Annotated in this window: 58 protein-coding genes (1 of these 58 only partly in view); 38 read left to right on the top strand and 20 right to left on the bottom strand. The window is 62.7% G+C overall.

Going from position 1 to position 55,602, the window contains the following annotated elements:
* Positions 1-117: 117 nt before the first annotated feature.
* Complete coding sequence (locus NKJ91_RS06090; protein ID WP_023677522.1) at positions 118-1,149, bottom strand: LacI family DNA-binding transcriptional regulator; 1,032 nt, start codon at positions 1,147-1,149, stop codon at positions 118-120.
* A 137-nt stretch (positions 1,150-1,286) separates the two neighbouring features.
* Between NKJ91_RS06090 and NKJ91_RS06085 the strand changes: the two genes are divergently transcribed.
* From NKJ91_RS06085 to NKJ91_RS06075, 3 genes are read left to right on the top strand one after another with little or no spacing between them, the layout of a single operon-like run.
* Positions 1,287-2,414, top strand: a complete 1,128-nt coding sequence (locus NKJ91_RS06085; RefSeq protein ID WP_352454827.1) for a fatty acid desaturase family protein — start codon at positions 1,287-1,289, stop codon at positions 2,412-2,414.
* Positions 2,415-2,454: 40 nt separating this feature from the next.
* Positions 2,455-2,769 carry a MocE family 2Fe-2S type ferredoxin gene (locus NKJ91_RS06080; RefSeq protein ID WP_352454826.1) on the top strand — a complete coding sequence of 105 codons (315 nt, stop codon included), beginning with the start codon at positions 2,455-2,457 and terminating at the stop codon, positions 2,767-2,769.
* 2 nt (positions 2,770-2,771) lie between these two features.
* Positions 2,772-4,001 (top strand): NAD(P)/FAD-dependent oxidoreductase, encoded by a 1,230-nt coding sequence (locus NKJ91_RS06075; RefSeq protein WP_352454843.1) that lies wholly within the window; start codon positions 2,772-2,774, stop codon positions 3,999-4,001.
* A gap of 34 nt (positions 4,002-4,035) precedes the next feature.
* Here NKJ91_RS06075 and NKJ91_RS06070 read toward each other — a convergent pair whose 3' ends face one another.
* The 5 genes from NKJ91_RS06070 to hslV form a co-directional block, all read right to left on the bottom strand.
* On the bottom strand, positions 4,036-4,995 hold the full coding sequence (locus NKJ91_RS06070; RefSeq protein ID WP_352454825.1) for a DUF1402 family protein: 960 nt from the start codon (positions 4,993-4,995) through the stop codon (positions 4,036-4,038).
* A 182-nt stretch (positions 4,996-5,177) separates the two neighbouring features.
* Positions 5,178-6,491 carry an ATP-dependent protease ATPase subunit HslU gene (hslU, locus tag NKJ91_RS06065; protein ID WP_352454824.1) on the bottom strand — a complete coding sequence of 438 codons (1,314 nt, stop codon included), beginning with the start codon at positions 6,489-6,491 and terminating at the stop codon, positions 5,178-5,180.
* 1 nt (position 6,492) lies between these two features.
* Positions 6,493-7,092: a DUF2585 domain-containing protein gene (locus tag NKJ91_RS06060; protein ID WP_352454823.1), complete on the bottom strand. Its 600-nt coding sequence runs from the start codon at positions 7,090-7,092 to the stop codon at positions 6,493-6,495.
* Positions 7,093-7,096: 4 nt separating this feature from the next.
* Positions 7,097-7,639, bottom strand: coding sequence for a GNAT family N-acetyltransferase (locus NKJ91_RS06055; RefSeq protein WP_352454822.1), 543 nt, complete (start codon positions 7,637-7,639; stop codon positions 7,097-7,099).
* The gene (gene hslV / locus NKJ91_RS06050; protein WP_352454821.1) at positions 7,629-8,180 is read right to left on the bottom strand and encodes an ATP-dependent protease subunit HslV; all 552 of its coding nucleotides are present in this window, start codon (positions 8,178-8,180) and stop codon (positions 7,629-7,631) included. Before hslV ends, NKJ91_RS06055 begins: the two co-directional genes overlap by 11 nt.
* A 226-nt stretch (positions 8,181-8,406) precedes the next feature.
* Between hslV and hisB the strand changes: the two genes are divergently transcribed.
* From hisB to NKJ91_RS05980, 14 genes are all read left to right on the top strand, one after another.
* Positions 8,407-9,006, top strand: coding sequence for an imidazoleglycerol-phosphate dehydratase HisB (gene hisB, locus NKJ91_RS06045; protein WP_352454820.1), 600 nt, complete (start codon positions 8,407-8,409; stop codon positions 9,004-9,006).
* Positions 9,007-9,010: 4 nt separating this feature from the next.
* Positions 9,011-9,484: a DUF2628 domain-containing protein gene (locus NKJ91_RS06040; protein WP_352454819.1), complete on the top strand. Its 474-nt coding sequence runs from the start codon at positions 9,011-9,013 to the stop codon at positions 9,482-9,484.
* Position 9,485: 1 nt separating this feature from the next.
* Positions 9,486-10,136 (top strand): imidazole glycerol phosphate synthase subunit HisH, encoded by a 651-nt coding sequence (hisH, locus tag NKJ91_RS06035; RefSeq protein ID WP_352454818.1) that lies wholly within the window; start codon positions 9,486-9,488, stop codon positions 10,134-10,136.
* A 3-nt stretch (positions 10,137-10,139) separates the two neighbouring features.
* Positions 10,140-10,430, top strand: a complete 291-nt coding sequence (locus NKJ91_RS06030) for a DUF1330 domain-containing protein (protein ID WP_352454817.1) — start codon at positions 10,140-10,142, stop codon at positions 10,428-10,430.
* Positions 10,431-10,432: 2 nt separating this feature from the next.
* Positions 10,433-11,176, top strand: coding sequence for a 1-(5-phosphoribosyl)-5-[(5-phosphoribosylamino)methylideneamino]imidazole-4-carboxamide isomerase (gene hisA, locus NKJ91_RS06025; RefSeq protein ID WP_352454816.1), 744 nt, complete (start codon positions 10,433-10,435; stop codon positions 11,174-11,176).
* Positions 11,177-11,179: 3 nt separating this feature from the next.
* Entirely contained in the window at positions 11,180-12,016 is an 837-nt protein-coding gene (locus NKJ91_RS06020; RefSeq protein WP_352454815.1) for an arginase family protein, read from the top strand.
* A complete protein-coding gene (hisF, locus tag NKJ91_RS06015; protein ID WP_352454842.1) occupies positions 12,013-12,807 on the top strand; it encodes an imidazole glycerol phosphate synthase subunit HisF in 795 nt (264 codons plus the stop codon). Before NKJ91_RS06020 ends, hisF begins: the two co-directional genes overlap by 4 nt.
* A gap of 36 nt (positions 12,808-12,843) precedes the next feature.
* Entirely contained in the window at positions 12,844-13,170 is a 327-nt protein-coding gene (locus tag NKJ91_RS06010; protein ID WP_254815934.1) for a phosphoribosyl-ATP diphosphatase, read from the top strand.
* 18 nt (positions 13,171-13,188) lie between these two features.
* Positions 13,189-14,148, top strand: a complete 960-nt coding sequence (gene coaA / locus NKJ91_RS06005; protein ID WP_352451662.1) for a type I pantothenate kinase — start codon at positions 13,189-13,191, stop codon at positions 14,146-14,148.
* Positions 14,149-14,225: 77 nt separating this feature from the next.
* Complete coding sequence (locus NKJ91_RS06000) at positions 14,226-15,233, top strand: glycosyltransferase family 2 protein (protein WP_352454814.1); 1,008 nt, start codon at positions 14,226-14,228, stop codon at positions 15,231-15,233.
* On the top strand, positions 15,233-16,003 hold the full coding sequence (locus NKJ91_RS05995) for a class I SAM-dependent methyltransferase (protein ID WP_352454813.1): 771 nt from the start codon (positions 15,233-15,235) through the stop codon (positions 16,001-16,003). Before NKJ91_RS06000 ends, NKJ91_RS05995 begins: the two co-directional genes overlap by 1 nt.
* 7 nt (positions 16,004-16,010) lie before the next feature.
* Positions 16,011-16,406 (top strand): GtrA family protein, encoded by a 396-nt coding sequence (locus NKJ91_RS05990; protein ID WP_352454812.1) that lies wholly within the window; start codon positions 16,011-16,013, stop codon positions 16,404-16,406.
* Positions 16,396-17,970, top strand: coding sequence for a hypothetical protein (locus NKJ91_RS05985; protein WP_352454811.1), 1,575 nt, complete (start codon positions 16,396-16,398; stop codon positions 17,968-17,970). The genes NKJ91_RS05990 and NKJ91_RS05985 overlap by 11 nt, the downstream gene beginning before the upstream one ends.
* Positions 17,971-18,061: 91 nt before the next feature.
* Positions 18,062-19,675 carry a hypothetical protein gene (locus NKJ91_RS05980; protein ID WP_352454810.1) on the top strand — a complete coding sequence of 538 codons (1,614 nt, stop codon included), beginning with the start codon at positions 18,062-18,064 and terminating at the stop codon, positions 19,673-19,675.
* Here the strand turns inward: NKJ91_RS05980 and NKJ91_RS05975 are convergent.
* The 3 genes from NKJ91_RS05975 to NKJ91_RS05965 all read right to left on the bottom strand — a co-directional run bounded on the left by NKJ91_RS05975 (position 19,638) and on the right by NKJ91_RS05965 (position 22,514).
* On the bottom strand, positions 19,638-20,255 hold the full coding sequence (locus tag NKJ91_RS05975; RefSeq protein WP_352454809.1) for an alpha-ketoglutarate-dependent dioxygenase AlkB family protein: 618 nt from the start codon (positions 20,253-20,255) through the stop codon (positions 19,638-19,640). The genes NKJ91_RS05980 and NKJ91_RS05975 overlap by 38 nt on opposite strands.
* Before the next feature lie 131 nt (positions 20,256-20,386).
* Entirely contained in the window at positions 20,387-20,824 is a 438-nt protein-coding gene (gene arfB / locus NKJ91_RS05970; protein WP_023677545.1) for an alternative ribosome rescue aminoacyl-tRNA hydrolase ArfB, read from the bottom strand.
* Positions 20,825-20,903: 79 nt separating this feature from the next.
* Complete coding sequence (locus tag NKJ91_RS05965; RefSeq protein WP_352451655.1) at positions 20,904-22,514, bottom strand: phosphoenolpyruvate carboxykinase; 1,611 nt, start codon at positions 22,512-22,514, stop codon at positions 20,904-20,906.
* A gap of 342 nt (positions 22,515-22,856) precedes the next feature.
* Here NKJ91_RS05965 and NKJ91_RS05960 point away from each other — a divergent pair, with 342 nt between their 5' ends.
* From NKJ91_RS05960 to NKJ91_RS05900, 13 genes are all read left to right on the top strand, one after another.
* Entirely contained in the window at positions 22,857-23,558 is a 702-nt protein-coding gene (locus NKJ91_RS05960) for a response regulator transcription factor (protein ID WP_023677547.1), read from the top strand.
* Between the two features lie 22 nt (positions 23,559-23,580).
* Complete coding sequence (locus NKJ91_RS05955; RefSeq protein WP_023677548.1) at positions 23,581-25,365, top strand: sensor histidine kinase; 1,785 nt, start codon at positions 23,581-23,583, stop codon at positions 25,363-25,365.
* A 31-nt stretch (positions 25,366-25,396) separates the two neighbouring features.
* Positions 25,397-25,843 (top strand): HPr kinase/phosphorylase, encoded by a 447-nt coding sequence (locus NKJ91_RS05950; protein ID WP_352454808.1) that lies wholly within the window; start codon positions 25,397-25,399, stop codon positions 25,841-25,843.
* Positions 25,844-26,007: 164 nt separating this feature from the next.
* Positions 26,008-26,409 (top strand): PTS sugar transporter subunit IIA, encoded by a 402-nt coding sequence (locus NKJ91_RS05945; RefSeq protein WP_352454807.1) that lies wholly within the window; start codon positions 26,008-26,010, stop codon positions 26,407-26,409.
* A complete protein-coding gene (locus NKJ91_RS05940) occupies positions 26,406-26,702 on the top strand; it encodes an HPr family phosphocarrier protein (RefSeq protein WP_352454806.1) in 297 nt (98 codons plus the stop codon). The genes NKJ91_RS05945 and NKJ91_RS05940 overlap by 4 nt, the downstream gene beginning before the upstream one ends.
* A gap of 156 nt (positions 26,703-26,858) precedes the next feature.
* Entirely contained in the window at positions 26,859-28,259 is a 1,401-nt protein-coding gene (gene ahcY / locus NKJ91_RS05935) for an adenosylhomocysteinase (RefSeq protein ID WP_023677552.1), read from the top strand.
* A 188-nt stretch (positions 28,260-28,447) separates the two neighbouring features.
* Positions 28,448-31,009, top strand: coding sequence for a sensor histidine kinase (locus NKJ91_RS05930; protein ID WP_352454805.1), 2,562 nt, complete (start codon positions 28,448-28,450; stop codon positions 31,007-31,009).
* Positions 31,010-31,017: 8 nt separating this feature from the next.
* The gene (gene tsaE, locus NKJ91_RS05925) at positions 31,018-32,529 is read left to right on the top strand and encodes a tRNA (adenosine(37)-N6)-threonylcarbamoyltransferase complex ATPase subunit type 1 TsaE (protein WP_352451650.1); all 1,512 of its coding nucleotides are present in this window, start codon (positions 31,018-31,020) and stop codon (positions 32,527-32,529) included.
* Between the two features lie 41 nt (positions 32,530-32,570).
* Positions 32,571-33,329, top strand: a complete 759-nt coding sequence (locus NKJ91_RS05920; protein ID WP_352451649.1) for a nucleotidyltransferase family protein — start codon at positions 32,571-32,573, stop codon at positions 33,327-33,329.
* A complete protein-coding gene (gene addB, locus NKJ91_RS05915; RefSeq protein ID WP_352454804.1) occupies positions 33,326-36,463 on the top strand; it encodes a double-strand break repair protein AddB in 3,138 nt (1,045 codons plus the stop codon). Before NKJ91_RS05920 ends, addB begins: the two co-directional genes overlap by 4 nt.
* Positions 36,460-39,972 carry a double-strand break repair helicase AddA gene (addA, locus tag NKJ91_RS05910; RefSeq protein ID WP_352454803.1) on the top strand — a complete coding sequence of 1,171 codons (3,513 nt, stop codon included), beginning with the start codon at positions 36,460-36,462 and terminating at the stop codon, positions 39,970-39,972. The genes addB and addA overlap by 4 nt, the downstream gene beginning before the upstream one ends.
* A gap of 73 nt (positions 39,973-40,045) precedes the next feature.
* Positions 40,046-40,369 (top strand): thioredoxin, encoded by a 324-nt coding sequence (trxA, locus tag NKJ91_RS05905; protein WP_023677558.1) that lies wholly within the window; start codon positions 40,046-40,048, stop codon positions 40,367-40,369.
* A 131-nt stretch (positions 40,370-40,500) separates the two neighbouring features.
* On the top strand, positions 40,501-40,782 hold the full coding sequence (locus tag NKJ91_RS05900) for a cupin domain-containing protein (protein WP_352454802.1): 282 nt from the start codon (positions 40,501-40,503) through the stop codon (positions 40,780-40,782).
* Between the two features lie 48 nt (positions 40,783-40,830).
* Here the strand turns inward: NKJ91_RS05900 and NKJ91_RS05895 are convergent, their stop codons facing one another.
* The 6 genes from NKJ91_RS05895 to NKJ91_RS05870 all read right to left on the bottom strand — a co-directional run bounded on the left by NKJ91_RS05895 (position 40,831) and on the right by NKJ91_RS05870 (position 46,449).
* Complete coding sequence (locus tag NKJ91_RS05895) at positions 40,831-41,250, bottom strand: VOC family protein (protein ID WP_352454801.1); 420 nt, start codon at positions 41,248-41,250, stop codon at positions 40,831-40,833.
* 61 nt (positions 41,251-41,311) lie between these two features.
* The gene (locus NKJ91_RS05890) at positions 41,312-42,637 is read right to left on the bottom strand and encodes a bifunctional folylpolyglutamate synthase/dihydrofolate synthase (RefSeq protein ID WP_352454800.1); all 1,326 of its coding nucleotides are present in this window, start codon (positions 42,635-42,637) and stop codon (positions 41,312-41,314) included.
* A gap of 62 nt (positions 42,638-42,699) precedes the next feature.
* Entirely contained in the window at positions 42,700-43,626 is a 927-nt protein-coding gene (gene accD / locus NKJ91_RS05885; RefSeq protein WP_352454799.1) for an acetyl-CoA carboxylase, carboxyltransferase subunit beta, read from the bottom strand.
* Positions 43,627-43,663: 37 nt separating this feature from the next.
* Positions 43,664-44,503 (bottom strand): tryptophan synthase subunit alpha, encoded by an 840-nt coding sequence (trpA, locus tag NKJ91_RS05880; protein WP_352454798.1) that lies wholly within the window; start codon positions 44,501-44,503, stop codon positions 43,664-43,666.
* A gap of 2 nt (positions 44,504-44,505) precedes the next feature.
* On the bottom strand, positions 44,506-45,756 hold the full coding sequence (gene trpB / locus NKJ91_RS05875) for a tryptophan synthase subunit beta (RefSeq protein WP_352454797.1): 1,251 nt from the start codon (positions 45,754-45,756) through the stop codon (positions 44,506-44,508).
* Positions 45,757-45,789: 33 nt separating this feature from the next.
* Positions 45,790-46,449, bottom strand: a complete 660-nt coding sequence (locus NKJ91_RS05870) for a phosphoribosylanthranilate isomerase (protein WP_352454841.1) — start codon at positions 46,447-46,449, stop codon at positions 45,790-45,792.
* 167 nt (positions 46,450-46,616) lie between these two features.
* On the opposite strand from NKJ91_RS05870, the gene NKJ91_RS05865 reads away from it, so the two are divergent.
* A complete protein-coding gene (locus tag NKJ91_RS05865; RefSeq protein ID WP_023718294.1) occupies positions 46,617-46,835 on the top strand; it encodes a hypothetical protein in 219 nt (72 codons plus the stop codon).
* Between the two features lie 31 nt (positions 46,836-46,866).
* On the opposite strand, the gene NKJ91_RS05860 is transcribed toward NKJ91_RS05865, so the two are convergent.
* From NKJ91_RS05860 to NKJ91_RS05845, 4 genes are all read right to left on the bottom strand, one after another.
* Complete coding sequence (locus NKJ91_RS05860; protein WP_352454796.1) at positions 46,867-47,334, bottom strand: hypothetical protein; 468 nt, start codon at positions 47,332-47,334, stop codon at positions 46,867-46,869.
* 3 nt (positions 47,335-47,337) lie between these two features.
* Complete coding sequence (locus NKJ91_RS05855; protein WP_352454795.1) at positions 47,338-48,096, bottom strand: M48 family metallopeptidase; 759 nt, start codon at positions 48,094-48,096, stop codon at positions 47,338-47,340.
* Between the two features lie 97 nt (positions 48,097-48,193).
* Positions 48,194-48,682, bottom strand: a complete 489-nt coding sequence (locus tag NKJ91_RS05850) for a DUF2852 domain-containing protein (RefSeq protein ID WP_352451639.1) — start codon at positions 48,680-48,682, stop codon at positions 48,194-48,196.
* A gap of 258 nt (positions 48,683-48,940) precedes the next feature.
* Positions 48,941-49,405, bottom strand: coding sequence for an Lrp/AsnC ligand binding domain-containing protein (locus NKJ91_RS05845; RefSeq protein ID WP_352454794.1), 465 nt, complete (start codon positions 49,403-49,405; stop codon positions 48,941-48,943).
* Between the two features lie 169 nt (positions 49,406-49,574).
* On the opposite strand from NKJ91_RS05845, the gene NKJ91_RS05840 reads away from it, so the two are divergent.
* A complete protein-coding gene (locus tag NKJ91_RS05840) occupies positions 49,575-50,588 on the top strand; it encodes a 1-aminocyclopropane-1-carboxylate deaminase (RefSeq protein WP_352454793.1) in 1,014 nt (337 codons plus the stop codon).
* A 2-nt stretch (positions 50,589-50,590) separates the two neighbouring features.
* On the opposite strand, the gene NKJ91_RS05835 is transcribed toward NKJ91_RS05840, so the two are convergent.
* Positions 50,591-51,358, bottom strand: coding sequence for an alpha/beta hydrolase (locus tag NKJ91_RS05835; protein ID WP_352454792.1), 768 nt, complete (start codon positions 51,356-51,358; stop codon positions 50,591-50,593).
* Between the two features lie 214 nt (positions 51,359-51,572).
* Here NKJ91_RS05835 and infC point away from each other — a divergent pair, with 214 nt between their 5' ends.
* The 6 genes from infC to pheT all read left to right on the top strand — a co-directional run.
* Positions 51,573-52,109: a translation initiation factor IF-3 gene (gene infC, locus NKJ91_RS05830; RefSeq protein ID WP_023677573.1), complete on the top strand. Its 537-nt coding sequence runs from the start codon at positions 51,573-51,575 to the stop codon at positions 52,107-52,109.
* 202 nt (positions 52,110-52,311) lie between these two features.
* Positions 52,312-52,953: a methyltransferase family protein gene (locus tag NKJ91_RS05825; RefSeq protein WP_023677574.1), complete on the top strand. Its 642-nt coding sequence runs from the start codon at positions 52,312-52,314 to the stop codon at positions 52,951-52,953.
* Between the two features lie 191 nt (positions 52,954-53,144).
* Positions 53,145-53,348: a 50S ribosomal protein L35 gene (gene rpmI / locus NKJ91_RS05820; RefSeq protein WP_006201248.1), complete on the top strand. Its 204-nt coding sequence runs from the start codon at positions 53,145-53,147 to the stop codon at positions 53,346-53,348.
* Positions 53,349-53,495: 147 nt separating this feature from the next.
* Positions 53,496-53,897 (top strand): 50S ribosomal protein L20, encoded by a 402-nt coding sequence (gene rplT / locus NKJ91_RS05815; RefSeq protein WP_006201247.1) that lies wholly within the window; start codon positions 53,496-53,498, stop codon positions 53,895-53,897.
* A gap of 96 nt (positions 53,898-53,993) precedes the next feature.
* The gene (gene pheS / locus NKJ91_RS05810) at positions 53,994-55,079 is read left to right on the top strand and encodes a phenylalanine--tRNA ligase subunit alpha (protein WP_352454791.1); all 1,086 of its coding nucleotides are present in this window, start codon (positions 53,994-53,996) and stop codon (positions 55,077-55,079) included.
* Between the two features lie 106 nt (positions 55,080-55,185).
* A protein-coding gene (gene pheT / locus NKJ91_RS05805; RefSeq protein ID WP_352454790.1) for a phenylalanine--tRNA ligase subunit beta crosses the window boundary here: on the top strand, positions 55,186-55,602 show its 5' portion. It continues 1,992 nt past the right edge of the window; 417 of the gene's 2,409 nt are visible here — the first part of the coding sequence; its start codon is at positions 55,186-55,188; its stop codon lies beyond the right edge, outside the window.

Below are 55,602 nucleotides of genomic sequence, written 5' to 3'. Positions count from 1 at the left end.
TTCGCCATGAGGAATGGATTTTCGGCATTTCGAGCGCTTTTAGACGGACGCTAACGCAAGCCAGGCCTGAAAGCGTTCTGATAGATTACATCATGTCTGCCGCCGATGACCGCGACGTCAGATGTTTTCCGGCAGATAAATGTCGAAGGGCAGAAAGGTCTGGCCCGGCGCATTCGCAGCGCCGGTCTCGATGGCATGCGCCATCAGCCCGACAAGCTCGCGGCAAAGCGCCGCCAGTGGCGTCGAGATCACCATGGTCAGGAAATTATCTGCCAGCGCCGCGCGGGAGTCGGGCGTGATCTCGTTGCAGACGACCGCCGGCATCTCAGCCGGCTTTGCCTCCCTCAGCGCCGAGATCGCGCCTTCCATGCCGCCACCGGCGACATAGCAACCGGCGAGATCAGGGTGGCGGGCCAGAAGCTCGATCATTGCATCATGCGTGATCTGGTTCGCTTCCAGATTGACCAACGTCTCGAGGAGAGTGAATTCCGGCGCCTGCTCGCGAAAGAAGGAGCGAAAACCGATCTCGCGAAGCTCATGGCCGTGGAAGCGATGGCTGCCGACGAAGAGGGCAACCTTGCCAGGTCTCTTCGCGGCCTTCGAGATCATCCAGGCAGCGGTGCGGCCGACCTTGCGATTGTCCAGGCCAACATAGCCCTCGCGAATACCGGACGCAAAGTCGGAAAGCAGGGAGAACACCGGTACGCCATTGGCTTTGAGAGCCTCGACGGCGACCGTCAGCGTCGGGTGATCAGGCCCGACCAGGGCGACGGCCCTGGATTTGGCGGCCAGCTTGCGCATCCGCTCGACGATCTCGTCCGGCGCCAGCGAAGCGGCGAAGTCGATGGTGGCAACGCCGCGAAAGCGCGGCGACTGCGATACCGCCAGTTCAAGCTCGCGGGCAAATTCACTGTAGAAGACGTCCTCCCGTCTCAACAGCAGGAACCCGAGCCGGTATTCGGGCAATTCATGGCGCATCCGCTGCTTGATCAATCCGGCTGCGTGATAGCCGATGCTGGTCGCGGCCTCATAGACGCGGCGCGCGGTTTCCTCGCGCACCGGCAAGCGGTTGTTCAGCACCCGGTCGACGGTGGCAACGCTGACCCCCGAAATGCGCGCCAGGTCGGTGATCGTCGGCCGTTTCGCCATCGCTGCCTCATTCCACTGTTTGGCCCTTTTACACCATCCTGATGGAAAATGATAGAAACTATCTTTGTGATATTGAGCCTATCAGGGCTCGGCGTTATTTTGAACGCTGACCGAATATGATCGAGGCCTCCGCTATGGTGGATATTGGACTCCGAACCGGGAATACGAGCTCCGCAGCGGCGTCCCGACGCGACTATAGCCTGATCGGCCGCGACGCGAAGCTTGCCGTCGAGAGCGGGCTGGCGGCGGCCGAGTGGTATCACACCGACGTGCCGCGCAAGCAGATGAAGGAGCTGATGCAGCGCTCCGACGGCCCGGCGATCCGCGATACCATCGTCTGGCTCGGCGCCATGATCCTCAGCGGCGCCGGCGCCGCCTGGTTCTGGGGCAGCTGGTGGTGCGTGCCGTTCTTCTTCGTCTACGGCGTCCTCTACGGTTCCTCCACCGATTCACGCTGGCACGAATGCGGCCACGGCACCGCTTTCAGGACGCAGTGGATGAACGACGTGGTCTATCAGGTCGCCTGCTTCATGATCATGCGCAACCCGGTGACCTGGCGCTGGAGCCACACGCGTCATCATACCGATACCATCATCGTCGGCCGCGATCCGGAGATCTCGGTGATGCGTCCGCCCGATCTGCTGCGCGTGGTGCTCAACTTCGTCGGCATTCTCGACGCCTGGCATGCGATGAGCGACATGCTGCGCAATGCAGCCGGTATCGTCAGTCCGGCCGAAAGAACCTTCATTCCCGACCAGGAGCAGCCGAAGGCAATTCGCATTGCCCGCATCTGGACGACAATCTATGCCGCGACCATTGCGCTGGCGCTCTATACCGGCTCGTTCCTGCCGCTGATGCTGGTCGGTCTGCCCAGGCTTTACGGTGCCTGGCACCATGTCATGGTCGGCCTGCTGCAGCATGGCGGCCTGGCTGAAAACGTCACCGATCACCGGCTCAACAGCCGCACCGTCTACATGAACCCGATAAGCCGCTTCATCTACTGGAACATGAACTACCATGTCGAGCATCACATGTTTCCCATGGTGCCCTATCACGCGCTGCCCAGGCTGCACGAACTGATCAAGCACGATCTGCCGGCGCCGACATCGTCCATCCTGGCCGGCTACCGCGAGATGATACCGGCTTTCCTGCGCCAGCTGCGCAATGAGGATTATTTCATCAAGCGCGAACTGCCGCCGACGGCGAGGCCCTATCGCGAGGATTTCCACAGCGATAACGCTGCTGTTGCGGTGGCTGCCGAATGACAAGCCCATGCCAAGGCACCAAACATCGAGGGACCCGTAAATGAGCGACTGGGTCGAGGCCTGTGACGCCGAGGACATCGACGAAGAGGACGTGATGCGCTTCGACCATGGCGGCCGCACCTTTGCCATCTATCGCAGCCCCGACGACGGGTATTTCGCCACCGACGGGCTTTGCACGCATGAGAAGGTGCATCTGGCCGACGGGCTGGTCATGGACGATATCATCGAATGCCCGAAGCATAATGGCCGCTTCAACTACAAGACAGGGGCTGCCAGGGGCGCGCCGGTCTGCGTCGATCTCAGGACCTATCCGGTCAAGGTCGACGCCGGCAAAGTCCTTGTCCGGATCGGTTGATGATGACGAAGGATATGGTCATCATTGGCGCCGGCGAATGCGGCGGGCGCGCCGCCCTTGCGTTGCGCGAGCTCGGCTTTAATGGACCGGTGACGCTGGTCGGCGACGAGCCGCATCTGCCCTATGAGCGCCCGCCGCTGTCGAAAGACGCGATGGTTGCCGACGCGCCCCTGCTCAAAGCAATCGCCACCGATGCGATCCTGGCCGAAAGATCGATCAGGCATATCCATTCGGTTCAGGCGGTGGCGATCGACCGCGCGGCGCATGTCGTGCGCCTCTCGGACGGTTCCGTCCTGGCCTACGACAAGCTCCTGCTGGCGACCGGTTCGGTGCCGCGCAAGCTGCCGATGCCGGGCCTTGGCGGGCGCTGCGTCTACCTCCGGACCTTCAACGACGCGCTGGCCATTCGCGCCCATCTCAGCGCCGGAAATCGCATCGCCATCATTGGCGGCGGCTTCATCGGGCTTGAGCTTGCCGCGGCGGCACGCAGACTGGGTGCGGCGGTCACAGTTATCGAGGCGCAGCCGCGCATCTTGATGCGCGGCGTGCCGGCCGAGATCGCGCAAATCATCCATCAGGCGCATGAAGCCGAAGGCGTGAAAATCCTGTGCGGCGAGGGCATCGCCGCCATTGCCGATGATGGCGCCGAAGTGCGCATCGCGCTCGCCGGTGGACACGACATTGTCGCCGATCTTGCCGTGATCGGCATCGGCGCCGTGCCGGTGACCGGACTTGCCGCGGAGGCGGGGCTGACCGTCGACAATGGTGTCGCAGTCGACGCCGAGCTTCGCACCAGCGACCGGGATATCTTTGCCGCCGGCGATTGCTGTTCGTTTCCGCTCGCCATCTATGGCGGCCGGCGCGTGCGGCTCGAAGCTTGGCGCAATGCACAGGAGCAGGGCGCGCTTGCCGCAAGGAATATGCTTGGCGCCGGCGAGTCCCATGCGGCGGTGCCGTGGTTCTGGTCGGATCAGTACGGCCTGACCTTGCAGATCGCCGGCCTGTCGGACGAAGGCCGCAGCATCGTGCGCCGCGACCTCGGCGACGGCGCCTTCATTCTGTTCCACCTCGCCGAGGACGGCAGGCTGGTTGCGGCAAGCGGCATCGGCCCCGGCAACGCGGTCGCCCGCGACATAAGGCTGGCCGAGATGCTGATTGCAAAGCAGGCAAGGCCGGCGCCGGAATCGCTAGTCTCGCAGGCGGTCAAATTAAAATCGCTGCTGGCGGCTTGATCCGCCGCGTGGATAATAGGCCGAACGCGTTCGGCTAAAACAGCGCTTTCAGCTCCGGCAGCTTGTCGTTGACCAGCCAGCCATAGTAATTTTCCTCGGGCAGCTTTTCCGGTTCGCCCGCAGCGCGGCGCTTGTCGTTCTCGGCTTTCAGCGCATAGGCGCGCTGTTCGGGATTGCCGACATTGTAGAGCGTCGACGTGATGCCGGGATTGCCTGAGATGTCGAAGCCGGCAATGCTTTTATAGGCGTCGATCGACTTCCTTATCGTCGCCGCGACATAAGGCAGTGTCAGGTCAGGGTCCATGATCGTCTTGTAGACCGCATTGGGGTCGCCGACGTCGAGTTCCGGCAGGCCGGAAACCTTGTGCACGAGGTCGCTCATCTGCAGTGCCGTCAGCGGATTGAGCTGGCCAATGCCAAAAGTCTGGCCGGCATAATAAGGCTGGAAGAAAGTGGCGCCGAAGCGGTCGTTGGGAAAGCTCTCGCCGTTGACGGTTTTGCCGCGGAACAACCGGTTCCACACCTGTTCGCGGCACTCCCACAGATCGTAGCTGTCGGACTTCCCTGCGCATTTCGCAAATTGCGGCCGTTGCACGAAATCGGTGATGTCCTCGCCATCATAGGCAAAGGAGAGCTTGCTCGACAGATACGAGATCGCCTTGACGTAATAGGTCTGCAGCCGGTCATAGGCATCGACATTATAGGTATGCTCGCCGACGATGGCTCCAACGATATGCATTGGGTCGATGTCATAGGCCGCGGCTGCCTGCTTGATCTTACCGCGCAGCTCGGCATCGTTCTGGAGCAGCGCAAAGACTTTGCGGTATTTCGCCTGGAAGGTGGTGTTGGTCGCCTGGGTGCGCCGGCTCGAAGCGCCCGGTATGTCGGGCTGCTCGGTGTTGCGGTTGCCCGGCGGCACCATCGTTGCCGCTTGCGCGGCGAACATGGCTGCCGCCAGCGTCAGCCCCAAAATGACGAGGATCAGTTTTTTCATGCGCCGCCGCCCAAATAGTCGCCGGCAAACTAGGTAATGCTCCACCGGGAGTCGAGAGACGCCTGCACCCGACGGGACGAAAGCTTGCCGGATGCTTCCATTTGGCCACACATCGGGAATGCTGGGCCAAATTGGGGAGGCCGGGAGCAATTCCCCGACCCTCTTCGAGAATGAAGCGTCTCCTACAGGATGAAACGCGACAAGTCTGTGTTTCTGGAGAGGTCGCCGACATGCTTCTCGACATAGGCGGCATCGATGGTCACCGAGGTGCCGTTGCGGTCCGGCGCGTCATAGGAGATATCGTCCAGCACCCGTTCCATCACCGTCTGCAGCCGCCTGGCGCCAATATTCTCGACGCTGGCGTTGAGGTCCACGGCGATGCCGGCCAACGAATCGATGGCGTCGTCGGTGAAGACCAGATCGACGCCTTCGGTCTTCATCAGCGCGATATACTGCTTGATCAGGCTGGCTTCGGTCTCGGTGAGGATGCGGACGAAATCGCCCTTCTCCAGCGCCCGCAGCTCGACGCGGATCGGCAGGCGGCCCTGCAATTCCGGCAGCAGATCGGAGGGCTTGGCGACGTGGAACGCACCCGAGGCGATGAACAGGATGTGGTCGGTCTTCACCGGTCCGTATTTAGTCGCAACCGTGGTGCCTTCGACCAGCGGCAGCAGGTCGCGCTGCACACCTTCACGCGAAACACCGGCACCAATGCCGCCTTCGCGCGAGGCGATCTTGTCGATCTCGTCAAGGAAGACAATGCCGTCATTCTCGGTCGATTCGAGTGCCCTGCGCACCACTTCGTCCTGATCGAGCAGCTTGTCGGACTCGTCGCTGATCAATAGCCCGTAGGACTCCTTGACGGTCGTCTTGCGCAACTTGGTCTTCTTGCCGCCCATCGCCTTCGACAGCATATCGTTGATGTTGAGCACGCCGATATTGGCGCCCGGCATGCCGGGGATCTCGAAGCCGGGCATGCCGCCATTGCCGGTATCGGCCACTTCGATCTCAATCTCCTTGTCGTCGAGCTCGCCGTCGCGCAGCTTCTTGCGGAAACTGTCACGGGTGGCCGGGCTCGCCGTCTTGCCGACGAGCGCTTCGAGCACCCGTTCCTCGGCGTTGATGTGGGCACGCGCCTTGACGTCCTCGCGCATCTTCTCGCGAACCAGCCCGATGGCGATCTCGACCAGGTCGCGGATGATCTGCTCGACATCGCGGCCGACATAACCGACCTCGGTGAACTTGGTGGCTTCGACCTTAACGAAAGGCGCACCGGCAAGGCGTGCCAGGCGGCGCGAAATCTCGGTCTTGCCGACGCCGGTCGGGCCGATCATCAGGATATTCTTCGGCATCACCTCTTCGCGCATCTGGCCCTCGAGCTGCTGGCGGCGCCAGCGGTTGCGCAAGGCAATCGCCACGGCACGCTTGGCGTCTTTCTGGCCGATGATGAAGCGGTCGAGTTCCGAAACGATTTCGCGAGGAGAGAAGGTGCTCATGTCAGTAAATTCCACTTTGCCACTGCCGAATGGACTCGAACGGATGCAGCAGCATGATCACGTTGAGTGTCAGATTGTCCCGGATGAGATAGCCGACACCGAATTCGAAGATGAGGGCGAGGGTTACGACCACCCATATAGGAAGCCTTCGCGCCATGACAAACCCCAGCACCATGGCCAGCGTGTCCGACACCGAATTGATGATGCTGTCGCCATAATAGTCGAGCGAGATCGTGCCGGCGCGATAGCGATCGATGATGAAAGGGCTGTTCTCGAGCAGCTCCCAGCCGCCCTCTATAACCACCGCAAAGGCCAGCCTGAGCCCGATCGGCGAGCGCGGGAAAAGGAACCACGCCAGCGCATAGAACAGGAATCCGTGAATGATGTGCGAGAAGCTGTACCAGTCGGAAATATGCTGGGAATTCTCCGAGCTTTGCACGATGCCGTGCCACAGCTTGACATAGCCGCAGGTACAGATCGGCGTCCGCCCCATGCCGTAAAGGACCCCGGCCTGGAAGATGACCAGGCCGAGAACCAGCAGAAGCCCCATTCGCCAACTGTCGTAGTAGGCCGAGACGGTTTTGTCGCTGGATACGCTCATGCTGCTATTGCCCCTCTTCTGCGTCACCCTGTCCGGCATCACCCTCTGGGGCATCAATCGCCATCAGCACGGCATCGCCATATTCCGACTTCCTGCGATCGATAGCCGTGAAACCGGCCTTTTCATAGGCACGGATAGCCCGTGCATTGGCGGGGTCCGGGTCGATGATGGCGCGCGGGGTACCTTCCTCGAAAAGCTGCTCGACGAACTGCCGGACGATCGCCGAGCCGTGGCCGACCCCGACAAGCTCCGGCACGCCGATCGACAGATCGATGCCGAGCGTGCCGAACGGCTGGTCGCTATAGGGATGGCCGTCCTCCAGATGCGGATCGTAGCTCTGCAAATAGCCGATGGGCTTTCCGTCGAGCTCGATAATCAGCGGCTCGACCGAAATGCTGTCGATGTGCTCGCGGATCTCCGCGATCTCGGTCTCTGGGTCGTTCCACCATTCGGCGACATGCGGCTCGGCAAGCCAGCCGGCGATCATCGGCAGGTCCCTCTGGGTCACCGGCCGAAAACCATAGCGGAGGCTCCGCTCAGGCGGCATCGAGGGTTTCGACGACGAAGTTGTTGTTGGTGTAGACGCAAATGTCTGACGCGATCTGCATCGCCTTGCGGGCGATCTCCTCTGCGCCCTTGTCGCTGTCCACCAGCGCGCGTGCCGCTGCCAGCGCGTAATTGCCGCCCGAGCCGATGGCCATGACGCCAAATTCGGGCTCCAGCACGTCGCCGGTGCCGGTCAGCGCCAGCGACACCGACTTGTCGGCCACCAGCATCATCGCTTCCAGCCGCCGCAAATAGCGGTCGGTGCGCCAGTCCTTGGCGAGCTCGACGCAGGCACGTGTCAGCTGGTCGGGATATTGTTCGAGCTTGGCTTCGAGTCGCTCAAGCAGCGTGAAAGCATCGGCGGTGGCGCCGGCGAAACCGGCGATGACGTTGCCGCTTTTGCCGATGCGGCGCACCTTCTTGGCGTTGCCCTTCATGATGGTCTGGCCGAGGCTGACCTGGCCGTCGCCGGCGATCACCACCTTGCCGCCCTTGCGCACGGTCAGGATGGTCGTGGCATGCATGGTCAGTTCATTCGACATTTTCTGCTCCGATAAGCACCGATCCCATCGAGGCGATCGGCGCGTTACGAGTGATTTGATCGGCCATATGTATGCATAGGCCGGACGATTGCAAACCGGCCATCCGCCGGGCCGGACTGTGCTCCGCAGCGGTAACTGGCAATCGCCGGATCATGCTGCTAGAAGGCTTTCGTTTTCAGGCATGTGAACGCCTGAATCGTGCAAAATCTGAGACAAGGATGAGGTCATGGCGCCCCGTTCCGCCGAGATAAGCCGCAAGACCAGGGAAACCGACATCGCCGTGTCGGTTCAGGTCGACGGCTCGGGCAAATCCGACGTTTCGACGGGCGTCGGCTTCTTCGACCATATGCTGGACCAGTTGTCGCGCCATTCGCTGATCGACATGACCGTGAAGGCCAAGGGCGACCTGCACATAGACGACCACCACACGGTCGAGGATACGGGCATTGCGCTCGGCCAGGCGCTGGCCAAGGCATTGGGCGAGCGGCGCGGCATCATGCGCTACGCCTCGATCGATCTCGCCATGGACGAGACACTGACGCGGGCGGCAATCGATGTCTCCGGCCGGCCTTTTCTGGTCTGGAATGTTTCATTCTCGTCGCCGAAGATCGGTACGTTCGACACCGAGCTGGTGCGCGAATTCTTCCACGCGCTGGCGCAGAATGCCGGCATCACGCTTCATGTCACCAATCATTACGGCGCCAACAACCACCACGTCGCCGAGACCTGCTTCAAGGCCGTGGCGCGTGCGCTGCGTTCGGCGCTTGAGCGCGACCCGCGCCAGCCGGACGCGGTTCCCTCCACCAAGGGATCCCTGAAAGGATAGCGTCATGGCCATCTATGTCGTGATGGAGCCGCCAGGCCGCAGCGAAAGCGTGGACACTACTTTTATCCGTGACGGCTTTGCCTGGCTCGGCTTCTTGGTGCCGCCGCTGTGGCTGGCCTGGCACCGGCTCTGGGTCGAGGCGGCATTGGCGTTTGTCGCCATGGGCCTGCTCTCGATGCTGGGCGAAAGGCTGGACCTGGAAACAGCCGGCTCGCTTTTATCCCTGCTTGTCATGCTCTTTGTCGGACTGGAAGGGCAGGCCTTGCGGATCGCAGCCCTGCGCCGTCGCGGCTGGCATGAATGGGGCGTGGTCGAGGCCGACAGGCTCGACGACGCAGACGTCCGCTATGCATTGGAAGCCAATGCTCAATCGGCTGAACAACCGACGGTGCAACGCATCGTCCCAGACGCAGCACATGCCCGGTCGGCGCAGATGGGCCTGGCGCTGGGGCTGAACCATATTCCGGGAAAGCCCTGAGATGAGGGTGGCGATCATCGATTACGGGTCGGGCAATCTGCGCTCGGCCACCAAGGCCTTCGAGCGTGCCGCGCATGAAGCCGGCATTGCCGCCGCGATCGAACTCACCGCAGATGCCGAGCGGGTCAGGACCGCCGACCGCATCGTCCTGCCCGGCGTCGGTGCCTATGCCGATTGCGCCGCTGGACTGCGTGCGGTCGCCGGCATGTGGGAAGCGGTCGAGGAGGTGGCGATCGCCAAGGCTCGGCCGTTCCTCGGCATCTGCGTCGGCATGCAGCTGATGTCGGAGCGAGGCCTGGAAAAGACCGTCACAAAGGGCTTTGGCTGGGTCGCCGGCGACGTCAAGGAAATCACGCCGGCCGATCCGACACTGAAGATCCCGCAGATCGGCTGGAACACGATTGACCTGAAGCGCAAGCATCCGCTGTTTTCCGGCATTGCGACGGGTGGCAAGGGACTGCACGCCTATTTCGTCCACTCCTACCATCTCGATGCACGGAAGGAGGATGAGGTGCTGGCGGTTGCCGACTATGGCGGCCCGATAACGGCCGCTGTCGCCCGCGACAACCTAGCCGGAACGCAATTCCACCCCGAGAAGAGCCAGGCGCTGGGCCTGGCGCTGATCACCAATTTCCTAGGCTGGAGGCCCTGAACCATGAGCAAGAAGGGCTATTGGATGGCAATGGTCGATGTCCACGATCCCGAGATCTATAAGCAGTACATCGAGGCCAATGCCGCGGCTTTCGCGAAATACGGCGCGAAGTTCCCGGTGCGCGCCGGGCGGTACACCAGCCCGGAAGGACCGGCAGGCAATCGCCACGTGCTGGTGGAATTCGAATCCTATGAAAAGGCGCTGGAATGCTACGGCTCGCCTGAATACCAGGACGTCTTGAAGTACAGGCTCGCCGGCTCGACCGGCCACTTTGTCATCGTCGAAGGCGCCTGAAGGTGTTTCTGTTTCCGGCGATAGACCTCAAGGACGGCAAATGCGTGCGCCTCAGGCATGGCGACATGGCGACCGCAACCATCTACAATGACGATCCCGCCGCTCAGGCGCGCGCCTTCGAAGAGCAGGGCTTCGAATGGTTGCACGTCGTCGACCTCAACGGCGCCTTCAAGGGCCAGAGCGTCAACAGCGCCGCGGTCGGCGCTATCCTGAAGGCGACGAGCAATCCGGTGCAGCTCGGCGGCGGCATCCGCACCCTGGCGCAGATCGAGGACTGGCTCGACCGTGGGCTGGCCCGCGTCATTCTTGGCACCGTGGCGGTGCGCGATCCGGATCTGGTCAGGCAGGCCTGCAAGGCATTCCCGGGCAAGATCGCCGTCGGCATCGACGCCAAGGGCGGCAAGGTCGCGGTCGAAGGCTGGGCTGAAGCCTCGAGCCTCGGCGTCATTGAACTGGCGAGGAAATTCGAGGGTGCCGGCGTCGCCGCCATCATCTACACCGATATCGACCGCGACGGTGTGCTGACCGGCATCAACTGGGACGCCACCATCGATCTCGCCGACGCGGTGTCGATCCCGGTTATCGCCTCGGGCGGGCTCGCCTCGATCGCCGACATCGTGCGCATGACCATGCCCGATGCCCGCAAGCTCGAAGGCGCGATCTCCGGACGCGCCCTCTACGACGGCCGCATCGATCCGGCCGAGGCATTGGCGATCCTGCGTGGCAAACCGATGGCAGGGGTGTGAAACGTGAAGGTCTCGATTATCGTTGCTCCCTACGACAGCGGGCACTATCACGAAGGGTGCGGCCAGGGGCCGGACGCCATCATCGGCGGTGGGCTGGTCGAAGCCCTGACCGTGGCTGGCCATGACGTCGCCGTCGAAGATATCGGCAAGGTCGGAGACGAGCAGGGGCGCGAAATTGCAACCGGCTTCGCCGTCTGCAACGCCGTCGCGACCAAGGTTAACCTCGCCCGCGATGGAGGACGCTCCCCCATTATCCTTGCTGGAAATTGCCTGACCGCCGCCGGTGCGGTCGCCGGTGAAGTTGCGGATTCGATCATCTGGATCGACCAGCATGGCGATCTCAACACGCCGGAGACGTCCTCCTACGGCTTTCTCGACGGCATGGCGCTGGCGGCGACGCTCGGGCTCTGCTGGCATCCGATGGCGGCAGCAATTCCGGGGTTCCGGCCGATAGACCCGGCGCGCTGCATGCTGGTCGATGCCCGCGACCTCGATCCCGACGAAAAGCGACTGCTGGAAACTTTGCCGATCGTGCGCACCGAATGTGCCGGTGCAATCGATATGATCGGAAAGCTCACGGCGACAGGGACTGTGCGGGCGCATCTGCATCTCGACCTGGATGTCCTCGATCCGGATGTGTTGCAGGTGAACCGCTACGCGCACCCGGGCGGCCCGAGTCCGGAACAGCTACGGCAGCTTGCCTGCGGACTGGCCAGGTCAATCCCAGTCGTCGGCGTGACGCTCTCGGCCTACGACCCGGCCTTTGATTCCCAGTCCGAAGTTCCGCCCGTCGTCGGCCAGCTGCTTGTCGACTTTCTTGCGGCGATCGAGAGGATCTGATGCTGAAAGCCCGCGTCATCCCCTGTCTCGACGTCAAGAACGGCCGTGTCGTCAAGGGCGTCAATTTCGTCGACCTGGTCGATGCCGGCGATCCCGTCGAAGCGGCAAAAGCCTATGACGCGGCCGGCGCCGACGAGCTCTGCTTTCTCGACATCACCGCCTCGTCGGAAAACCGCGAGACCATTTTCGATGTCATCGCCCGCACCGCCGAACAATGTTTCATGCCGCTGACCGTTGGCGGTGGCGTCCGTCAGGTCGCCGACATCAGGAAGCTGCTACTGGCCGGCGCCGACAAGGTGTCGATCAACACGGCGGCGGTGAAGACCCCAAATTTTGTCGCCGAGGCTGCCGACAAATTCGGCAACCAGTGCATCGTCGTCGCCATCGATGCCAAGAAAGTGTCCGCTGCGAGCGAGGCTGATCGCTGGGAGATATTCACCCATGGCGGCCGCGAGAAGACCGGCATCGACGCCGTCGAGTTCGCTCGGCAAGTGGTCGATCTCGGCGCCGGCGAGATCCTGCTAACATCGATGGACCGCGACGGCACCAAGGCCGGCTACGACATAGCCCTTACCCGCGCGGTCGCCGATGCCGTACGCGTGCCGGTCATCGCTTCCGGTGGCGTCGGCACGCTCGACCACCTTGTCGAAGGCATTCGCGACGGCCATGCCGGCGCGGTGCTGGCGGCGTCGATCTTCCATTTCGGCACCTACAGCATCGCCGAAGCCAAGCTGCACATGGCTCAGGCCGGACTGCCGATGCGGCTGGACTCGCCGGGTAATCGGTCCTAGAGCCTTTCCGGCTAAGAAGAGGCTGTAAACGCCGTCATGACCGAGTTCTCGCTCTCCGATCTGGAGAAGATTATTGGCGAACGCGCACGTTCCGGCGATCCGGATTCGTGGACGGCCAAGCTCTTTCAGCGTGGCATGAGCAAGGCAGCGCAGAAACTCGGCGAAGAGGCAGTCGAAACGGTGATCGCAGCCGTCAGCGCCGACCGGGACGCGCTTGTTTCGGAAAGCGCCGATCTCATCTATCATTGGCTTGTCGTTCTCGGCATAGCGGACATTCCGCTGAGCGATGTGCTCAACGAGCTTGAACGCCGCACCGGTCGTTCGGGCATCGCCGAAAAGGCGTCTCGGCTGGACCGGGGCTGATCGCTGCGGAGGAACTCGATGGACCAGCTCGCTCCTACCGAGAAGTATTCACCCTATCGTTTCTTCTCGGCCGAGCAATGGTCGCGGTTCCGCGCCGATACGCCGATGACGCTCACCGAGGACGAGGTCCGTCGTCTGCGGTCGCTGAACGATCCGGTCGATCTCCACGAGGTCGAGCGCATCTATCTTTCGATGTCGCGGCTGTTGTCGGCTCATGTCGAAGCCAGTCAACTCCTGTTCAGGCAGCGCCAGGCCTTCTTCAACGCGCTGGACGCGGCCAAGACACCGTTCATCATCGGCATTGCCGGTTCCGTCGCGGTCGGCAAATCGACCACGGCGCGCGTGCTAAAGGAGCTGCTGGCGCGCTGGCCGTCGAGTCCCAAGGTCGACCTCGTCACCACCGACGGCTTCCTGCTGCCGAACGAAGTCCTGCGCCGCAACAACCTGATGGAGCGCAAGGGCTTTCCCGACAGCTACGACGTCGGCGCCCTTCTGCGCTTCCTGTCCGGCATCAAATCGGCGCAGCGCAACGTCCGCGCGCCGGTCTATTCGCATCTGACCTATGACGTCATTCCGGGCGAGTTCCAGACCATCGACCGGCCCGACATCCTGATCTTCGAAGGCATTAATGTCCTGCAGCCGGGCAAGCTGCCGAAGGACGGCAAGATCGTGCCTTTCCTGTCGGATTTCTTCGACTTTGCCATCTACATCGATGCCGAGGAGGCGCTGATCCATCACTGGTATATCGCCCGCTTCATGCGGTTGCGCGAAACCGCCTTCCGCGACCCGGCCTCCTTTTTTCACCGCTATTCGCAACTTTCCGAGGATGCGGCCCGCGCCATCGCCGAGGGCCTGTGGACCAACATCAACCTGAAGAATCTGCGCGAGAATATATTGCCGACCCGCGCCCGAGCCGATCTCATCCTGCGCAAGGGCGCCAACCATCTGGTCGAGGAAGTGGCGCTCAGGAAACTGTGAAATCCCGGGACATTCCTTAAAGTCATCTTAACCCAGTCTTTCTATTGTCGGGCCTGATCTGCGGGCTCGGCAAACAAATGAATGCGCCATTCCTAAACATCGATCGGCCGGCAGCTGACCGCATCGCACGTCCGGGCAGCGGCGGCGCAACGATTGCCCTGATCGTGCCTGTCCACAATGAGGAAGGCGCAATTGCTCCATTCCTGAAGGCGGTATGCGAAAGCACCGCGCCGCTGAAGGACAAAGGCGTTGCCCTCGAGTTCATCTTCGTCAACGACGGCAGCAGCGATACAACGCTCGAAAAGCTGATCGAAGCCCAACAAACCGATCCACGCATCCACGTAATCGACCTGTCACGCAATTTCGGCAAGGAAGCCGCGATGACCGCGGGGCTCGACAGCTGCGATGCCGATGCAGCGATTCCGATGGATGTCGATATGCAGGATCCGCCGCATGTCATTCCGCTGCTTGTAGAAAAGTGGCGCGAGGGTTTTGAGGTTGTTCTGGCCAAGCGAGCCAATCGGTCGAGCGACAGCTTTCTCAAGCAGCGCTCCGCCTCGATGTTCTACCGCGTTCACAACTGGATCGCGCAGCAGAAGATCCCGCACGATGTCGGCGACTTCCGTTTGATCGACCGCCAGGTCATCCAGGCGCTGCGGTCTTTGCCCGAACGCCGTCGTTTCATGAAGGGCCTGTTCGCCTGGGTCGGGTTCCGCACCGCAAGCGTCGAATATGTCCGCGATCAGCGCATCGCCGGCCAGTCGAAATTCTCCGGCTGGAAACTGTGGAACTTCGCGCTCGAAGGCATCACCAGCTTCTCTACCGCTCCGCTTGAAATCTGGACCTATGTCGGCGCGACGATTTCCGCGCTGTCGTTCCTCTACGGCCTGCTGATCGTCGCCAAGACAATGATCTTTGGCGTTGATGTGCCCGGCTACGCCTCCCTGCTGGTCAGTGTTCTTTTCCTTGGCGGCATCCAGTTACTCGGCATCGGCATCATCGGACAATACCTCGGCAGGGTCTACGCCGAGATCAAGCAGCGTCCGATCTACATCGTGCGCCGCAAATATGAGGGAATGAGCTGATGGAGATCGACGCCTACCGACAGATGGCCGCCACCGAAGACGAGCATTGGTGGTTCTGCGGGCGTCGCGCCATCGCCGAGGCGGTCATTCGCAGCATCGGCCTGCCTGAAAACGCGCGCATCGTCGAGATCGGCGCCGGCACCGGCGGCAACATCCGGATGCTGGAGCAGTTTGGCGCAGTGACGGCAGTCGAGATGAGCGATCTCGCGCGCAGGATTGCCTGGGAAAAGACCGGCCGCGAGTTCCTCGCCGGACATCTGCCGGACAACATTCCTGTCGCGCCGCAAAGCTGCGACCTCGTCTGCCTGTTCGACGTGCTGGAGCATGTCGCCGAAGACGAGGCGTCGCTTGCCGCGATCCGCCAAGTGCTGAAACCGGGCGGCAGCGTCGTCCTCACTGTGCCCGCACACCAATGGTTGTGGAGCACGCATGATGTGGGGCTGCATCATATGCGGCGCTATTCACGCAATCTGCTGCGTGAACGAATCGAAAGGGCTGGTTTCGCGATCGACCGGCTGAGCTACACAAATGCCGCGCTCTTCCCGGTAGCGGCGCTGGCACGACTGGTGGACAGGTTGCGCAAGTCGGCCTTGCCAGCCGGCCATGCCACGCCGCCAAAACCACTGAATGCGGCGATGAAGGCAGTGTTTTCGGCGGAAGGCCGCATCATACCAAATGCAAGCTTGCCCTTCGGGGTTTCGCTGCTGGCGGTATTCCGCAAGGACAGCGCCGTCGAAACCGCTCGCCTCGACGAGAAATTGGCAGCTTGACCGCGTCATGGGCACCGGCTCGTATCGTCGACTATCGCGCTTTGCGCTGATTGGCATCGCGTCGACGCTGATCTACGCCGGTTGCGCTTTTCTGCTGTCGCGTGGACAGGCAACGGCGGCCCTGCCGGCGGCGCTCACATCGTTTGCGGCCTACGCCGTCGCCGCGCTGTTCTCCTACACCGGGCATAAATATTTCACGTTCACCTCGGGCGGCAGCCACGCTATGGAATTGCCCCGCTTCCTCCTGCTCACCGCTTCCGGCCTCGCCGTCGCGATCGCCCTGCCGGGGCTTTTGACCCAGATGCTCGGCGTCCCTGCCGCAATCCCGATCCTGCTCACCTGCATTGCCGTGCCGGTCATCAACTTTGTCGTCCTCGGGCGGTGGGTGTTTCGTGGTCTCTAGCGCGCGATCCCTCAGTGAACTGCTGCCCGGCGCCAACCGCTTCTCGCCCTTTGTGGGCGTAGCGGGTGCTCCGTTGCTGCTGGCCAGTCTGGTCGTCACATACGCCGTCTGGCTATCGACCGTTGCAATTCCGACCAATGTTGACGTGTCGTGGCTTCTGGTCGTCTGCGACCGCCTGCTTGGCGGAGAGCGGCTCAACACCGACATCGTGGAGACCAACCCCCCTTTCTCGATCTGGCTCTACATGCCGTTCATGCTCCTGGAAAAGCTCACTGGCATGCGTGCGGAATTCTGGCTGACGCTTGGCGTCGTTTGCCTGAGCCTGGCCAGTCTTTCCGTTTCCGTCCGCATTCTCGCGCGCGATGAACCGGTCTACCGGCAGCCCCATGCGCTGTGGGCGGCAGCGGCGGCCCTGTTTTTGATCCTGTGTTTCATGCCGGATCAATTCGGCCAACGCGAGCACTTCGCATTGATTGCCATTCTGCCTTGGGTGGCGTTGCAATGCACACGTCAGCGGAACCTGGATTTCAGCGCGGGCTCGCGCCTGGAGCACATGGTCGCGGGTTTCGGCGCGGCGGTCGTGGTCATGGTCAAGCCGCCCTATTTTGTGCTGGCCTTCATGTTGCCGTCGCTCTGTCTTGCGCTTGAAAGGCGGTCGCTGAGACCGCTCTTCGTCGCAGAGAACCTGGTGGGCGCTGCGATCGTGGCCGCCTATATCGCGTCCATCGCGCTCTTCGACCGCGCTTACGTCAGCGACGTCCTGCCCTTGGTCAGGGAGGTCTATCTTCCGTTGAGGGCCTCTGCCGCCGATATGCTGGCAAACTGGCCGAAAGTGGTGCTGCTTCTGGCCGCCGCCACCGTGCTTGCGGCCGGCGGCCTGAGAAAGACGAACTGGGACGTCAGGATTCCGCTCCTGACCGCCCTGGGGTTCATTCCGGCCTTCATCGTCATGGGCAAGGGTTGGCCCAATCACGCGCTGCCGATGGTCGTTGTTGCGACACTTGCATTTGGCATCCAGCTTGTGCGGTTCGGCACATTCGGCAGTGCAGGCTTCGTTCGCAAGGCCGCCCTGATCTTCGGCTGCGTGCTGGTGCTGCAAATAGCGGTCAGGGCACAGTACGCGGCGCTGACGACGGATAACGGCCCGATCGCCCGGTCTGTCGCCGCGATCCGCGCAACGGTCGAAACCCCGACCATCATGTCGATTGCCGACCAGATGCAGGTTGCCCATCCCCTCGCCAGGCTGGTCGGCGGCAGGTTCATATCACGCCATCCGAGCGCCTGGGCGGTCTCCAACGCGGACACGCTCGCCCGCGTCACCGGCGATCTCGAACGGAGACCGGAACTTGAAAGCATCCGCGATCGGGTGATCGGCGAAAACGCCGCCGAGATATCAGCGAAGAAGCCCGATATCGTGCTGTCAGGCTCGCCCGCGTGGACTGCCCTGATGCTGCAGGACAAGCGGATCCAGGTCGCCTTGGCCGACTATCGTCTGCTGCACGCCGAGCCGGAAATCACTGTCTATCTGCGTTACACGGCGCCGGCGCCGCTCCAAACCGATTGAGCAGGAGCCACCGGAAACCCATGACACGGCTGGATCCAATCGCTCCGCTGGACGACATATGGCTCGATCTCGAGAGCCTCGGTGCAACAGCATGAGCGTCTCGAACGACATTGGCGGCTTGAGCCGCTGGCGCGACCGGGATATTGCGGCGTCGCTGCTTCCTAGCCGCAATGTCCTGGCCATTGCCGCAGTCACCGTCTTCTCGATCTTCTGGCAGCGACGTTGGGGGACTGTTCCCGACACCAGCTGGCTGATCACGGTCTGCGAGCGTATGCTGTCCGGTGAGCGGCTTTACTCGCAAATCTACGAGACCAATCCCCCATTCAGCGTCTGGCTCTATCTGCCGCCAGTGGCTGCGGCCAGATTGCTGGGCACCGCCCCGGAAATCCTGGTTGAGGCCTGGACATACCTTGCCGTGTTTATCGGACTTTCGCTCTCGGGCGTGATCGTCAAGCGTGCGGGTTTCACCGAAACTGCATCATTGTTTGCACTGGGGCCAGCGTTTTGCGCAATGTTGGTGGTCTTCCCCGGAAATGCTTTCAGTGAGCGGGAGCATATCGGCATGGCACTTTTCATGCCGCTGCTTGCGCTTCATGCCTGGCGCGCGCGCAGAGATGCAGCTGCCCAACCAGACCCCGGGCTCGCTGTACTCGCCGGCCTGTCGGGCAGCATTCTGCTGCTGGTCAAGCCCTACTATGCGATCATGGTGTTGGCGCCGGCGCTGGTCGTTGCAGTGCGCCGGCGCAGTCTGAAATCGATCTTCGCCCTGGAACACTGGGTCATTGGCGGCATCTGCGTTGTCTATCTCAGCACGGTCACGCTGATCCATCCGGAATTCGTGCGCGACATCTATCCCCTCTTGGCGGACGTTTATGCAAAGATCGGGATCTTTTGGCCGATTGTGATCGGCTACGGTTTCTCGTGGTGTTTCCTTGTCTTCCTGATCTGGTGGCTGTGGCCTGCCAGGCGGTTTCCAGAGCTGGCGGCGGTTGCGTTGGCGGCATCGATCGCTGGCATGTTTCCCCTGTTCTACCAAGCCAAAGGCTGGTCTTATCATGCCTATCCCGCGATCTTTTGCGCTGTGGCAGCCATTTTCTGCCTGCTGGCACTGCCCAGGATCGTGCAGCAGCCGTCGAAGCTGTTGACGTTCGTGACGGCTCCTTCGCGAGCTTGGGCATTGGCGGCGGTGGCAATCGCTTTCTTGCCGTACTGGAGCACCCAGAAACCAGGACCGGCACTGGTTGCAGCAATTCGCGCCGCCACCGATCGGCCGACCGTAGCGTTGGTCAGTTCGGATATTTCCTCGGGACATCCGTTGAACCGTATGATCGATGGGCAGTTCGTTTCGACCCACGTCAGCGATTGGCTTGGAGCGTTCGCACTTTCCCTGTCCCGGCAGGCAGCTCTCTCGGGTGACACCGCCGAAGCCATGCGTTACCAAGCCATCATGGCGCGCTACGTCGAAAGCAAACGCGAAGAGTTCGTGCGTCTGCGCCCGGATATCGTCGTCTTCAAAAAAAACAACACAATGTGGACAAGCCAACTGATGGGGCGTTTTGGCTTTGACGCCATCCTGGCGCACTACCGCATTCTTATCGAGGACGAGACCGAGCGCATCTATCTGCGCGACGATTATGTCCGCCCGGGCCCCCGGCCACCCGAACAGCCTATTTCGGCATCGTCACCCGTCGCAGCGTCAGATTGATGCGGCCGCCACTCCTGAGCAATGCCGAGGTCGACGGGTAGATACGGTCGACGCCGTGAAAGCAGAGCCGCCCTTCGCCGCCAAGCACGACGACGTCGCCGCTCCTCAGCCTGAACGATTTGGTGGCGCCGTCGCGCGTCGTCTGGCCGACCCGGAACAGGCAATCGTCGCCGAGCGACACCGAGACGACAGGCGCGGAGAAATCGCTCTCGTCGCGGTCCTGGTGAAGACCCATCTTGGCATCCTGCGAATAGAAATTGACCAGGCAGGCTTCCGGCGGGTGCGCATAGGCAGATACATCCCGCCACAGTTCGAGCAGCATCTCCGGGATCGGCGGCCAAGGCCTTCCGGTCACCGGGTGGGTCGGCTGGTAGCGATAGCCGTGCTCCTTGTCGGTGACCCAGCCCAGCGGACCGCAATTGGTCATGCGCACGCTCATCTCCTTGCCGGTACGCGGCATCGCCGGCACGAACAGCGGCGCGTTCTGCACGACCTGCCTGATATCTTCCACCAGCACTTCCTGCATGGCGCGCGACAGGTAGCCGGGCATATGGCGGACGCCTTTGGGCAGTACGAGCATCGCGTCGCTTAATCCGTTGGTCTGGAGTAATCAGAATGCCACCGTCAAATGAAAACGGCGACCCGAAAGCCGCCTCCGACGGTGGCTGCGCGCTTTAACCGGCGATCTGAGATCCGAAGCCGCTTCGGCTGTCACTCATCCCCGACCCGGCCGCGCAGTTTCTTGATCGAGCCGCGCCCGGCCTTGCTCTTGAGCCGTCTTTCGACCGCGCCTTTGGACGGCCTGGTCTTCTTGCGCGGCGGTGGTGGTGGTTCGGCGGCCTTGGCGACCAGTGCCGTCAGCCGCGCCCGGGCGTCCGCCCGGTTCTGCTCCTGGGTGCGGAAGCGTCCGGCTTCAATGACGATGACGCCGTCCTTGGTGGCGCGCTGGCCGGCAAGCTTGATGGTCCGTTCGCGCACCCGCTCCGACAGGCCAGCCGCATTGGCGGCATCGAAGCGCAATTGCACTGCCGTCGCCACCTTGTTGACGTTCTGGCCGCCCGGGCCGGACGAACGGATGAAGTCCTCGTGCAGGTCGCCCGGATTAATCACCGCATCGTCGGTAATGATGATCTTGTCGTCGGCGTTCATGCCGCACTCATGGCGCGGCAGGCGAAAAAAGAAAAGGCCCGATCGAAGCCGGGCCTTGAAGCATCACCAGGGGCGACGGCTATTCAGCCGCTACCTGCATGCGTGGTGCGGCGCCGAGCACCGTGGCGTCGACATGGGCTTCGAATTTTTCGAAATTGTCGACGAACATGCCGACCAGCCTTGCCGCCTGCCGGTCGTAGGCGGGCTTGTCGATCCAGGTCGATCTAGGGTCGAGAATGGCGCGGTCGACGCCGGCAACCGTCACCGGTACGTCGAAACCGAAATTGGCGTCGGTGCGGAAGTCGGCCGCTTTCAGCGAGCCGTCGAGCGCCGCCGCAAGCAGCGCCCGCGTTGCTTTGATCGGCATTCGCTTGCCGGTGCCGTAGGCGCCGCCGGTCCAGCCGGTGTTGACCAGCCAGCAATCGACGCCGTGGCGGGCGATGAGCTCGCGCAGCAGATTGCCGTATTCCGACGGATGCCGCGGCATGAACGGTGCGCCGAAGCATGTCGAAAATGTCGCTTCGGGTTCCGTAACGCCCTTCTCGGTCCCCGCCACCTTGGCGGTATAGCCGGAGAGGAAATGGTACATGGCCTGCGCCGGGGTCAGCCGCGCGATCGGCGGCATCACACCGAATGCGTCGGCGGTCAGCATGATGATGTTCTTCGGGTGGCTGGCGCGCCCCGTCTTGCTGGCGTTGGGGATGAAGTGGAGCGGATAGGCGCAGCGTGTGTTTTCGGTCAGCCCGCCATCGTCGAAATCCGGCACGCGGCCTGCGTCGAGCGCCACATTCTCCAGCACCGTGCCGAAGCGCTGGGTGGTGGCGAAGATCTCCGGCTCGGCTTCGGCCGAAAGCTTGATCGTCTTGGCATAGCAGCCGCCCTCGAAATTGAAGATGCCGTGCGGTCCCCAGCCATGCTCGTCGTCGCCGACCAGCGTGCGCGACGGGTCGGCCGACAACGTCGTCTTGCCGGTCCCGGAAAGGCCGAAGAAAACGGCCGCGTCGCCGACGGGCCCTTCATTGGCCGAGCAGTGCATCGGCATCACACCTTTTGCCGGCAGCAGATAGTTGAGCACGGTGAACACCGACTTCTTCATCTCGCCGGCATACGAGGTACCGCCGATCAACACGATCATGTGCGAAAGATCGACGGCAATCACCGTTTCGCCGCGCGTGCCGTGGCGGGCGGGATCGGCGCGGAACGACGGCAGGTCGATGATCGTCAAATCGGGCATGAAATGCTCGAGTTCGGCGGCGGCCGGTCGGATGAGCAGATTGCGGATGAACAAGGAGTGCCAGGCAAGCTCCGTGATCACCCTGGTCGGCAGCTTCAGTTCCTCGTCGGCGCCGCCGACCAGGTCCTGCACATAAAGGTCCTTTCCGGCCGCGTGGGCGCGAAAATCGGCAAGCAGCGTATCGAACTGGATCGGCGAAATCGCTTTGTTGTTGTCCCACCATATATGCGGCGCGGTGCTTTCGTCGCGCACCACGAATTTGTCCCTGGGCGAGCGGCCGGTGTGCTGCCCGGTCTCGGCGGCAAGCGCGCCATGCGCGGTGAGTCGGGCCTCGCCACGGCGGATTGCCTCCTCGTAGAGCGCGGCCGCGCCGAAATTATAGCGCACCACGCCCGTGGTTCTCAGGCCGATGCGATCGATTGCACATGCAGGATTGCGTTTGCCGGCTTCCGACATGGGTGTCCCTTCTTCGATTTACCGCGTCTTTACCGGCGAATTCCGGAACCCCCATTGCAGGAGCTAAAAACGTCAAAACCAGAAAAGGCGAATGATATCAAATCATTAATCGATTTAAATATTTTGAAAGTTGTTTAAATCGTTTATATGTGCAAAAACACTGATGGTTGCCCAAAGGATTGGCGATGTTCATTCGTCCAATCCATATCGAGGTACAATTGTAGCCGTCGACATGCCGCGCGTGACAGCGGATACAGCCTGTGCCACATTTTGTACCTAATTTGTCCTGCAAAAGCCCCTTCTCGACGAAAGAAGGGACAGCTCATGAGGGAGCCGCTTGAAATGGCAACAATCGCGCTTGTCGACGACGATCGCAACATTCTGACTTCGGTTTCGATCGCCCTCGAATCCGAGGGTTATCGGGTCGAAACCTACACGGATGGGGCATCGGCGCTGGAGGGACTGGCGGCGCGCCCGCCGAACCTCGCCATCCTCGACATCAAGATGCCGCGCATGGACGGCATGGAGTTGCTGCGCCGGATGCGTCAGAAATCCGACCTGCCGGTGATCTTCCTGACCTCCAAGGACGATGAGATCGATGAACTGTTCGGCCTCAAGATGGGCGCCGACGACTTCATCCGCAAACCCTTCTCGCAGCGTCTTCTGGTGGAGCGCGTCCGCGCCGTGCTGCGCCGCGCCAGCACCCGCGAGGCGGCGGCCAAGGCGCCCAACCAGCAGGCCCGGTCGCTTGAGCGCGGCCAGCTTGTCATGGACCAGGAGCGCCACACCTGCACCTGGAAGGGCGAGCCGGTGACGCTTACCGTCACCGAGTTCCTCATCCTGCATTCGCTGGCACAGCGTCCGGGGGTCGTAAAAAGCCGTGATGCGCTGATGGATTCGGCTTATGATGAGCAGGTCTATGTCGATGACCGCACCATCGACAGTCACATCAAGCGGCTGCGCAAGAAGTTCAAGGCTGTCGATGATGACTTCGAAATGATCGAAACCCTTTACGGAGTCGGATATCGGTTCCGCGAAGCTTGAGTCGAGCGGGAGCTGCTATTCGATGGCAGTGCAAGTAGAGCGAGTGAGACGGTCGGGCGCCGCCAGGCGCCCGCCGCGGATTCTGCCCGCCTTCGTGTCGAAAATCACGGTGCCGATGCGCCGGTTTCTCGGCCATCACATCTTTTCCAGCCTGACGCGGCGCATCCTCTTTCTCAACCTTGCCGGCCTTGCCGTCCTGGTCACCGGCATTCTCTATCTCAATACGTTTCGCGACGGGCTGATCGACGCCCGTGTCGAGAGCCTGATGACTCAAGGCGAGATCATCGCCGGCGCGATCGCCGCCTCGGCGACGGTCGAGACCGATTCGATCAGCATCGATCCAGAGAAGCTGCTCGAGTTACAGGCCGGCGAAAGCCTCGGCCCGGGCTCCGATCAGCTCGATAACCTCGATTTCCCGATCAATCCGGAGCGCGTGGCGCCGGTGCTCAGGCGGTTGATTTCGCCGACGCGGACGCGCGCCCGCATTTACGACCGCGACGCCAACCTGCTGCTCGATTCCCGCCATCTCTATTCGCGCGGCCAGATCCTTCGCTACGACCTGCCGCCGGTCGAAGAGGAACAGCCGGACCTTCTGGAGCGCATCCAGAAATTCGTCTTTGATTTCTTTCGCAACAAGCAGCTGCCTGTCTATCGCGAGCAGCCAGGTGGCAACGGCGCCGCGTTTCCGGAAGTGGTCAAGGCGCTTACCGGCAGTCCGTCGACGATCGTGCGGATCTCGGAGCAGGGCGAGCAGATCGTTTCAGTGGCGGTACCGATCCAGCGCTTCCGTGCCGTTCTCGGCGTGCTGATGCTGTCGACCGAAGGCGGCGACATCGACAAGATCGTCGCGGCCGAGCGCAAGGCGATCCTGCGCGTGTTCGGCATTGCCGCCCTGGTTACCGCCATCCTGTCGATGCTGCTGGCCTCCACCATCGCCAACCCGCTGCGCCGGCTTTCCGCGGCGGCCGTCAGGGTTCGCCGCGGCGTCAAGAACCGCGAGGAAATCCCCGACTTCTCCGACCGCCAGGACGAGATCGGCAATCTGTCGATCGCCGTGCGCGACATGACCAATGCGCTCTACGCCCGCATCGAGGCGATCGAAAGTTTTGCCGCGGATGTCTCGCACGAGTTGAAGAACCCGCTTACCTCGCTGCGCAGCGCGGTGGAGACATTGCCGCTGGCCAGGAACGACAATTCGCGCAGCCGGCTGATGGATATCATTCAGCACGATGTGAGGCGGCTTGACCGTCTCATCACCGATATTTCCGATGCCTCCCGTCTCGATGCCGAGCTGGCGCGGGAAGATGCGGGAACCGTCGACCTCAAGAAGTTCATCACCGATCTGGTCGCCGTCTCGCGCGAGGCCACGCGCAACAAAAAGGCGGTCGAGATCGAATTCAAGGTCGCCAAACTGCCACAGGGCGTGAAAGGCTACTTCGTCGTCGGTCATGATCTGAGGATCGGCCAGGTGATCACCAACCTGATCGAGAATGCCCGCTCGTTCGTTCCCGAGGAACGTGGCCACATCACCATATCGCTGGCGCGCGCCGGCAAGTTCAACATCGTCACCATCGACGACAATGGACCCGGTATCCGGGCCGATAACATCGATCGCATTTTCGAGCGGTTCTATACCGATCGGCCGGCCGGCGAGGCGTTCGGTCAGAACTCGGGCCTTGGCCTGTCGATATCCAGGCAGATCGTTGAAGCCCATGGCGGCACGCTGAGCGCCGAGAACATCCCGGGCACCAAGCCTGGCGAGATCAAGGGCGCGCGCTTCGTGGTGACGCTGCCGGCGGAAGGCTGACGGATGAATTCCAATCACGCCTGGTCCTATTGTGCAGCCTGAAAATATTCACGGCACCGCGATCCTGATAGGTGATCGCGGCATTCTCATCACCGGACCGTCCGGCTTGGGCAAGACCACGCTGGCGCTCGCCTTGATCGATCATTGCATCCAGCGTGGGCTGTTTTCCCGGCTGATCGGCGATGACCAGCTCTATGCTGCAGATTGCGATGGGCGGCTGGTCTGCCGCGCACCAGCCAGCATAGCCGGCCTCGTCGAGGTGCCGGGATTCGGCCCCAAACCGATACAGTTCGAGCCAAGCTGTGTGATCGACCTCATTATCCGGCTGGTGCCAGCCGGCAAAATGGCCCGCTTCCAGGAAGACTGCAGCGAACTCGTTGTCGGCGTACCAGTGCCGCGCATCGATCTTGCCGGGCGCAATGTAGCGGCGGCCTTGCCGGCAGTGATGTCGCGCCTGTCGATTGCGCCTTTCCTGTGATCCGATTTCGATTTTTTGCTGCAATGCGTCAAATTGGCTTGGGCCGGCGCAATTTTGGGCTTGTCAACGGGCCTTGCGTCGACAAGATAGCGCTCCCGCCACCTGGAACGGTCGGCGAGCATAAAATGCGCCTGTGAAGCGGCGATGACGGGAGCCACCAAAGAATGATCGGACTCGTGCTTGTAACGCACGGTCAACTGGCCGCCGAGTTCCGCAATGCCGTGGAACATGTCGTTGGGCCACAAGACAATTTCGAGACCGTGGCGATCGGTGCCGACGACGATATGGAACAGCGCCGCCGCGACATTATCGAGGCAGTCGGCCTCGTCGATACGGGATCAGGCGTCATCGTTTTGACCGACATGTTCGGCGGCACGCCCTCTAACCTCGCCATTTCCGTGATGGAATCCGGGCGTATCGAGGTCATTGCCGGCATGAACCTGCCGATGCTGATCAAGCTGTCCAGCGTTCGCAAGGGCGACAACATGACGGCCGCGCTGGATGAGGCGCAGGCTGCCGGCCGTAAATACATCAATGTCGCCAGTCAACTCCTGAGCAGCAAATGAGCGCGCTGTTGCCGGAAAAGCACAAGATCGTTCGCGACTTTCCGATCGTCAACCAGCGCGGCCTGCACGCACGCGCCTCGGCCAAGTTCGTTCAAATCGCCAGCGGCTTCAACGCCACGGTCCAGGTCGAGAAGGACGGCGTCAAGGTCGGCGGCACCTCGATCATGGGCCTGATGATGCTGGCGGCGAGCCCCGGTTATTCGATCCGCGTCACCGCCACCGGCCCGGAGGCCGAAGAGGTCATCGATGCGCTGGAGCAACTGGTTGCTTCCCGTTTTGGCGAGGAATGCTGACGTGCTGATCGCTTCTGAAGACATGCACGGATAAAGATTTCTTTATATCCCATTGTCGTCCGACTCCCGATCTGCTAGTCAGGCCGGCACCTCGCGCCCTCCGACACGCTTTCGGGGCGGGCGCGTCCCGCAATCAATTCGCATCGGAGCACTGCCATGACGGGTAGCAAGGACTATGTGGTCGCAGACATCGCGCTTGCCGGCTGGGGCCGCAAGGAGATCGAGATCGCCGAAACCGAAATGCCGGGCCTGATGGCCTGCCGCGAAGAATTCGGCGACAAGAAGCCGCTCAAGGGCGCGCGCATCACCGGCTCGCTGCACATGACCATCCAGACGGCGGTGCTGATCGAAACGCTTAAGGCGCTCGGCGCCGATATCCGCTGGGCTTCCTGCAATATCTTTTCGACCCAGGACCACGCTGCCGCGGCCATTGCCGAGGCCGGAATTCCGGTGTTTGCCGTCAAGGGCGAGACGCTGGAGGATTATTGGGTCTACACCGACAAGATCTTCCAGTGGGCCGATGGCGGCACCTCCAACATGATCCTCGACGACGGTGGCGATGCCACCATGTACATCCTGATCGGCGCCCGCGCCGAGGCCGGCGAGGATGTGCTGTCCAATCCGGGCAGCGAAGAGGAAGAGATCCTGTTTGCCCAGATCAAGAAGCGCATGCAGGCATCGCCCGGCTTCTTCACCAAACAGAAGGAAGCGATCCGCGGCGTCACCGAAGAAACGACGACCGGTGTCAACCGGCTCTATCAGTTGCAGAAAAAAGGCCTGCTGCCGTTCCCGGCGATCAACGTCAATGATTCCGTCACCAAGTCGAAATTCGACAACAAATATGGCTGCAAGGAATCGCTTGTCGACGGCATTCGCCGCGGCACCGACACGATGATGGCCGGCAAGGTCGCGGTTGTCTGCGGCTATGGCGACGTCGGCAAAGGCTCGTCGGCTTCGCTCAAGGGCGCCGGCGCCCGCGTCAAGGTCACCGAGGTCGATCCGATCTGCGCGCTGCAGGCGGCGATGGACGGTTTCGAGGTGGTCACGCTCGAAGACGCAGCGCCGACGGCCGACATCGTCATCACCACCACCGGCAACAAGGACGTCGTTACCCTCGACCACATGCGCCTGATGAAGGACATGGTGATCGTCGGCAACATCGGTCACTTCGACAACGAGATCCAGGTGGCCTCGCTGCGCAACCTGAAATGGACCAACATCAAGCCTCAGGTGGATATGATCACCTTCCCGGACGGCAAGCGGATGATCCTTTTGTCGGAAGGCCGCCTGCTCAACCTCGGCAACGCAACCGGCCACCCGAGCTTCGTCATGTCGGCGTCCTTCACCAACCAGGTGTTGGCCCAGATCGAGCTGTACACCAAGCCCGGCCAGTACGAGAACCAGGTCTATGTCCTGCCGAAGCATCTCGACGAAAAGGTCGCGCGCCTGCATCTCGACAAGCTCGGTGCCCGCCTGACCGAACTGTCCGGCGAACAGGCCGCCTATATCGGCGTCACTCCGCAGGGACCGTTCAAGCCGGAACACTACCGCTATTAACCACGGCGAAACTTGCCACTAGATATTGAAGCCGGGCGATTGACTTTTCGCCCGGCTTTATTTTTGCGCTGATTGATTCTTCACGCCGATTCGCGCAAGCGCTATGGTGCTGATTCGCGGTCCGGGGACGAGGCCCGGGCGCACGCATCAGGGCGGTCTTGCATTCAGGCGGCGAAGAGGACCAAGACATGCCGGGGGATAACCCGCCTTGCGCGGGACAGGCCGTTTCCGGCGGCCATAACGATTCGATCACGGGCTCCGCTGCCAGAGGCGGCAGCCTTCTATGGCGCGCCGGCAGCCGTGTCGGGGTGCTGCTTGCTTCTTCCGCGCTGGTTGGTCCGCTGCTTGGCTTTACTGCACATGCCCAAACCCGCGTGGCGCAAAAGGCCGGGCTGTCGGTCAGCACGGTCGAGGTCATGCAACTCGCGATGTTCGTCGGCGTCATGGGGGCGGCATTGCTGTCGGCCATCTTTCTGATCCGCGAACGGGCGCGCACCGCGGCGGAAAATGCCGAGCTCAGGACCCGTATCGCCGACGTCAATGCCGCGCTGCAGCGCTCGGAGGCGCTGCTCCATTCCCGCGATCAGCGCGTGGTGGTATGGGCGGCCGAGAACAAGAAGCCCGAGCTTGTCGGGACATTGCCGATCGAGAGCGGCGCGCCGGAGGACCGGGCGGCCTTCCTGGCTTTCGGCCGCTGGCTGATGCCGCGTTCGGCGGCCGCACTCGAACATGCCGTCGCGGCACTGCGGGACAAGGCAAAGCCGTTCGATCTTGTCATCGAATCGCAGGCCGGCCAGCCGCTCGAGGTTCACGGCCGCAAGAGTGCGGCGCATGTGCTGGTTCGCTTCGTCTCGCTTTCGGAGACACAGCGAAGCCAGGCCAGGCTGAAGATCGAGAACCAGCGCTTAGCCGCCGACCATGAGACGCTGATCGGTCTTCTGGATGCGCTCAAGATGCCGTCATGGCTGCGTACTGTCGACGGGCGGCTGAAATGGGTCAACCGCGCCTATGCCGAAGCGGTCGAGGCCGAGAATGCCGAAGCGGCGGTCCGCGATGGCAAGGAATTCCTCGGCGGCCAGGCGCGCGACACGATCGCTGCGCAGCACAAGTCGCGCGCGGTCTTTGAACAGACGCTCTCCACGGTCATCGAAGGCGACCGCCGTATGTTTGCCGTGACCGATTTTGCCGGAGCGGATGGTTCGGCTGGTCTTGCCTGCGACATCAGCGCTATCGAGGCCATTCGCGCCGAATATGAGCGGACCATGCAGAGCCACGCCGACACGCTCGATCAGCTCAACACCGCCGTGGCGATTTTCGACACCGACGAGAAATTGCGGTTTTTCAATCAGGCGTTCCAGAAACTATGGGGCCTCGACAGCGGCTTCCTGCACAGCGCGCCGGACAACGCCTTACTGCTCGACCGCCTGCGCAGCGAAGGCAAGATCGCCGAGCAGCCCGAATGGCGGCGCTGGAAAGAGAGCCTGCTCGGCGCTTACCGCGCGGTTGAATCGCAGGAGCATTGGTGGCATCTGCCGGACGGCAAGACCATTCGCGTCGTCGCCAATCCGCAGCCCAAGGGCGGCGTCACCTGGGTGTTCGAGAACCTGACCGAGAAGATGGACCTTGAAAGCCGCTACCAGACCGCCGTCCGGGTCCAGGGCGAGACGCTCGACAACCTCGCCGAAGGCGTCGCTGTGTTCGGCCCCGACGGCAGGCTGAGATTGTCGAACCCGGCGTTCGCGGCATTGTGGGGGCTGGATGCCGATGCCTCAAAACCCAACGTCCATGTCTCGACGATCCGCGACCTTTGCGACCGCCGTGCCGTCGACAGTCCGTGGGGCGGGTTCGTTGCCGCCATCACCGGCTTCGACGACGAGCGCCGCGACCGCCACGGCCAAACCGAATTGAACAACGGCACCGTTTTGCGCTACGCCGTCATCCCTTTGCCCAACGGCCAGGTGATGATGACCTTCGTCGACGTTACCGACAGCGTCAATGTCGAGCGGGCGCTGAAGGACAAGAATGAGGCGCTGCAAAAGTCCGACCAGATCAAGAACGAATTCGTGCAGCACGTCTCCTATGAGCTGCGCTCGCCACTCACCAACATCATCGGCTTTACCGAGCTTCTTTCACTGGCGTCGACTGGTCCGCTGAACCAGAAGCAACGCGAATATATCGGGCATGTCGGCTCGTCCTCCTCGGTCCTGCTCACCATCGTCAACGACATCCTCGACCTGGCGACGGTGGATGCCGGCATCATGGAACTCGACATTTCCGAAGTTCACATCGATCGAACCATTACGGCTGCCGCCGAACTGGTCGCCGACCGGCTGGAGGAACATGCGATCAAGCTTAGGATCGACGCGGCGGCAGCGCCGAAAACCTTCCACGGCGACGAGATCCGCGTCCGCCAGATCCTCTACAATCTGCTCAGCAATGCCGCCAATTACGCGCCGGAGGCGAGCACCATAACGCTCGCCTGCCGCCAACTTGCCGACGGCGTGGAATTTTCCGTTCACGATGACGGCCCCGGCATGCCGCCGGACCTGCTTGACTCAGTGTTCCGGCGCTTCGAGCCGCGCACCAATGGCGGCCGCCGCCGTGGCGCCGGGCTCGGCCTGTCGATCGTCAAGAGCTTTGTCGAACTGCATGGCGGCAGCGTCCGCATCGAGACCGGCAGGGATAAGGGCACCACGGTTGTTTGCGCCTTTCCCGACACGCCGTCCGGCATCCGCGCGGCGGCCGAGTAGCGCGTTCGATGGCGGTATTGGTGCTGGAGCGTTTTCTCGCCGACGAGGCTGCGACGGCAAGGTTCGGCGAGGATCTCGCCATGTCGCTGCGCATTGGCGACGTGCTCGCCCTCAAGGGCGATCTCGGCGCGGGCAAATCGACCTTGGCACGGGCGCTGATCAGGGCACTGGCCGACGATGCCGGACTCGACGTGCCGAGCCCGACCTTCACGCTGGTCCAGAGCTACGACACGCGTGTGCCGGTTCATCATTTCGATCTCTACCGCTTGGGCACGGCATCCGAGCTGGACGAGCTGGGCTTCGACGAGGCGCTGACGCAAGGCGCCGCGCTGGTCGAATGGCCGGAGCGGGCAGAGGCATATCTGCCGAAAACCTCGGTGCTGGTCGAACTTCTCCAGCAGGGCGACGGCCGACTGGCGAGACTATCGGGAGAGGGCGCCGCCTTCGAGCGCGCGGCGCGATCGCTGGCAATGCGCGATTTTCTCGGGCAGGCCGGTTGGGGCGAAGCGCAGCGACGACATTTCATCGGTGATGCCTCGGCTCGCTCCTACGAGATCGTCACGCTCGCCGGATTTCCGCCGCGCGTGCTGATGAACTCGCCAAGGCTGGTGCTCGGACCGCCAGTCCGCGACGGCAAACCCTATGCCGAGATCGCTCACACCGCGCAATCCGTTTCGGCGTTCGTCGCCATCGACCGGGCCTTGCGGGCCGGCGGCGTCAGCGTCCCGGAAATCCATGCCCAGGATCTCGAGCAGGGTTTTCTCCTGCTGGAGCATCTCGGTTCCCAAGGGTTTCTCGACAAGCGCGGCCAGCCGGTGGCCGAGCGCTACGCTGCGGCGGCCGAACTGCTTGCCATGATGCACGGCAAAACATGGCCGACCCGCATGCAGGCCGGCCCCGGCGTCTTCCACGAGGTGCCGCCTTTCGACCGCGACGCCATGATGATCGAGGCCGAATTGTTGGTCGACTGGTATGTCCCGGCGATATCAGGCGCTCCGCCTAGAGAGGCGCTGCGCGCCGGTTACCGCAGCGAATGGAGTGCGGTGCTCGATCGGCTGGAGGGGCGCGAATACACGCTGATGCTGCGCGATTTCCATTCACCCAACCTGATCTGGCGCGCTGACCGTTCCGGTCACGATCGCCTCGGCGTCGTCGATGTCCAGGACGCGCTGATCGGGCCGTCCGCCTACGACGTCGCCTCGCTCGCCATGGACGCGCGCGTCACTATCTCACCCGAAATCGAAAAGCACACGCTCGCCGCCTACATCGCCGCGCGACGCGCTGCCGGTGCCTTCGATGAGAACGAATTCCGCGAAACCTATGCAATCATGGCCGCACAGCGCAATTCCAAGATCCTCGGCATCTTCGTGCGGCTCGAAAAACGCGACGGCAAGCCTTATTATCTGAAGCATCTGCCGCGCATCCGCGACTATCTTCGCCGGGCACTGGCGCATCCGGCGCTGGCCGGGCTGCAGGATTTCTACATCGCCCACGGCTTGCTGGAGGAACGCTCGATTTGACGGCTAAGGATTTGGGCCCGAAGGCGTCGGATGAGCAGCCGATGCCGACGACCGCCATGGTGCTCGCCGCCGGGCTCGGCAAGCGCATGCGGCCGATCACCGACACCATGCCGAAGCCGCTGGTCAAGGTCGCCGGCAAGACATTGCTCGACTGGGGGCTGGACTGCCTAGCCGAAGCCGGCGTCGCCAAGGCCGTCGTCAACGTCCATTACCTCCCGCAACAGATCGTGGACCATGTAGCCCGCCGCAGTGCGCCGAGAATCGTCATCTCGGATGAGAGTAGGGGCTTGCTTGACTCCGCCGGTGGTATCGTCAAGGCATTGCCCAGGTTAGGGGCGCCCTTCTATGTGCTCAACGCCGACACCTTCTGGATCGACAGCGGCGTTTCCAATCTCAGGCGTCTTGCCCTTGCATGGGAGGGCGCGACAATGGACATTCTGCTGATGCTTGCGGATCTCCAGTCGGCAACCGGACATAGCGGCGGCACCGATTTCCTGGTGGCGCCGGACGGCGCCTTGCGGCGTGCGAACAACGATCCGGCCGGCCTGATCTATGCCGGCGCCGCAATCGTCCATCCGTGCATCTTCAAGGATGCGCCGGCCGGTCCACACTCTCTCAACGCCTATTTCGATGCGGCAATCGCCGCCGGCCGCTTGTTCGGCATGAAAATGCAGGGTCACTGGATTACTGTCGGCACACCTGACGCGATCCCGCGGGCGGAAGCAGCGGTCGCCGCCGCGCTTGCCGGCACGCCCAATGCTGTTGCTGAGGCACCCGGCGCTCTTACCGAGTCGAAATGAGCGGCTCCCGCCGCGTTTTCTCGATCCCGCCCGGAGCGCCGTTCCTGCCGACGCTGGCCGAGGCGCTGCTTGCGGGGCGCTTGGTTCCCGGCTTCGCCTATGACGGCGATCCGCTGGCGCTGGCCGATCTCACCATCTATGTGCCGACGCGCCGTGCGGCGCGGGCGCTTCGCGGCGTCTTCGTCGATGCTCTCTCGCGCTCGGGAAGCCGCTCGGCGATCCTGCCGGTCATCCGCCCGCTTGGTGAGTTCGATGAAGATGAAGCCGCCTTCGAGGCAGGAGGTTCGGTCGCCATCGACCTTGCGCCGCCGATCGCCGCGGTCGAGCGTCTTCTGCTGCTTGCGCCGCTGGTGCGGGCGTGGAAACGCCGCCTGCCGGCACATGTCGCGGCATTGTTCGACGAGGAGATCGTCATACCGGCCTCCGCCGCCGACGCCATCTGGCTGGCGCGCGACCTTGCAGGCCTGATGGATGAGATCGACACCGAAGGCACGGATTGGGCAAGGCTCGCCGACCTTGTAACCGGCAATCTTGCAGGCTGGTGGCAGGTGACACTCGACTTCCTGACCATCGTGACGGAGAACTGGCCGAACCTGCTCGAGGAACGCCATCGCTCCAATCCCGCCGCGCATCGCAATGCCCTGATAAGGCTGGAGGCAGCGCGGCTGCGGCGCAATCCGCCGGCCGAGCCGGTGATCGCCGCCGGCTCCACCGGCTCCATTCCCGCCACGGCCGAGCTGCTTGCCGTGATCGCCGGTCTGCCCAATGGCGCCGTTGTGCTGCCCGGGCTCGACCGGACGTTGGACGAGCCGTCCTTTGCCGCGATCACCACACCGGGCGCGCGCCCAGCCGTGCTTGGCCACCCGCAATACGGCCTGGCAAAGTTGATCGGCAAGATCGGCGTGCCGCGCGCCGATGTCGAGGAGCTTGCCGTTGCGCCGCGACCGCTTGCGCTGCGCGCCGCACTTGTCGGCGAAGCGCTGCGCCCGGCGGAGACCACCGAGCTCTGGGCCGAGACGCGCGCCCGCTTTAGGGCCGGCGATATTGCCGAGGCCTTCGCCGATGTGACGCTTCTCGAAGCCGCCAGCGAACGCGACGAAGCCGTGGCGATCGCCGTCGCGCTCAAACAGGCCGTCGAACGGCCCGGCCAGCGCGCCGCACTCGTCACCGGCGACCGCGCTCTGGCGCGGCGCGTCTCAGTCGAGCTGCTGCGCTTCGGCGTTGCCGCCGACGATTCCGGCGGCACGCCGCTGATCAACACACCAGCCGCCAGCCTGCTCAGGCTGGCGCTTCAGGCAGCCTTCCGCCCGGGCGACCCCGTCGCCCTGCTGTCGCTGCTCAAGCATCCCCTGCTTGGCCTCGGCCTGGAGCGGGCAAGCGTGCGCTATGCGGCCGAAATCGTCGAACTCGTGGGGCTGCGCGGCGGCACAGGGCGTCCGGACGTGGCGTCGCTGCCGCAGCTCTTCGACACCCGGCTCCTCGAATTCGACGGCGGCGGCAATCGCCGCCCACCCTTCTGGTGGCCGCGGCTTTCGGTCAGGCGCATCGAACAGGCGCGCGACCTGCTGATCCGGCTAACGGCCGCGCTGGCGCCGCTGGTTGCTTTTCGCGGCGACGAGAATGCCGATCTTGCCACCCTTGTGCGCGCCAGCGTCGTTGCGCTCGAAAGTCTCGGCCGCGCCGCTGACGGCAGCCTGAGCGAACTCTATGCGGGCGATGCCGGCGAAAAGCTCGCCGAGCTCTTACGCGGGCTGGTCGCGGCCTCGGTGTCGTTCTCCTTCGCCGCTGACGAATGGCCTGACGTGATGGAGGCGCTGATCGCGCCCGAGACGGTCAAGCCGGCGCAGGGCACCGACAGGAACATCGCCATCTGGGGTGTGCTGGAAGCGCGGCTTCAGGATGTCGACACGCTGGTCGTCGGCGGGCTCAACGAAGGCGTGTGGCCGCGCAAGCCGGAGAGCGACCGCTTCATGTCGCGGCTGATGAAGACCGGCATCGATCTTGAACCGCCCGAGCGGCGCATTGGCCTTGCCGCCCATGATTTCCAGATGGCCATGGGCGCCAAAAAAGTGGTGCTGGCTCGCTCCGGCCGCTCCGGCGACGCACCGTCGGTACCTTCGCGCTGGCTGCAGCGCATCCTTACATTCGTCGGCGAGGACCACGCTGCTGCACTTCGCCGGCGCGGCGACGAACTGCTTGCCTGGGCGCGTGCGCTCGATGCCGGCGAAAAGCAGGACTTTGCGCCGAGGCCGCAGCCGAAACCGCCGCTCGCCGCGCGGCCGCACCACTTCTCGGTCACCGAGATCGAAACGCTACGCCGCGATCCCTATGCGGTCTATGCCAGAAGGATACTCGGCCTGATGCCGCTCGATCCGGTCATTCGCGATCCGGGCGCTGCCGAGCGTGGCACGCTGTTTCACGCCATTCTGCACCTCTTCTCGGCGAGGGTGGCCGACCCGCGCGCGCGCGAGGCGCTGGACGGGCTCATCGCCGCAGGCCGCTCCTGCTTTGCCGACGCGGCCCTGCCCGCCGATGTCGAGGCGGTGTGGTGGCCGCGTTTTGAAAAGCTTGCCGCCGGCATCATCGAATGGGAGCGCGGCCGGGCCGCAGCCGTGGCACGGCGGCACGCCGAGGAACGCGCCGAAAAGACCGGTGTGGGCCGCTCCGGCGTAACGCTGTCCGGCTATGCCGATCGCATCGATCTGCTGGCCGGCGGCATGGCCGACATCCTCGATTACAAGACCGGCTCGTCGCCATCCAAAGCACAGGCGCACACGCTGCTGTCGCCGCAGCTGGCGCTGGAGGGCGCGCTGCTGCGGCGCGGCGCCTTCAAGGAGCTTGGCGCATGCGAGCCGTCGCAACTGGCCTTCGTGCGGCTGAGGCCGAATGGCGAAGTGTTCGAGGAATCCATCCTCGAATACAACCGCAAGCCGCGAACCGCCGCCGATCTCGCCGAAGAAGCGTGGGCGCGGCTGGAAAAACTGCTGATCCACTACGCCGACCCGGCGACCGGCTATCTGTCGCGGGCGCTGCCGTTCCGCGAGGGTGAGACCGACGGCGACTACGACCATCTCGCCCGCGTGCTCGAATGGTCGGCCGGCGGCGATGCCGACGACGAGGGAGGGGAGGTATGAAAAAGGCCTATCCCATTCCAAGCGACACTGCCGCGAGCCAGGCAAGCGCCTCCGATCCGCGCAATTCCGCATGGGTGTCGGCCAATGCCGGATCCGGCAAGACCCATGTACTCGCCCAGCGCGTTATCCGGCTGTTGCTGCGCGGCACCGATCCGTCCAAGATCCTGTGCCTGACCTACACGCGTGCCGCCGCCGCCAACATGTCGAACCGGGTGTTTTCGACCCTGTCGCAATGGACGGCCCTGGGCGATGCCGAGCTCTCGACACGGATAGAGGCGCTGGACGGCCGCCAGCCCGACCGCGAAACCATGCGCCGGGCGCGGCGGTTGTTTGCAGAGGCGCTGGAAACACCGGGCGGGCTGAAGATCCAGACCATCCACGCCTTCTGCGAATCGGTGCTGCATCAGTTCCCGCTGGAAGCCAATATCCCTGCGCATTTCGAAATGCTCGATCCGCAAATGGAGGCTTCGCTGTTTGCCGCCGCCCGCCGCGACATGATTTCGGGCGGCGTTGCAGGCGATGCGGCATTGTCCGAGGCCTTCGCCACCGTGCTGGAGCGCGGCGGCGAGCATGGGCTCGACGCACTGCTGGCCGAGATCGTGCGCAAGCGCGATGGTTTGCGTGCGTTCATCGCCGCGGCCGGCGGCGATGGTTTTCAGGCGCTGTTCGACGAGTTCCATTTCCGCGCCGGCCAGACGGCCGAAGGTATAGCCGCTTCGGTTTGGCCGCTGCCCGGCTTCCTGCCGGATTATCTCGTCACCTTTTCACGGGCGGCCGAGGCCGCCGATGCGCGCATCGTGCTGAACAATCTGCTGCCATACGCCCGCCTTGCCTTTGCCGAGGAGGATCCGGTACGTCGCCTGAATTTGCTCTCCAAGGCTTTCCTGAGAGCCGACGGCGAGCCTTACGATCCGGCAAAGACGTTCAAAAGGGCATTGCTTGACCGGCTGCCCGATCTTGCCGAGCGTTATCTGGCGGCGGTCGACGCCATTCTCGAAATCTCCGACCGGCTGGCCTTGTTCAGGATGCTGGAAGGCACGCGTGCGGCGCTGACCATCGCCGACTGGCTGATCGCTCGCTACGAGCAATTGAAGCGCGCCCGCGGCTTCCTCGACTTCAACGACCTGATCACCCGCACGGTCCATCTACTGGCGCGGCCCGACGCCGGCCCATGGGTGCAGTACAAGCTCGACCAGGGCATCGACCACATCCTCCTCGACGAGGCGCAGGACACCAGTCCCGACCAGTGGGAGGTGGTCAAGCGGCTGGCGGAGGAGTTCTTTGCCGGGCTCGGCGCACGCGACGCGGTCCACCGCACCATCTTTGCTGTCGGCGACGAAAAGCAGTCGATCTATTCCTTCCAGGGAGCCGCCCCGGACTCCTTTGCCGACAGCCGGCTTTTGTTTGCCGGCAAAGTCAGATCCGCCGCCGCCGCCTTCGCCGATCTCAAGCTGACCTGGTCGTTTCGCTCGACCGACGACGTGCTTGCGGCCGTGGATCGTGTCTTTGCCGACCCGAACGTGCGGCGCGGCATCAGCCACGATCCCGATCCGCTCGACCACAAGGCGATCCGCAACGATGCGCCGGGCTATGTCGACGTCTGGCCCTCGCTCGGCGCCGACATCGTCGACGAACCGGACGACTGGACGCAAGCGGTGGATCACGCCCACGCACCGGCGGTGCGCGTTGCCGAAAACGTTGCAGCGACCATTGCCGGCTGGATCGGCGGCGGCGAGGTCATCGAAGGGCGTGGCAAGAAACTCCGGCCCGGCGACGTGCTGGTGCTGGTGCGCAAGCGCGACCGCTTCGTCCATGCGCTGACACGGGCGTTGAAGCGCCGCCACATCCCGGTGGCCGGCGCCGACCGGCTCAGCCTGCCTGGCCATATCGCGGTGAAGGACCTGATCGCACTCGGTCATTTTCTCATCCAGCCCGAGGACGATCTGTCGCTGGCCGCCGTGCTGCGCAGCCCGATCTTCGATGTCTCGGAAGAGCAGCTTTTCGCGCTTGCTGCGGAGAGGCCATCGGGCGTCTCGCTGATCGCCTCGCTGCGCCGGCATGCCGGCGAAAGCGAGGCGTTGGCCGCCGTCGTCAGCCGGCTCGGCACATGGTCGAACGAGGCCGCATTCAAGCCGGTGTTCGAATTCTATGCTGCAGCTCTCGCCCGCGACGGCCTGCGCAAGAAGATGATCGCGCGGCTCGGTCCGGAGGCCGGCGATATCCTCGACGAATTCCTGAATTTCTGCCTGGCCGAGGAGCGGACCGGCCTGCCGGGACTGGAATCCTTCCTGTCGACATTGGAAAACGCCGGCCCCGAGATCAAGCGCGAAATGGACCAGACCCGCGACGAGGTTCGCGTCATGACCGTGCATGCCGCCAAAGGCCTGGAAGCGCCGGTGGTATTCCTTGTCGATGGCGGCTCCGCGCCGTTCAGCGACCAGCATCTGCCGAGATTGATGCCGTTCGAAGGCTCGGGCGACTGCTGGGAGGGCAAGGGCTATCTCTGGCGTTCGGCCAGCGATGTCGCCAATGGGTTTTCACGCGCCGCATCGGCCCGCGCCCGCGAGCTCGCCGACGATGAATATCGCCGGCTGCTCTATGTAGGCATGACCCGCGCCGAGGATCGGCTGATCGTCTGCGGCTACCATGGCAAACGGGCGCCGAATACCGGTACCTGGCATTCGATCGTCAGCCGCGCACTGGTCGGTGCCGCGGAGAGCGAAGAACGCCGGCATCCCATCACTGGCGAGACCGTGCATCGTTTCCAGGTGACGAAACTGCCGCCCATGCCACTGGCGGCAGTGAATGAGGCACGACAGGCGGAACGCTTTGCACCACTGCCGGAAACCCTGTTCCGGCCTCTGCCGCCCTTCGAGGAATTGCCGCGGCCGCTCTCGCCGTCCGGCGCCTCGGTGCTGATCGACGAGGCGCGGCAAGCGGTGGCCGACACGCGTTCGCCGGTACTGGATGCCGACGCCGAGCCCGGCTTTGCCGTCATGCGCGGGCTGGCGCTGCACAAATTGCTGCAGATGCTGCCCGGCATCGCCGAGGGAAAACGCCGGGATGCCGCCGAACGCTATCTGGCAAGAGCCGGCGCGGAATGGCTCGACGACGAGCATGACAAGGCCTTGGCTGGCGTTTTCAGAATTCTTGCCGACAGCCGCTTCGCGCCGCTGTTTGCGCCAAACTCGCGCGCCGAAGTCGCCATCATGGGCAGCCTGGAGGTAAGGGGCAAACTGCGCTCGATTTCCGGCAAGATCGACCGGTTGGCAATAACGCCGGACAAGGTTTCGATCGTCGACTACAAGACCAATCGGCCAGCGCCAGCTACGCTCGCCGAAGTGCCGCAAGCCTATGTTCTGCAGCTCGCACTTTATCGCGCGCTGCTTCAGCCGCTCTATCCGGGACGCGAGGTCTCGGCGGCGCTGCTGTTCACCGAGGCGCCGCGGCTGATCGAGCTGCCGGCGGCGGCCATGGACGATGCGCTTGCTAGACTCACGGGAGCGTGACACAACACTTGCTTGAACACGGACGCGATCACCACCACATTTGGTGCGACGAACAAATCGAAAGGATGTCAGCATGGCCACCGTCAAGGTCGACAAGAGCAATTTCCAGGCCGACGTGCTCAACGCCAAGGAGCCGGTCGTGGTCGATTTCTGGGCGGAATGGTGCGGCCCGTGCAAGATGATCGCCCCGGCGCTCGAGGACATTGCCATCGAACTCGGCAGCAAGATAAAGATCGCCAAGCTCAACATAGACGAGAATCCTGAGCTGGCCGCGCAGTTCGGCGTGCGCTCGATCCCGACACTGATGATCTTCAAGGGCGGCGAAGTCGCCGACATGAAGGTCGGTGCTGCGCCGAAAACGGCATTGTCGCACTGGATCAACGGCAGTCTCGCCTGATCCGATCAAAATTTTGCAGAAAAGCCCGGCCTCGCGCCGGGCCTTTTTTGCTGGCGTCATTGGTGGGCCGCTCTGGCACTCGCGGCTTGCCGCCCGGTATTCTTCTCTTCTGAATTCAAAGGAGAAGCGATATGACCGGATCCGCCAAGGCCACCGTCTTCATCGACAATGAGCGCGTCATCGTCACCGAATACCGCTTCGCCCCGGGAGACAACACCGGCTGGCATCGCCATGGCCACGACTATGTGATCGTGCCGTTGACCGACGGCAAGGTGAAGCTCCTGACCAAGGATGGCGAATCCTTTGCCGAGATGAAGAAGGGCACGCCGTATTTCCGCAACGAGGGCGTCGAACATGACGTCATCAGCGCAAACGATGGCGAATTCGCCTTCATCGAGGTCGAGCTGAGGTAGTCCACCTACCATCGGCTGCGCCGCTACAATTGTCCCGGCGAGGCGCGATCACCAATCCGCGATACGATCGCCACCGACGAATTGTGCGCTTTTCTCAGTATATTCAAACAGTTCGATCTTCACGCCGTTGGGGTCGCGGATCCAAGCCTGGTAGGTGTCATCGCACGCGCGTTTCTTTGAAGTGACATCAACGCCCTTTGACCTCAGATGGGCGATCGCGGCGTCGATGTTTTCCACTTCGAGGCAGAAGTGGTTGATCTGGTTCAAGTCGCCATAGCTGGCGCCGTCTTTCTGGAACACCTCGACATGGCTACGGCTGCCGCAATTGAGGTAGAAGCCGAAAATCTTCCCGTCGCGCAGGAAATTGAACTGGGTGTCCATGCCGAGGACGTCCCGATAGAAGCTTCGCGTCATCTCCAGGTCATTCGCGAAAATGCAAACGTGAGCGAGCTGCTTTACCTTGATCATGATTGGCTCCTCGCGGTGGTCTGATAAATGTGGCGTCACCGTGGCCCGGCTGAAGCACGCCTCAAACCGGCGGCGTGCCGTTTTCGGCCAATACCGCGCCGGCCAGGTAAAGTGACCCGCCAATCAGGATGCGCGGCGGCGGTCCGTCCCATGTGTCGCGCAGCAGCATCAGCGCATTGGCGACGGAACTGACCGGTTCGGCCGACAGGCCGGCCTCAATGGCGCGGGTCGCCAGCTCGTCGTTCGGCACGCCCGCGTCGCTCAGGCTCACCGGCACGGTGTAGACATGCCGGACCAGCCCTTTGAAGGCGCGGAAATAGCCGCTCTGGTCCTTGGTGTTGATCATGCCCGAGATCAGGAACAGCGGACGCGGGTTCTTTTCCTCCTGCTCGGCCAGCGCCTCGGCGACGACCACGCCAGCGCCGGGATTGTGGCCGCCGTCGAGCCAGATGTCGGCGCCCTTCGGCGCCAGTTCGCTCAGCCGTCCTTGCGGCAGCTTTTGCATGCGGCCCGGCCAGGCAACATTCGCCATCGCCTTCTCGGCAGCGCGGTGGCTGATCTCGAAGCCCGCCGCCTTGACCGCCGCGATCGCCGCCGCCGCATTGGCGAATTGATGGCGCCCCGGCAGGCGCGGCGGCGGCAGGTCCATCAATCCGTCTTCGTCCTGATAGACCATGCGGCCGTTTTCCTCATAGGCAAGGAAATCCTGGCCATAGACGAAGGCGGGGCAGTCGAGCCGCTCGGCGGTTTCGATGAGCACCTGCTGCGCCGTCTCGCTTTCCTGCGCGCCGATGACGACCGGGCATCCGCGCTTGATGATGCCGGCCTTTTCGGCGGCGATCAGCTCGACGCGGTCGCCGAGATAGGCTTCGTGGTCGAGCGACACCGGCATGATCACCGACGCGGCCGGCTCGGCGATGACATTGGTGGCGTCGAAGCGGCCGCCAAGGCCAACCTCGAGGATGACGGCATCGGCCGGATGTTCGGAAAACAGCAGGAAGGTGACGGCGGTGAGGATTTCGAAGACGGTGATCTTCTGGCCTTGATTGGCTTTGGCGACGCGGGCGATGGCTTCGGCGAAGACCTTGTCGTCCACCAGCCTGCCGCCGGCATCTGCGGCCAGCCGGTAGCGCTCGTGCCAGTTCACCAGATGTGGCGAGGTGTGGACGTGGACGCGGTAGCCGGCGGCTTCGAGCAGCGCCCGTGAAAAAGCAGCACAGGAGCCCTTGCCGTTGGTGCCGGCGATGTGGATGACCGGCGGCAGCTGGTCCTGCGGATTGCCGAGCCGCTCGAGCAGCCGCGAAATGCGGTCGAGCGAAAGGTCGAAGCCCTTCGGGTGAAGCGCCATCAGGCTTTCGATTTCGCGGTCGGCGGCAAGCGTGGTCATGAAGGAATCCTACGCGCGCGCACAACGGCACACAACAGCCGCTCGCGCCGCGTGATGTCGCGTCAGGCTTGCGGCCGGGCTTCGGCCGGTATCGCCACCGGCGGCAGGATTTCCGGCTCCCGCGGGTTTTGCTCTTCCGGCAGCTTGAGCAGCATTCTCAGCAGCCGCGCAACCGTCTGGCGCATCTCCAGCCGCGACACCACCATGTCGACCATGCCGTGTTCCATCAGATATTCGGCGCGCTGGAAGCCGTCGGGCAGCTTTTCGCGGATGGTCTGCTCGATGACGCGCGGTCCGGCAAAGCCGATCAGGGCGCCGGGCTCGGCAATATGCACGTCGCCCAGCATGGCGTAGGAGGCGGTGACGCCGCCGGTTGTCGGGTTGGTCAGGACGACGATATAGGGGAGGCTGGCCTCCTTCAGCCTGTCAACGCCGATCGTGGTCCGTGGCAGCTGCATCAGCGACAGGATGCCTTCCTGCATTCGGGCGCCGCCGGAGGCCGCAAACAGGATCAGCGGCCGCTTGCGCTGCAAGGCGACCTCGAAACCATGCACGATGGCGTCGCCGGCCGCCATGCCGAGCGAGCCGCCCATGAAGGCAAAATCCTGCACCGTCACCACCACCGGCAGGCCTTCGACCGTACCCAGCGCATTGATGATGGCATCTTCCAGGCCGGTCTTGGCCTTGGCATCCTTCAGCCGGTCCACATAGCGCTTCTCGTCGCGGAACTTCAGTGGATCCTGCACCACCTTGGGGTTTTCCAGTGTCTCGTATTTGCCGTCGTCGAGGAAGAATTTCAGCCGTTCCTTGGCCGAGATCTTCATGTGGTGGCCGGAGGACGGGATGACGAACTGGTTCTGCTCCAGATCCTTGTGGAACACCATTTCGCCGGTCTCGGGATCCTTGATCCACAGGTTTTCCGGCATGTCGGTGCGGCGGCCGAGCATCGAATTGATCTTCGGACGGACGTAATTGGTGATCCAGTTCATCGCTTCGGCTCCTGTCCCTTAAGAAGACGTAGGAAGATTATTCGGCCGCAGCAAGGCGAGCCGCGCGAACCCCTTGCGAAAGCCCGCTGACCAGCGTGGCGACGGCCTCGGCCGGATCGGCGGTCTTTTCGGCCTTCGGCCCGAGCACGTTGGCGACGGCATTGACAATCGCGGTGCCGACAACGACGCCGTCGGCCGACGCGCCGATGGTGCGCGCCTGCTCTGCGGTCTTGACGCCGAAGCCGACGCAGACCGGCAGGTCGGTATGGCTCTTGATGCGCTTAACCGCTGCCGCCACCTTGCCGGTGTCGGCCAGCGCCGAACCGGTGATACCGGTCATCGACACATAATAGACGAAGCCGGAGGTGTTCTGCAGCACCTTGGGCAGGCGCTTGTCGTCGGTGGTCGGCGTCGCCAGCCGGATGAAATTGATGCCGGCCTTGAGTGCCGGGATACAAAGTTCCTCGTCCATTTCAGGCGGCAGGTCGACGACGATCAGCCCGTCTATACCGCTGGCCAGCGCATCGCTCAGGAAGCGCTCGACGCCGTAGATGTAGATCGGATTGTAATAGCCCATCAAGACGATCGGCGTTTCACTGTCGCCGGCGCGGAATTCCGAGGCCATCTTCAGCGTCTTGACCAAGGTCTGGCCGCCCTTCAGCGCCCGCAGGCCGGCCGCCTGGATCGCCGGGCCGTCGGCCATCGGATCGGAAAACGGCATGCCTAACTCGATGATGTCGCTGCCGGCGCCGGGCAGCGCCTTCATTATCGACAGGGACGTGTCGTAGTCCGGATCGCCGCCCATGAAATAGGTGACGAGTGCCGGTCGCCCCTCGGCCTTCAGCTTTGCCATGCGGCGGTCGATACGGGTGGCCATGATCAGATCTCCATGCCCAGCATATTGGCCACCGTATGCACGTCCTTGTCGCCGCGGCCCGACAGGTTGACGATGACGATCTGGTCCTTGTCCATATCAGGCACGATCTTCACCGCCTGTGCGATGGCATGGGCCGATTCCAGCGCCGGAATGATGCCCTCGACGCGTGTCGTCAGCTGGAACGCCTCCAGCGCCTCGTCGTCGAGGATCGGCACATAGTCGACGCGGCCGGAATCGCGCAGCCATGAGTGCTCCGGCCCAACGCCGGGATAGTCGAGGCCGGCCGAGATCGAGTGGCCGTCCATGATCTGGCCGTCGGCGTTCTGCAGGAGGTAGGTACGGTTGCCATGCAGCACGCCGGGCGCGCCGGCACTCATCGAGGCGCAATGCTCGATGCCGTCGAGCCCGCGGCCGCCGGCTTCGACGCCGATGATGCGGACCTGCCTGTCATCGAGGAAGGGATGGAACAGGCCGATAGCGTTGGAACCGCCGCCGACACAAGCGATGATGGTGTCCGGCAGCCGGCCTTCCTGCTCGAGGATCTGGGCGCGCGCCTCGGTGCCGATCACCGACTGGAAGTCGCGCACCAGCTCCGGATAGGGATGCGGGCCGGCGGCGGTGCCGATCAGGTAATAGGTATCCTCGACATTGGTCACCCAGTCGCGCAGGGCCTCGTTCATGGCATCCTTCAGCGTGCCGTGGCCGGCCGTCACCGGCCGCACCTCGGCGCCCAGAAGCTTCATGCGAAAGACGTTGGGGCTTTGCCGGGCGACATCGGTCGCGCCCATATAGACGATACAAGGAAGCCCGAAGCGCGCCGCCACCGTAGCGGAAGCGACGCCATGCTGGCCGGCGCCGGTCTCTGCGATGATCCGCGTCTTGCCCATGCGCTTGGCGAGCAGGATCTGGCCGAGGCAGTTGTTGATCTTGTGCGAGCCGGTGTGGTTCAGGTCCTCGCGCTTGAAATAGACCTTTGCGCCGCCGCCGTGGCCCTTCGCCGAGGACACCTCACGAAGATGCCTGGTCAGGCCTTCGGCGAAATAGAGCTTCGACGGCCGCCCGGCGTAATGCGTCGAGAGATCGGTCAGTTCGGCCTTGAAATCCGGGTCGTTCTTGACCTCGTTCCAGTGCCGCTCCAGCTCAAGGATCAGCGGCATCAGCGTTTCGGCAACGAAACGACCGCCAAAAATGCCGAACATGCCCTGCTCGTCGGGGCCGGTGCGGAAGGAATTCGGTATCGCCGGCTTGTCCATCGCCGATCTCCTGGTCTGTGGTTTGAAGCGCGGTCAGGCGGCGCGGTTGTCGCGTGCTGCCCCGACGGCCCGGAAAAACTGTTCGATCAGCGCCGGTTCCTTGATGCCCGGCGCGCTCTCCACGCCCGAGGAAACATCTATTCCGGGCGGGTTCGCCAGCCGAAGGGCGTCGCCGATATTGCCGGCATTGAGCCCTCCGGAAAGCATGTAATCGACGCCGGCGTCAAGGCCGGCCAGAACGCGCCAGTCGAAGGCAAGGCCGTTGCCGCCCGGCAATTCCGAACCCTTAGGCGGCTTGGCATCGAACAGGAAGCGGTCGGCAATGCCGATGAAGGGTTTGACCCGCCCGAGATCGGCGGCCTCGCTGACCGGCAGCGCCTTCATCACCGGCAGGCCGTAGCGCGCCGTCAGATCGGCCACCCGGTCGGGTGTTTCGGCGCCGTGAAGCTGCAGCATGTCGGGCTGCATTTTTTCGACGATCTCGTCCAGGAACGCATCGCCGGCGTCGACCGTCACCGCAACCGCCTTGGCCTTGCCGCGCGCCGCTTCGCGCAGGCGGCCGGCTTCCGCCGGCTCGACGTAGCGCGGGCTTTTGGCAAAGAAAATGAAGCCGACATGGCTGGCGCCGCCGGCCAATGCCGCGGCCAGTGCCTTGTCGGTCTTCAACCCGCATATCTTGATGTCGAGCGCCATGGCGCGGGATTGGCACGAAACGGCCAAAGAGTCGAGAAAAAGCATCCCGTTTGCCGCCAGCGCGGAACGCGCTACCTTGCTAATGTAAGAGCGCAACGCGCTACCTTGCTAATCTAAGAGCGCAACGCGCTACCTCGCTCAGGCACTAAGGCGGGAGAACAAAGATCATGCCGGAAAAGACCGTCGCGGAACTCAGGCAAAAGCTGGCGCAGGCCCACGAGGTCATCGCTCATTTGATGGACAAGGCAGCCTTCAATGGCGCCGAGGCGCACCGGGCGCTGGCTTATTTCAGCAACGATGGCTTCGAGAAGGATTTCTTGCCCTGGCCGCGCCATGTCGATGAGGGGTTGCGGCCGGAGGAGTTGAACGCGGCGAATGACGATTGAGCAATTGAGCCCTGATCAAAAGCGCACTCTGTCAATGGAGTGTTCCTCCTCTCAACGCGCGACTTAGGTTGTTCATGGCCTCCAACGGAAAGTCATGTTTGCGCCAGTTTTCCTTGTAACCTTCGAGGCCATGTGTGTTCAAAACCTCACGCGCGGCACTGAGAACTGCTTCTGCGAACTCTCGCAACCCGGATGTGGCTTCAAGTTTCACCTCGCCGAAGTCGTCTGGCTCGTCAGACCAGATTTCTGAAAATTCCAGTATCTGCACTCTGACAAAAGCGCCTTCCGGCACCAGTACGAAGCGATACTCACCGGGTTCATCACAGAAGCGTGCGACCGAATACCTGGTGCCTTTCAGCGCGTTCAGCGTGGCGCCAAGCAGCTCGTTGAGGGCATCGCCCAGATAAGACGCCGACACGGTCGCCTGAAGGTCCCCAACCGTGACATCGCACATCGCCCAGCCCGCTCCAATCAGCCGGTATTCGATCCGCGCAGGCATCAATCACTCGAACGCGATCGCCTGCAGCGCGCCGCCATTGCGCTTGAGCCAATCCTTGCAGCGCTCGGTATCCGGGCAAAGCTGCTCGCATAGTTTCCAGAATTTCGGGCCGTGGTTCATCTCCTTGAGATGCGCCACCTCATGCGCGACCAGGTAGTTTATCACCGGCCGCGGCGCCATCATGATGCGCCAGGAAAACGACAGATTGCCATCCGACGTGCACGATCCCCAGCGGCTCGACGTATCCTTGAAGCGGATCGCCTTGGCGCGCTTGCCGACCGCCGCACTGTGTTTGGTCACCAGCGCTTCGATCTCGCGCTTGGCTTCGCGCTTCAGGAAATCGGCGATGCGGCGCGGCAGATGCACGCGTTCGCCATGCACGATCATCAGCGGCCCGCGATCGTCGCGCGACAGCGTGACGGTTCCGCGTTTCGACGGTTCATGGACGATGCGATGCGGCACGCCGCGCACCGGTACCTTGATGCCGGGCCGCACTTGCGGCCGGTTGGGTACCTTGGCCAGCCTTTGCTCCAGCCAGTCCTGATGGCGGTCGAGGAATTTTTCCACCTCGCCGCGGCGCAGCCCCGGCGGCACGGTGATGCGCAGACCACGGCCGCCGGAATCGATGCGCAGCGTCAGGCGCCGCGCCCGGTCGTTCTCGACGATCTTGAGCGGCAGCGTGCGGCCGGCAACGCAATGCTCGCGCTCCACGACGGGCGTGGGCTTGGGTTTCGTCGGGGTGCGGAAGAAGCCGAAGGACATTCCGGGACGATACGTGATTCGAGGGAAACGACTAGAACAAAAAAGAAACGGCGCCGCTAACGCGACGCCGTTGGATTATCTATCTGGGCACGGGACCTTACTCGTCGAGCAGGCCTGGCGTGGAGTTGCCGCCGCGTTTGTTGTTCGTCGTCGAGCCAGTTGACCCACCCGTCGTGGGCGACGTCGACTTGTTGCGGTTGGCCATGAAGCGATCGAACTCTTCCTGGTCCTTGGCGCGGCGCAATTCGCGGGCATATTCATCGAACTCGCTCAGCATCTCGTCGAGCTTGCGGCGTTCCTCGGCAAGCCGCTCGAGTTCCTTTTCGCGCCAGTCGTCGAAAGCGACGTTGCCGGTGCGTGCGGAGCCATGGCCCCAGCGCGCGGCCCTGTCGGAACCGCGGCGGCAACCGGCGAAGATGCCGTCGGTGGCGCGGTTGACGTCGCGCTTGAAGCCCTCGAGCCGGTCGCCCCAGATGATGTAGGCGAGCATGGCTAAGCCGAGCGGCCAGAACACCATGAACCCGATCACCATCAACGCGATGGTCGCCGGCGTCCAGGCCGGACGGATCAATGCAGATGTGTTCATTTCTCCCAATCCTTCAGTTGGAGACAGCCAATTCCGGCTGCGTGGAATCGAAATGGGATGAAGAAAACGGCGATTCAAGACAGCAGCCGCCAAAACCGGACAAGCGGCTGAAATGATTATCGCTTTTTGAGCTTTTCGAGGAAAAGAGCAGCCAGACCCCGTAAGGGGGCAATGTCGCCGACGGTTCTGCAGTGAAAATCCAGCGCCGATCGCGTCTGCTGGCTGAGTGCAATGGTTTGACGCTTCGAAGCCGTCCGTTCAAAAATCCAGAGGCGCATTGTCGACGACCTCTTTCATCACGAAGAAGGTTCTCGTCTGGCGAACGCCAGGCAGTGCGATCAATTGGTCCCCGTGGATTCGGTTGAAATCCGCCATGTCACCAACCCTGATCTTCAGAAAATAGTCGAAGTCGCCTGCCACCAGATGGCAGTCGAGGATGAATTTCAGCTTGGCGACGGCCTTTTCGAATTCCGCGAAACTCTCCGGGGTCGAACGGTCGAGTACGACGCCAACCATCACCAACGCGCCTCTGTCGACCTTCTGCGGGGTCACCATCGCCCTGACATGGCTGATGTAGCCTTCATCGAACAGGCGTTGCGTCCGGCGGTGGCACGTCGCCGGGCTAACAGCGACCGACTGCGCCAGCTCCGCATTGGTCAGTCGCCCATTGCCCTGGAGCAGGCGCAACATTTTCAGGTCGATCCGGTCGAGCGCTGCGCGCATGAAAGATTCTTCCGTTATTCGGATTAAGACTCGAATATATATGACATTTCAATGCCATGAAGCGATATTTTGGATATTCTGGGCTCGATCTTTGAGAGCACATTTCAAGGCAGAGCTGATAGTGTTCATCGCACCACACCGCAATGAATGGAACAAGCGAGGCACTCTCATGCTCGAGAAATTCGAACGTTATCCGCTCACATTCGGGCCGACCCATATCGAGAAACTGGAGCGGCTTGGTGGTCATCTCGGCGGGAAGGTCGATCTCTATGCCAAGCGGGAGGATTGCAATTCCGGCCTTGCCTTCGGTGGCAATAAACTGCGCAAGCTCGAATACATCGTCCCGGACGCGATCGCCTCAAACGCCGATACGCTGGTGTCGATCGGTGGCGTCCAATCCAACCATACGCGCATGGTGGCGGCCGTCGCGGCGAAGATCGGCATGAAGTGCCGCCTCGTGCAGGAAAGCTGGGTGCCCCACGAGGACGCCGTCTACGATCGCGTCGGCAATATCCTTTTGAGCCGGATCATGGGCGCTGATGTCCAGATGGTCGATGAGGGTTTCGACATCGGGATTAGGGAAAGCTGGGAACAGGCAATCGCGGATGTGAAGGCCAAGGGTGGCAAACCCTATCCAATTCCGGCCGGGGCTTCGGTACACAAATATGGCGGCCTGGGCTATGTCGGCTTTGCCGAGGAGGTCCGCGCGCAGGAGAAGGAGCTCGGCTTCGCCTTCGACTACATCGTCGTTTGTACCGTCACCGGTTCGACTCACGCCGGCATGCTGGTCGGCTTCGCCAAGGACGGCCGCGAGCGCAAGGTGATCGGCATCGACGCATCCTGCACCCCGGCGCAGACCAAGGCGCAAGTGCTCAAGATCGCGCAGAGCACCGCGACGCTGGTCGAACTCGGCAAGGATCTCGATGAGAACGATGTCGTCCTGATCGAAGATTATGCCTATCCGGTCTACGGCGTCCCCTCGCAGGAGACGAAGGAAGCAATCCGTCTCTGCGCGCGTCTTGAAGGCATGATCACGGATCCGGTCTATGAGGGAAAATCCATGCAGGGCATGATCGATCTCGTGAGCAAGGGTTATTTTCCCAAGGGATCGAAAGTGCTCTACGCCCACCTTGGCGGCGCTCCGGCCATCAACGGATATGCTTATACGTTCCGCAACGGCTGAATCTATCCCGCCTGCCGCACCATCGCGTCCACCGCCCGCACCAGCATGTCGAGATCCTGCGGCCGCGACAGGCGGTGGTCGCCGTCCGGAATGAGCGACAGCGTGACGTCGTCGGCCGGCAGCAGGCTGACCAGCTTCAGCGCATGGCTCGACGGCACGTCGGGATCGGCCAGCCCTTGCAGGATGTGGACCGGACAGTGCGTGTCGATCGGCCCGGTCATCACCCGGTTGTTGCGGCCGTCCTCGATCAGTGCGCGCGTGTAGATGTACGGTTCGGCGGAATAGTCCGACGGCTCCTCGAAAAAGCCCTTTTTCCTGAGGTTGCGCTTCTGCGCCCCGGTCAGCACCGGCTCCACCAGTTCGAATGTGAAATCGGGCGCCGGGGCCAGCAGCACAAGGCCGGCGACGCTGTTCTCGCCCGCCTTGCGCAATTCCTGCACCATGCGCAGCGCGATCCACGCGCCCATCGACGAGCCGACCAGGATTTGCCTGCCCTGGGTGAAACGGCGGTAAACGGCCAGGCTCTCGCCCAGCCATTTCGAGATGGTGCCGTCGGCAAAGGCGCCACCCGATTCGCCGTGGCCGGAATAATCGTGGCGGAGAAAGGCGCGGCCTTCTTTGCGCGTCCATTCCGACAGTGTTTCGGCCTTGGTGCCCAGCATGTCCGATTTGTAGCCGCCAAGCCAGACGATACCGGGCTCGGCACCTGCCGCATGCCTGACGGCGATGCTCGTCCCGTCGACGTCCAGGAAGATCGGGGTGGTGCTCATGGTGTATTCCCTCACGCCGGTCTTTTGGCACAGCAAGGCATTCAACGAAAAGTGCTCCGCCCTTTCTTCGCTTGGTGCAGAGGAGCATTCCATCGGGCAGGTGATTTCCTGAGAATGCTGTGCTATTGACTCCGACCGCGCGCTCACCACATTGCGCGTTCGCAATTCTGAACTGAAGAACCCCTTAACGAAACGGCTCAAGGAGACCACGACCATTCGCAGACCTTTCAAAGCAGCGGCGCCCACCAAGGAAGGCCCGCGCTCCAACCGTGACATCCGGGTTCCCCGGGTCCAGCTAATCGACGCCGAAGGCCAGAACCGCGGCGATGTCTCCATCAACGACGCATTGCTGCTCGCCGAAGAGGCGGGGCTCGATCTGGTCGAGATATCGCCCAATGCAGTGCCGCCCGTCGTAAAAATCCTCGATCTCGGCAAGCTGAAATACGCCAACCAGAAGAAGGCGGCCGAGGCGCGCAAGAACCAGAAGGTCATCGAGATCAAGGAGATCAAGATGCGCCCGAACATCGACAGCCACGACTATGAGACCAAGATGAAGGCCGTCCGGCGCTTTTTCGAGGAAGGCGACAAGGTCAAGCTGACATTGCGCTTCCGCGGTCGCGAGATGGCGCATATGGAACTCGGCATGCAGCTTCTGAACAAGGTTCGCGAGGAAGTGGCGCCCATCGCCAAGGTCGAAGCCGAACCGAAGCTCGAAGGCCGCCAGATGATGATGGTGCTGGCGCCCCGCTAAAGCGCGTTGCGCTTTAGTTCTGTTTTGTGCATGTCGTTGTCGCAAAACCGCTGCGCACTTTTGGGCGACGTGCATAAAATCCGCCTGAATCATGTTGCAAGGCGTCCCGGCGATCGGCGGGGCGCCTGTTTTCTTGACCAGACGCTGCGATCGCCGGCGAGAGCAACGACGCTCTGGTTCCCTCGACGATCGGATTCCCGACATGGTCAATGACGTCAAGCATTCGGAAGCCAAATATGGGCTGGGCAGCTACCAGCACACGCGCAGGATGGTGCTTGCCGTCGTCGTCGTCGTCCTGTTCGCGATGCTTTTGTTCGGGCAGTCGGTTTTTCCGCCCGATACGCCTGTGCATGAAACAATCGAAATGGTTGGCGTCGTGCTGATCTTTCTCGGCATTGTCGGACGCTTGTGGTCGACGCTCTATATCGGCGGTCGCAAATCCTCCGAAGTGGTGACCGGCGGACCGTATTCGATTACGCGCAACCCACTCTATGTCTTCTCTACTTTAGCTGCCGCCGGTGTCGGCGCACAGATCGGCTCCATCACCGCCACGATCGGCTTTGGAGCGCTCTGCGCGGGTGCCTTTTACATCGTTATCCTGCGCGAGGAGAAATTCCTCAAGCAGGCTCTCGGCGCGCCATACCAGGCCTACCTGGCGAAAGTGCCGCGCTTCTTCCCGAAACTGTCGCTGTATCAGGAAGGCGACACCGGCAGCTTCAAGCCGCGCCTGCTGCGAACCACGCTGCTGGACGGGCTGGTGTTCCTCGTTGCCTTGCCGGCTTTCGAACTGATCGACGGCGCCCAGCAGTCCGGCATATTGCCGGTGCTGTTCCGTTTCCCCTGAGTACAGTGTTGCTGAGTACAGTGTTGCTGAGCACGGGGTGTTGCACGCGCTCCCGCTTTGACGTATAGGACCGCCGTTCCCAAAAAACCGCCCGGCAGGGCATGCCGTGGCGGTTTCATTTGCTTTTCGGGCTTTGGTCGGCCTGAAGCGAACAAAAAGCGCATTGGTGCGCATATAAACGGAGTAGCAAAATGCCCAAGATGAAGACCAAATCGGCCGCCAAGAAGCGGTTCAAGATCACAGGTACGGGTAAAGTTCTGTCGGCTGCGGCCGGCAAGCGTCACGGCATGATCAAGCGTTCCAACAAGTTCATTCGAAATGCCCGCGGCACGATGGTTCTGGCTGAACCGGATGGCAAGAAGGTCATCAAGAATTTTCTGCCGAACGGCCTCTAGGGCATGATGCCAAAAAGTTGCAGACTTTTTGGAAACATCATGCGCCAAAATAAGAGCATTCGGTCTGGACACGCATTTGTTTTACGCAATTCCGAACGGAAAACCGCCAGGCACTTTTCCTGGAATTGCTTTTAAGGAGATCATGACATGGCACGCGTAAAGAGAGGCGTCACCTCGCACGCCAAGCACAAGAAGGTCCTGAAAGCCGCCAAGGGTTTTTACGGCCGTCGCAAGAACACCATCCGCATCGCCAAGCAGGCGGTGGAAAAGTCGCTGCAGTACGCCTATCGCGACCGCAAGAACCGCAAGCGCTCGTTCCGCGCGCTGTGGATCCAGCGCATCAATGCGGCGACGCATGAGCATGGCCTGACCTATGGCCGTTTCATCGACGGTCTCAACAAGGCCGGGATCGAGATCGATCGCAAGATCCTGTCGGACATGGCCATCCACGAGCCGCAGGCCTTCGCCGCACTCGTGGCCAAGGCCAAGGTCGCGCTCGAATACCTGAAGAATACCACGCCGAATGCTTTTGAAAGCGCTGTCGCTTAAGACCAGCGCTTCCCAAGCTATTCGACACTTGATTTGGGAAACCCGCGCTGGCAGGGCTGGCGCGGGTTTTTCTTTGCTTCCAATCGGATCCGGAACATGAGTGACATGGAAACTCTCGAAAATTCCCTGATGGCCGAGATCGCCTCGGCCGCCGACGAGCATGCGATCGAGGCGGTGCGTGTCTCTGCCCTTGGCAAGAAGGGCTCGGTTTCCGAGATGCTGAAGACACTCGGCTCGATGAGCGCCGAGGAGCGACAGGTCAAAGGCCCGGCAATCAACGGCCTCAAGAACCGCGTCACCGAGGCACTTTCGGCGCGCCGCGCCGAGCTGAAAGATGTGGCGATCACGGCACGGCTTGCCGCCGAGAAGGTCGACGTCAGCTTGCCGGTCAGGCAATCGCCGGCCGAGCGCGGCCGCATCCATCCGATCAGCCAGGTTATCGACGAGATCGCGGCGATTTTCGGCGATCTCGGCTTTGCCATCGCCGAAGGTCCGGACATCGAGACCGACTATTACAATTTCACCTCGCTGAACTTCCCGGAAGGCCACCCGGCGCGCGAGATGCACGACACGTTCTTCTTCCAGCCGGACGAGCAGGGGGAGCGCAAGCTTTTGCGCACCCACACCTCGCCGGTGCAGATCCGCACCATGGAGATGCAGAAGCCGCCGATCCGCATCGTCATTCCCGGCAAGACCTACCGGCAGGATTCCGATGCCACCCACTCGCCGATGTTCCATCAGGTCGAGGGGCTGGTGATCGACAAATCGGCCAACGTCGCCAACATGAAATGGGTGCTGGAGGAGTTCTGCAAGGCCTTCTTCGAAGTGCCGAGCGTCAAGATGCGCTTCCGGCCGTCCTTCTTCCCGTTCACCGAGCCCAGCCTCGAGGTCGACATCCAGTGCGACCGTTCGCGGCCCGGCGAGGTGCGCTTCGGCGAGGGCTCGGACTGGATGGAGATCCTCGGCTGCGGCATGGTCCACCCCAATGTGCTCCGTTACGGCGGGCTCGATCCCGACGAATACCAGGGCTTCGCCTGGGGCATGGGCATCGACCGCATCGCCATGCTGAAATACGGCATGCCGGATCTGCGCGCCTTCTTCGACGCCGATGTGCGCTGGCTGTCGCATTACGGTTTTAGGCCGCTTGACATGCCGACGCTGTTCGGGGGCTTGAGCGCGTGACGACCGGGCCGCAGCAAATCCGCGGGCAGCTCGCCTTCCTGCACATGTCCGACGCGCGGCCGCATAGCTTCAAGTGCAGCGTGCCCAGACCAGACGGAACACAGTCATGAAACTCACCCTCTCCTGGCTCAAGGATCATCTCGAGACCGACGCCTCGCTGGCGGAAATCGTCGAGCGTCTCACCTCGATCGGCCTCGAGGTCGAGCATGTCGACGACCGGGCGAGCCTGGCCCCCTTCGTCATCGCCAAGGTGCTGACGGCGGTCCAGCATCCCGACGCCGACCGGCTTCGCGTGCTGACCGTCGACACCGGTGACGGCAAGCCGCCGGTGCAGGTCGTGTGTGGAGCGCCGAACGCCCGCGCGGGCCTGATCGGCGCCTTTGCAGCACCGGGCACCTATATTCCTGGCATCGACGTGACGCTGACCGTCGGCAAGATCCGCGGCGTTGAAAGCCACGGCATGATGTGCTCCGAGCGCGAGCTCGAATTGTCCGAGGAGCATGACGGCATCATCGACCTTCCG

This window comes from Mesorhizobium sp. M0040 (assembly GCF_040323505.1).
In the GTDB taxonomy this organism is placed as follows: domain Bacteria; phylum Pseudomonadota; class Alphaproteobacteria; order Rhizobiales; family Rhizobiaceae; genus Mesorhizobium.
This window is presented reverse-complemented; position numbering and strand designations above follow the sequence as displayed.

What these genes read in the sequence shown, in the direction of transcription:
- NKJ91_RS06090 (WP_023677522.1), bottom strand. Translation starts at nt 1,149, where the DNA reads ATGGCGAAACGGCCGACGATCACCGACCTGGCGCGCATTTCGGGGGTC.
- NKJ91_RS06080 (WP_352454826.1), top strand. Translation starts at nt 2,455, where the DNA reads ATGAGCGACTGGGTCGAGGCCTGTGACGCCGAGGACATCGACGAAGAG.
- NKJ91_RS06075 (WP_352454843.1), top strand. Translation starts at nt 2,772, where the DNA reads ATGACGAAGGATATGGTCATCATTGGCGCCGGCGAATGCGGCGGGCGC.
- NKJ91_RS06070 (WP_352454825.1), bottom strand. Translation starts at nt 4,995, where the DNA reads ATGAAAAAACTGATCCTCGTCATTTTGGGGCTGACGCTGGCGGCAGCC.
- hslU (WP_352454824.1), bottom strand. Translation starts at nt 6,491, where the DNA reads ATGAGCACCTTCTCTCCTCGCGAAATCGTTTCGGAACTCGACCGCTTC.
- NKJ91_RS06060 (WP_352454823.1), bottom strand. Translation starts at nt 7,092, where the DNA reads ATGAGCGTATCCAGCGACAAAACCGTCTCGGCCTACTACGACAGTTGG.
- NKJ91_RS06055 (WP_352454822.1), bottom strand. Translation starts at nt 7,639, where the DNA reads ATGCCGCCTGAGCGGAGCCTCCGCTATGGTTTTCGGCCGGTGACCCAG.
- hslV (WP_352454821.1), bottom strand. Translation starts at nt 8,180, where the DNA reads ATGTCGAATGAACTGACCATGCATGCCACGACCATCCTGACCGTGCGC.
- hisB (WP_352454820.1), top strand. Translation starts at nt 8,407, where the DNA reads ATGGCGCCCCGTTCCGCCGAGATAAGCCGCAAGACCAGGGAAACCGAC.
- NKJ91_RS06040 (WP_352454819.1), top strand. Translation starts at nt 9,011, where the DNA reads ATGGCCATCTATGTCGTGATGGAGCCGCCAGGCCGCAGCGAAAGCGTG.
- hisH (WP_352454818.1), top strand. Translation starts at nt 9,486, where the DNA reads ATGAGGGTGGCGATCATCGATTACGGGTCGGGCAATCTGCGCTCGGCC.
- NKJ91_RS06030 (WP_352454817.1), top strand. Translation starts at nt 10,140, where the DNA reads ATGAGCAAGAAGGGCTATTGGATGGCAATGGTCGATGTCCACGATCCC.
- NKJ91_RS06010 (WP_254815934.1), top strand. Translation starts at nt 12,844, where the DNA reads ATGACCGAGTTCTCGCTCTCCGATCTGGAGAAGATTATTGGCGAACGC.
- coaA (WP_352451662.1), top strand. Translation starts at nt 13,189, where the DNA reads ATGGACCAGCTCGCTCCTACCGAGAAGTATTCACCCTATCGTTTCTTC.
- NKJ91_RS06000 (WP_352454814.1), top strand. Translation starts at nt 14,226, where the DNA reads ATGAATGCGCCATTCCTAAACATCGATCGGCCGGCAGCTGACCGCATC.
- NKJ91_RS05995 (WP_352454813.1), top strand. Translation starts at nt 15,233, where the DNA reads ATGGAGATCGACGCCTACCGACAGATGGCCGCCACCGAAGACGAGCAT.
- NKJ91_RS05990 (WP_352454812.1), top strand. Translation starts at nt 16,011, where the DNA reads ATGGGCACCGGCTCGTATCGTCGACTATCGCGCTTTGCGCTGATTGGC.
- NKJ91_RS05980 (WP_352454810.1), top strand. Translation starts at nt 18,062, where the DNA reads ATGAGCGTCTCGAACGACATTGGCGGCTTGAGCCGCTGGCGCGACCGG.
- NKJ91_RS05975 (WP_352454809.1), bottom strand. Translation starts at nt 20,255, where the DNA reads ATGCTCGTACTGCCCAAAGGCGTCCGCCATATGCCCGGCTACCTGTCG.
- arfB (WP_023677545.1), bottom strand. Translation starts at nt 20,824, where the DNA reads ATGAACGCCGACGACAAGATCATCATTACCGACGATGCGGTGATTAAT.
- NKJ91_RS05965 (WP_352451655.1), bottom strand. Translation starts at nt 22,514, where the DNA reads ATGTCGGAAGCCGGCAAACGCAATCCTGCATGTGCAATCGATCGCATC.
- NKJ91_RS05960 (WP_023677547.1), top strand. Translation starts at nt 22,857, where the DNA reads ATGGCAACAATCGCGCTTGTCGACGACGATCGCAACATTCTGACTTCG.
- NKJ91_RS05955 (WP_023677548.1), top strand. Translation starts at nt 23,581, where the DNA reads ATGGCAGTGCAAGTAGAGCGAGTGAGACGGTCGGGCGCCGCCAGGCGC.
- NKJ91_RS05945 (WP_352454807.1), top strand. Translation starts at nt 26,008, where the DNA reads ATGATCGGACTCGTGCTTGTAACGCACGGTCAACTGGCCGCCGAGTTC.
- NKJ91_RS05940 (WP_352454806.1), top strand. Translation starts at nt 26,406, where the DNA reads ATGAGCGCGCTGTTGCCGGAAAAGCACAAGATCGTTCGCGACTTTCCG.
- ahcY (WP_023677552.1), top strand. Translation starts at nt 26,859, where the DNA reads ATGACGGGTAGCAAGGACTATGTGGTCGCAGACATCGCGCTTGCCGGC.
- NKJ91_RS05930 (WP_352454805.1), top strand. Translation starts at nt 28,448, where the DNA reads ATGCCGGGGGATAACCCGCCTTGCGCGGGACAGGCCGTTTCCGGCGGC.
- tsaE (WP_352451650.1), top strand. Translation starts at nt 31,018, where the DNA reads ATGGCGGTATTGGTGCTGGAGCGTTTTCTCGCCGACGAGGCTGCGACG.
- NKJ91_RS05920 (WP_352451649.1), top strand. Translation starts at nt 32,571, where the DNA reads ATGCCGACGACCGCCATGGTGCTCGCCGCCGGGCTCGGCAAGCGCATG.
- addB (WP_352454804.1), top strand. Translation starts at nt 33,326, where the DNA reads ATGAGCGGCTCCCGCCGCGTTTTCTCGATCCCGCCCGGAGCGCCGTTC.
- addA (WP_352454803.1), top strand. Translation starts at nt 36,460, where the DNA reads ATGAAAAAGGCCTATCCCATTCCAAGCGACACTGCCGCGAGCCAGGCA.
- trxA (WP_023677558.1), top strand. Translation starts at nt 40,046, where the DNA reads ATGGCCACCGTCAAGGTCGACAAGAGCAATTTCCAGGCCGACGTGCTC.
- NKJ91_RS05900 (WP_352454802.1), top strand. Translation starts at nt 40,501, where the DNA reads ATGACCGGATCCGCCAAGGCCACCGTCTTCATCGACAATGAGCGCGTC.
- NKJ91_RS05895 (WP_352454801.1), bottom strand. Translation starts at nt 41,250, where the DNA reads ATGATCAAGGTAAAGCAGCTCGCTCACGTTTGCATTTTCGCGAATGAC.
- NKJ91_RS05890 (WP_352454800.1), bottom strand. Translation starts at nt 42,637, where the DNA reads ATGACCACGCTTGCCGCCGACCGCGAAATCGAAAGCCTGATGGCGCTT.
- accD (WP_352454799.1), bottom strand. Translation starts at nt 43,626, where the DNA reads ATGAACTGGATCACCAATTACGTCCGTCCGAAGATCAATTCGATGCTC.
- trpA (WP_352454798.1), bottom strand. Translation starts at nt 44,503, where the DNA reads ATGGCCACCCGTATCGACCGCCGCATGGCAAAGCTGAAGGCCGAGGGG.
- trpB (WP_352454797.1), bottom strand. Translation starts at nt 45,756, where the DNA reads ATGGACAAGCCGGCGATACCGAATTCCTTCCGCACCGGCCCCGACGAG.
- NKJ91_RS05870 (WP_352454841.1), bottom strand. Translation starts at nt 46,449, where the DNA reads ATGGCGCTCGACATCAAGATATGCGGGTTGAAGACCGACAAGGCACTG.
- NKJ91_RS05865 (WP_023718294.1), top strand. Translation starts at nt 46,617, where the DNA reads ATGCCGGAAAAGACCGTCGCGGAACTCAGGCAAAAGCTGGCGCAGGCC.
- NKJ91_RS05860 (WP_352454796.1), bottom strand. Translation starts at nt 47,334, where the DNA reads ATGCCTGCGCGGATCGAATACCGGCTGATTGGAGCGGGCTGGGCGATG.
- NKJ91_RS05855 (WP_352454795.1), bottom strand. Translation starts at nt 48,096, where the DNA reads ATGTCCTTCGGCTTCTTCCGCACCCCGACGAAACCCAAGCCCACGCCC.
- NKJ91_RS05850 (WP_352451639.1), bottom strand. Translation starts at nt 48,682, where the DNA reads ATGAACACATCTGCATTGATCCGTCCGGCCTGGACGCCGGCGACCATC.
- NKJ91_RS05845 (WP_352454794.1), bottom strand. Translation starts at nt 49,405, where the DNA reads ATGCGCGCAGCGCTCGACCGGATCGACCTGAAAATGTTGCGCCTGCTC.
- NKJ91_RS05840 (WP_352454793.1), top strand. Translation starts at nt 49,575, where the DNA reads ATGCTCGAGAAATTCGAACGTTATCCGCTCACATTCGGGCCGACCCAT.
- NKJ91_RS05835 (WP_352454792.1), bottom strand. Translation starts at nt 51,358, where the DNA reads ATGAGCACCACCCCGATCTTCCTGGACGTCGACGGGACGAGCATCGCC.
- NKJ91_RS05825 (WP_023677574.1), top strand. Translation starts at nt 52,312, where the DNA reads ATGGTCAATGACGTCAAGCATTCGGAAGCCAAATATGGGCTGGGCAGC.
- rpmI (WP_006201248.1), top strand. Translation starts at nt 53,145, where the DNA reads ATGCCCAAGATGAAGACCAAATCGGCCGCCAAGAAGCGGTTCAAGATC.
- rplT (WP_006201247.1), top strand. Translation starts at nt 53,496, where the DNA reads ATGGCACGCGTAAAGAGAGGCGTCACCTCGCACGCCAAGCACAAGAAG.
- pheS (WP_352454791.1), top strand. Translation starts at nt 53,994, where the DNA reads ATGAGTGACATGGAAACTCTCGAAAATTCCCTGATGGCCGAGATCGCC.